Source organism: Allorhodopirellula solitaria (assembly GCF_007859855.1).
GTDB classification, from domain to species: domain Bacteria; phylum Planctomycetota; class Planctomycetia; order Pirellulales; family Pirellulaceae; genus Rhodopirellula; species Rhodopirellula solitaria.
This window is the reverse complement of the sequence record NZ_SJPK01000005.1, coordinates 1-57671: the sequence shown is the minus strand read 5'-3', so window position 1 is coordinate 57671 and position 57671 is coordinate 1. Positions and strand designations below refer to the sequence as shown.

The window sequence follows — 57671 nt, the reverse complement described above, 5'->3', positions numbered from 1 at the left end:
ATGCTCACTGCAGCCCGTTGTTGTTCATCGAGATCGAGAACGCCATTGCGATTGGCATCGGCTCCGAACAATAGTTGCGGTGTGACGCCGCGAACGAGAAGTAGCTCTTCGACACTTTGTAACGGTTCGTTCGGGCACGAGTAGGGTGATGGCAGGGTCCCGTAGTATTCGTCCTCACAACCAGCCGGACGGGGTTCCGTGTCCGTATCGATCCAATCCAAAATGGCATCAGCTATATCGACGGTCATCCCGGGAAGGGTCATCAGCAACTGCACCGCCATGTTGGCTGACTCCAGTGATTCGGAGTCACTCGAGTCTGAACCAGCGACGGCACCGAGCATGCCGCTCATCGCTGCCTCTGCACCGCCACCACCAGCTAAAGTCGTCAGCATGTCAATGGCATCGGAGTTCTCCTCGAGAACGAGCAATGCGTTGACGTTGATCCGAGCGGACTCGTTCTGCAGTCCGTAGCGGATGCCGCCGAGGGATCCGGTATCGGTGAGCCCTGGAGCGACGACGGTGAATCGCTGCACCGGACCGTCGGCGATGTTGGTAATGGCGACACCACGGAACTGCATCGCATTGTTGTAGACGCCCCCGGCCGCCTCGCGATCGATCGGGGGGCTGGCGAGGATCAGGCGAATGGCTTCCACTCCCGAATCCATGTTCAGGCGAGATTGGACTAAGTCGCCCTGCAAGTAGGCGGTCTCATCCGCAGCGAGCATCAATTCAGAGAATGAATAGACGGCCATGGTCGAGACCGCGACCACGACGAGTACAAGTACGAGGAAAAAGCCGCGGCGATTGCTTGCGCGCACGGCAAGCGGCCGCATCGTGCCGATCGAGTTGTGTGACGGAGCCGGGCTCATCAAACACCTCCCTGACTGGATCCACTCGCAGCCGAGACGCTGGTCCCAACGGCTGCGTCCTCCGTCGATTCTTCCGCGTCCTCAGGGTGGCTCATCGGCAGATAGATCACGTGCGTGTAGGTGTTGATGGTTTCGTTCTCACTGGCCTGGGAGGTACCCGCAAGATCGCCACCGATTTGCAGGGTCACGCGGATCGCCGGTGGAAGGTACCCCACCGAATCGGTGCTGAAATACGTCATCCACACGCCATCCTGGAAATACTCGAACTGGATCGCAGAAACCTCGGGGCTGATGATTTCGCCCGCAGACGTCAGACGCGAGAGTCCGCCGGACATTGCTGCATGCGAGGTGATGGCTCGGTCCAATTCCCGGCGCACCAAACCGCTCGCTCCCGGGGCGGCTGTCGAGGAGGTGTCGCCCAGGCCACTCGCGGCGGCGAGTTCCTCCAGTGGATCGGTGTTGCCGCCGGCCCCGGCCGCTTGGACGAAGTAACTGATCGTCTTGATGTCGCTGGGGCGGTCGAGCAACTTGCCATTGGAGACCGCCAGCGCGGGATCGATCGCAGTGTCCTCTAAACTCGGCAAGCGACTGACGTCGATCTGCAATTGATCCGTGCTGCCAATCAAACCAGGGGACTGCAGCACAGTGCCGCCCAGGCTAACGTTGAGAGCCTCGGCATCGGCCGCAACATCCTCGCTCAGCCCGGTCCCCGATTCGTCGACCTCGGGCTCTTCAGGCAACGCCTCGTCGTCCCCACCGCCGCCGCCACTCGATGAGCCGAGTTGCCCCAGCGGTGACGACGCCGCAGACAAAATCTCAGCCAGCGGAGCGGTGTCGACGGGACGCGTCGTCAGGGTCATGCGTAAATCGTCTTCGATCATCTGCAGTACGGCGGAGGCGACTTGAGAATTCCGGTAGTTTTGCTCTGCGGTCGACATCTGACGCACGTAGAACGAGATGGCGCCACTGATCAGGCCCATCAACACCACGCACATCGCGAGCGTCAGCAGCATTTCGAGCAGCGTGAATGCGGCGCGAGATCGATTGTGTCCGAGTGCCTGTGTCATCATTTACACCCCCAACTCTTCTTCGCCGAGTCCGAGCATGGGATCGATCATCCAGCGAGTGATGGAATAAGTGGCGATCGGATCACCGCCGTTGGGGCTCAGAGCGCGGACGGTGATGCGAATTGTCAAAATGCCTTGCATGGGGGCTGTCCCCACGTCGAGTTGATACTCGAATGCAGTCGTTGATTCCGAATCGACCGCCGCAGTAGGTGTCGCCGGCAGGGACGCTGGTTGCTGCTCGCTGGCGAGCAGCGTTGCCAGACGACTCTGGGCGATCAACCGGGCCTGGGCCAAATGCTCCGCTTCGCGAGCCGCATCGGCACCCTTCATCGCAAGGGTCGATAGCATCCCCAGCGAGCCGCCAAGGATCGCCAGGGCCAGCATCATTTCGAGCAGCGAGAAGCCGGAGCGTTGTTGGTTAAGGCTCACGGGGCCGCCCTCATCGTCACGTCGCCGGTCAACCCGCGAACCTGCACGCGGGCGACATTCGCCGCAGCGGCGGCGCTGCTGGAATCACCATCGGATTTCCTGCCGATCGTGATGATCGCGTTGCTGGTTTGTCCGGTGGGATAAAAATAAATCACGGGGAGAGTGCCGGTTGGAGTGCCACCGACCGCTGGATTCGCGGGGGCAGCGGTGTCTAAAAGTGCTGCTTCTACCGAGCTCGTCCCTCCGACCGGTGACGTGACCACCGCTCGAACGACCACGTTTTCGGGAAGTTCAAACGTCCATCCGCTCGACGCCGAAGACGTCGCGGGGGTTGTCACTCCCATCGCTTGCTCGGCTCCGGTCAAAAGCGCCGAGGGCGCCGCCGATGAAGACGACGACTCGACAGCATCGGAACCGGAGAATTTAGGGACCACCATCATCTCGCCAGAATCCGGATTGGATTGCAGCGTCATCACCCGGCCCTCACGTATCGCGTGGACTCGCAGTCGGGTCATCTCAGCTCGGATCTGGTCTCCGGCCCGCACGAGTTCGCGATCGCCAAGCATCGTGCCGGCAATGGGAATCACCATCGCCGCGGCAGCCGCGGCAATGACCATTGCCAGGAGAAGTTCCAAAAGGGTGAAGCCAGCAGTTTTCATCACGATGGTGATTGTCCTATCGACCTGCGACGATTTGATCGTCCTCGGTATTCATTTGGCCGTCGAGTCCACCGCTGCGGATCTCGAACTCATTGCCTTTCGTGCTGAAGTCGAAATCGTTACCCCACGCATCGGTTGGGATCGTTTCGAGAATAGGGGCGACCCATTTGGCCTTCTTCGCCGCATCGCTTGGTCCGTCTTTGAGCTGTTCGAGCGAGTCGGGCAGCGAATTGGTTTTGATCTGGTACTGCATCACGCTGGTTTTCAGCGAATTCAGTTGGACCTCGGTCGCGTTGATGTCGGCATCCGATTTGGCACCGATCAGGTTCGTGCCCACGATTCCGCCGAGCACCACCAAAATTGCCAGCACGAGCAACAATTCGAGCAGCGTGAAGCCGCGGCGAAGGTGCTCCGTTCGAGCCGGACGGCAACGGCGAGGGCGGGAAGCGGGCGAAGGTAGGCTGTTGGGGCGGGGGCGAGTCATGTTTGCTGAAGTCATCAATAGAAGGTGTTTGGGAAGGTGCAAAAAACGAAGGGCGGAGTTTTAGCGTGTGTTGCTATCGATTCGAACCCGGCTTGAGCGAGCGTCGCGGTTGGCCAACGAACGCGCAGTGGGGTTGTCTGTCGGTGTTACCTATGAACCGGTCGGCGCTAGTCCCTGTTTGCCCACGCCGAAAGCGACGCGGTTTACGAACCGAGGCTGGCGCCCACCGCTTAATCTAACCCCGCAGGGCCAGCGAAGTTCCGTTGCCGACTACCTCCGCCCTTGGTGCGTACCGTCGCGGCGGGATCTCGGCTCAAGCCGTTGACCTCTCCCACCGACGCCCTGCAAACGACGCCCAGCAAATGCCACTTGCTGGCCATGCCAGCATGCCGCCAAAGATCAGCGACCATCGTCACGGGATGAACCGCGAGTAATAAGAGGCGAATGAGCGGGGCTGCGAGCTAACAGAGACGACCTAGGCTGCGCCGTTTACCTATTTGGTGTCACGGTAACTCGTTGCAGGCAAAGTGAAAGAAAATTGCGGGAATTTTGGATGTCAGCGAGCACGATCGGGGGGGCACTCAATTAGTGTTGTAGTGCTTGGTAACATTTTGCTCGCTATTTCGTTTATAACGGCGAGCCGAGTTCCCCTACGGCCCGCCGTATGATTTTCGATCCCCCCGCCATTTGATGACGTTTTTTACCAAGTAGTTCCCCTGGCGGTGGGATTTTTGTTTCTTGTTATTCCCATGTTGTGAGTTGAATATGCCTCGTCGTCCCGACACTGATCGCTCGCTTTTTTCTCGTACAGACGCCCGCAAGAAGTCACGCACGGCACGCGGTTTGAATCGCTTTGGCCGGCGATTGCATCATGAAACGCTTGAAAAACGCGAGCTGCTGGCCGCCGATCTGCTCGCCATCCGTCCCGATGCCGGTGCGCTGATTTCAGAGGGAACAAACCTCTCCACACCGCCGCGAGAGTTCAGTCTGCTGTTCAATGGGGACGCCAATCTCGACGAAAATTCGATCACCAATGACACAGTCCGCCTCGTTCGGGCAGGGGACGATGCGACCTTGGGAACCGCCGACGACGTGCAGGTTTCCCTCGGCTACGTAGGTTTCGTCGAGCCTGGCAACACCGATTCGGACAACCTGCACAAGATCGTTTTGCGTCCGGCGAGCACGGCAGCGGCTAACGCTACAGACCCGAGTTTCGCATTTCCCGACGATTTCTATCGCATCGAGGTGATCGGCAGTGGCAGCGATCCGCTGCAGGATCTCAATGGGGTCGCATTCAACGGCGGCCAGGATTCGCTCACGCCGTTTCGCCTGGACCGGGGGATCCAGGTGACGGCGGTGATTCCACAGCCGATCGAGCGTGCGCCCGGAGGCAGCCTGACGGTGCATGAGGATCGCATCGATGTCTATTTCGATGATCAAGAGATTGCTCCTGCGGTTGCTGAGAACCCCGCCTTCTACCGCTTGGTCGACACGGCGGGGCCAGCCGATGTGGCCACCACTCCCGATTCGGTTTCGTACTTTCCCGCCGAGAATCGGGTCAGCCTGCAGTTCTCTGCTGCGATTCCAGCGGCGACTTATCGATTGGACATCGGTTCGAGTTTGGCGCCGACAGGATCGAGTGGCGTGTTGCCGCAAACATTCTCGGGCGAGATCGGGACTTCGTTTGAAGACCTGCTTGCGCCCAGCGCAGCAGGCAATTTCGGCAGCCTGAGTTCCGGGACGAGTGTGAAGGTGGCTTCGGAGATTTCGCCACTCGGTTCGGTCGCGCTGCCGGCCCGGCCCGGTGGATTGGACGAGCCTGGCCACCGCGAGGTCCAAATCGAGGCCCACTACGGCAGCACCGGTCTCGGTCCAGTCGCCCCGCAAGCGACCCAAACACGCTATTACTCCTTCCCCGACGAGTTTCCAGCCAACGCAGTAGGGATCGTTTACAAGAACTTCATCTCTCCATCGGAGAAAGAGATCGTTCGCGGCATCCTCGAAATTTATGCCCAGCAGATTGGGATGGAGTTCGTCGAAAGCAATACGCGCGCCGGCACGTTGGTGATTGGTAAAGGCGACTTGCAAGCGGCCGATCCCGAAGCGACCTCCGGTCCCGGCGGTGTCGCGGGGCTCGGTGGCGGCAATCTCGTCGTGATGGACAAGGAGGACTACGCCGAGAGCAACCGATACTTCGGCGACGGGTTCACGGGGGTTGCTTTCCACGAGATCGGCCACGCCTTGGGGCTCGGCCACGCCTACGAGATCCCCGCCACGATGGGCGGCCCATTGCCCAACGATCAAACAGGGTCCAATGTTTCACCCGGCGACAACGACCTGATTCACCTGCAGCGAATCATACCGCCCAATAGCAACGACATCGATCTGTATCGGTTCAACCTCGTCGAACCCGGCGAGGTGCAGATCGAGACGTCCGCCGAACGGTTGGCGACGCCGAGTTTGCTCAACACCGTCCTGCGTCTGTTCCGCAAAAACGACGACGGCACATCGGAATTGGTGGCTCAAAACGATCGTTATTACGGCAGCGATTCACTGATCGAGGTGGAACTCGAAGCAGGCGAGTATTTCTTCGGTGTCAGTAGCGCGGGCAACGAAAGCTATGACCCCGCCATCCCGGACTCTGGATTCGGTGGGACGACGGACGGGAACTACGAGGTCCAAATCTCCTTCACGGCGCGACCAACTGCTGCGCAGCAGCTCACCGACATTGATGGGACGGCGATCGATGGAGACGGCGACGGTACCCCCGGCGGTGTGCACTCGTTCTGGTTTGAATCCGATCCAAACGCGATCTACGTCGACAAGCTCGCTGCCGCCGGCGGGACGGGGACCATTGCCGATCCCTACAATAGCATTGCACCAGCACTCGCTGCAGCGCAGGCGATCACGGCGGCCGGAACGACCCGGGCGCTTGTTCGCGTGGCCGGCAACGTCGACGAATCGAGTCCCACGGGACTGCGTGACGCGACCCCGTACTTGATCGGGTCGACGCGCTCAGGCGAGGCTCTGGCAGATGGCAACAGCTTGACGGTGCCTCAGGGCACCACGGTCCGCATCGAAGCGGGAGCGTTGCTCAAGTTGCGAGCCGCCAATATCGACGTGGGTACTTCCTCGATTGGCGCCAATCGAGCGGGCGGGGCGGTGCAAGTTCTCGGTACGCCAACGCTCCCGGTCTACTTGCGCTCCTATCACGACGATCAAGCCGGTGGCGATTCCGACGGCAATGGCCCATCACCCACCGGCGGTGACTATGGCGGGATCGTCCTACGCGACGACTCGGACCTCGAGTCCGACGGCGTCTTCCTCAGCACGATCAATCACGCGGACATCCAACATGGTGGTGGCAAGGGAACGCCCACAGGCACGCGCGTCTTCTCGCCCATCGATATCAACGACGCCCGGCCGACCATCTCGTTCAATACCATCACCGATGCGGCCAAGGCGGCCATCTCGGCGAGCCCCAATAGTTTCGACGATTCGCTCGGGCGGATCGGTCCCGATGTGCTCGGCAACTATCTTCGCGGGAACACCGACAACGGGCTGTTCGTGGGTATCCCCACCAACCTTGGTAGCTCTGTCCAAAAGATGACGGTCTCCGGTCGTTTTGATGATACTGACATCACGCACATTCTGACCGAATCATTGATCATCGTCGGAAATCCGGGTGGCCCGATTCTTGAAGACGGCGTGCTGACGGCACGTCCTTCGGGACGCCTGATTATTGATCCGGGAACTGTGGTGAAACTCCGCGAGTCCCGGATCGAATCCGAGCGGGGAGCCGCGACGTTGATCGCCGAAGGTACCGCGAACAGCCCCATTATTTTCACCTCGGTCGCCGACAGTCGCTACGGCGGGAGCGGTGTCTTTCAAACCAACAGCGGTAGTGCCACCCCGCAACCGGGTGATTGGGGCGGTTTGTTCTTTGGCGAGGCCTCGCGCGGGAGCCTCGACCACACGGTGATCGCATTTGGTGGTGGTGTCGTGCCGACGGCAGCCACCGCGGGGGGTGCTTCGGACCGTTTCAATGCCGTCGAAATCCATCAGGCCGATGTTCGCATCGCCAATAGCTTGATCACCGACAATGCGGATGGAAACGCCAGCGGCAACCGTTTTGGTCGTGGGAACAATCAGGCCGCAGCAATCTATGTCCGCGGATCGCAACCGATTCTCGTCGACAATCAAATCGTCGGCAATGCTGGCCCCGCCATTAATATCAATGCGAATTCGCTGCGATATGATACGCAGGTCGATAGTGGCCGAAGTATCGGCGCCGTCAGTCGGTACAGTCAATTCGACGACAATCGCGGGCCGCTGATCCGACTCAATGAGCTCGACGACAACGGCACGAATGGATTGAAGGTGCGTGGTGAGACACTGGCGACGCAAAGCGTGTGGGATGATTCCGACATCGTGCATGTGCTCGACGGCCAAATCGTCGTCGGGAACCACCACACCTACAGCGGTCTGCGATTGCAGTCCAACGTGTCTGAGAGCCTTGTGGTGAAGGTGGATGGAGCCGATTCAGGGTTCACCGCTACCGGCACGCCACTGGATATTGTTGACCGCATCGGCGGAACGATCCAGGTAATCGGATTGCCAGGATATCCGGTCGTGATCACGCACCTATCCGACGATTCCGTGGGAGCGGGATTCACACCCGATGGGCACTTGATGACCGATACCAATAATGGTGGCGGCGCTGTCGGTAACCAGGCTTGGCAGGGATTCCAGTTCGATGAGTGGAGCAATGACCGAAACGTCGCGATTATTCGCGAAGCCGAGTCACCGCTGACCGGCGGCGAGAGCATCAATTCCAACCCGATCACCAAAGCGCAACCGCTCGGTGTGCTGGCACCGGACCTCAAGAGCGGTGATGAGAATCGCCGGCTCGGCTTCCAAGTCCATGGCTACATCAGCCCCGACGATGCCACGGACGAAGATGTCTACAGTTTCCAAGCGACGGCGGGGACCCAGGTGTGGATCGATATCGACCGCACCAACACCACCCTCGATACCGCCTTCGATATCGTGCTCGACGATGGCACCCCGAGCGGCACGCTGGTCTTCAGTTCCGATGATCCCATCCCTTTCGGACAGCCGGGTGCGCTGACTCAAGAGCCATGGCTCGGGGGCGATTATTACACCCTGACCAACAACGATCCTGGTGCGTCGGTCATCCTCGTTGACACAGGCACGTATTACGTACGGGTTCGCGCTGTCGAAGTCGACCACGACGGGGATGCCAGCACGCCCGCTGTGCCGGTCAGCAAGGGTGAGTATCAGTTGCAAGTGCGTCTGCAGCAGATTGATGAATTCCCCGGTTCAACGGTCCGTTACGCCGACGTGCGTTATGCATCGACGGCCTTCGATGTGCAAGGCTTGCCACGGCACAGCCCATTGGTGGGTGACGCAGCCGAGGCGGACGATGCCGGCGGCAACGTGACTGGCGCGAGTTCGCAGGAACTCGTCAATTTGCTCGAAACCGACGCCGCGGCCATCTCACTAGCGGGAGCCCTCGGCAACGCCGCCGACGTCGACGTCTACCAGTTCAACGTCGAGCATGAAGCCACCCAGAGTATTCCCGGGGTGACGACGGCGGTGGGGACCGTGTCAGTCGTGTTTGATATGGATTACGCGGATGAGAAACGCGGCGATACCACCATTGCTGTGTTCGATGAAGACAGCCGTTTGGTCTTCATCGGTCGCGAATCGAACGTGGTCGATGATCAACCCGCCGTTGGCGGCGATGGCCAAAGCCTCGCTGATCTCAGTCGCGGGTCGCTCGGCACGGACGACCCCTACATCGGTCCGGTTCATTTGATCGCGGGGGAACAGTATTACGTTGCCGTGATGAGCAATCAGGTCACGCCGTCGGTGGTGGCGTCGCAGTTCGCACTCAGCGGACCCAATGGCACGGGGGATGCCGGCACACTGACGCGGCTCGAACCGATCAATTCAGTCGACCGGATCGTGGAAGATCATATCGGTTTCACCGGCTATCTCTCCAGCCAAGATGAGGATGGCGGCGGTTTGGCGAATAACATCCAACCGTTGACCGGGCCGCTGCTCGATATCAGCACTTCAGCCAGTCTCGACACCCACGTCGCCTCGTTCCGATTGCAGGATGTCGGTTTGTTCGTCGCGACCGATCGATCGAACCATGATGATCACGACAATTTGTACACCGTCGATCCCTTCAGCGGCGGACCGATTATCAAGGACCTGACGTTTGATGACGACAACCTGACCGATGGCGAAAATGACATCCAAGACATTGTCATCCGCGGCGATGGCGTCATGTATGGCTACCGACGTAATGTTGATGGTGCCAACATGGTCGGCCAGCTCGTGACGCTCGATCCATTCGATGGCACCGTGATTGCAACCCAGGACGATAATATTCCGGGTGTTGAAGGTTTCAGCAACGTTCGCGATGTATTCGATCCACCCAACCCCAACGCGCGGTCCCGCGCTCAGCGGGCCGATGAAGTGACACATTCGGATGAAGTCGATGCGGTCACGTTCCGGCGCAACGGTGATACCGGCGGCGACGCGCCGGTTCCTCGCTATGAAACCTACTATTCGGTGCGGGAATCCGACAATGCGTCGCGTCTTTACCGTGGCGATGCCAATGGGGATGCATCCCCAGCGGCTCCTACCAACACCACCAATCGATACGGGTTTATCGGCGATATCCAGCCGGCCGGTGTCACGTTCGCTGAGCAATTCGTTACGGTGAACAACGGGAACCCAGACGACTATCAGTTCACCAACATTTTGCTGCGGTCGAACATCCCGGGCGAGGCAGGCAACTTTTCGGTGAGTATCAGTTACAAGCAGGGAGGGGACCCAGTCGATGTGAGCCTCTTCGGCGATACGATCAATATTCGCTTGCGTCGGGCGGGCGATCCTCTCGTTGTCAACGCAACCGCGAACGACATTGTCAATGCGATCAACGATGATGATGACGTGAAGGAACGAGTGATCGCGCTGGTCTACAGCGGAAATGACAACAACAACGGTGATGGCAATGGAGGTCTCACTGCGGTGGGGCAAAGCGTGACCCCGAGAGTGATCGGAGTCGGCGCCGCCGATGAGGTCTTGCAAGGCCGCGTGACCGGTTTGGCAATGGGCAACTACGACGGCAGCGGAGATCTGTACGGTGTGACCAGTGGCGGCGAATTCATTTCGGTCAGCCGTGTCGATGGTGAGGCCACCGTTCTGCAAATGGTGCCGGGTGTGAGCTTTGCCGGACTCTCACAGGGGCCTCAAAACGTCGAAGGGGGACGATACAAGAACACGTTGTTCGCGACGACAGACGACGGCCAATTGTTCGCCTTCAACACCGATGGCACCTTCGCAAACGTCTTTGATTCAGGAGACTCGGCGCAGCTGGTTCAGGTCACTCCGGGCGGCGTCGCGGGTGGCGATTTCACACTGACTGTTAACGATGGCGTCAGCCGTCAGACAACTTTGCCGATTGCTGCCGAGGCTCCCACGAACATGAGCGTCAATGCGGAGCAGACGCTGCTGGCCGATGCGACCGTCGGCACTTTCACGCTCAGCGTGGAGAAGTCTTACAAGGCAATCACGAGCCTACAGAGTGACATCGATGACGCCACGGCAACGATCCAGGTACAAGCGATCAATCTGGTTGACGGTGTCGCTCCGTTGCCGGCAACACCCTTCGTGATCGAAGTGGAATCCGAACAGATGCTGGTCACATCGCGGGCGGGTAATACGCTCACCGTGGTCCGTGGGCACAATGGCACCACGGCTGTTGCCCACGCGGACACCGAAACCGTATCGGAGGTGGTTACCTCGACCGTGGCAGCACCAATCAATGCCGCCGCGACGACGATTCAAGTCAATGACGCAACGCCGTTTCCAACGGCGGGGCCGTTCCAGATTCGTATCGGCGGCGAGGACATTCAGGTCAATGCGGTGGCAGGGAATACCTTGAGCGTGGTCCGTGGCATCAATGGGACGACGGCCGCCGCAGCAAATGCGGGGGCAACGATCCAACAGATCCAAACGACCGGTTCCTTGACCTACGATGCCTCCTCTTTTGCCATTCGCAATGCGCTCCGCAACCTTTCATTCATTGGTTTTAACGGGGTTAATGTGTCGGGTGATCTGGCCGGCGGAGCGACCGTGGAGTTCCAGAACGGCTTGGGGCACTTGGACGTGTCGCCCTTGACGGCCGACAACAGCGGCCTCGGACACAACGAACATCAAGTCATCAGTCTGGGGGCCGGTGGTGGTGTCGATGCGGGGACGTACACGTTGAGTTTCGGCGGCGACACGACCGATCCGATCGCCTATGACGCTGATGCCGCTGCGATTCGTGATGCCTTGACGCTGCTACCGAGCATCGGTGCGGGCAATGTGAACGTCACGACTTATTCGGCCTTCCCCGGATCGACTGACGTTCAATTCGAAGTGGAGTTCACCGGGGCACTGGGGCTGACCGACCAGCCGGCAATCACCGCCGACAGTGTTGGACTGATCAATAACGAGCGTCAGCAATTGAGCATCACGGGGGCACCCACCGGTGGTACGTTCACGTTGTCACTGGGCTCATCGACTTCGGCGGCACTGAATTTTGATGTCGATGCCGCTGCTGTCAAAGCCGCGATAGTGAGTCTATTGAGCCAGGAGTCGATCACAGCGGTAGCCGACGACGTGACGGTCACTGGCGGACCGATGCCCGGCACCATGTTGGTCGAGTTCTCCGGGACGCTCGAAGATGTCGACCTCGATGAGATCGTCGTCGACGTCAGCTCGCTTACCGGTGGGACTCCGGCTGCGGCGAGCAACACACTCGAGAATGGCGATTCGATTAGCGTCGGCGTCAGTTCCTTACGCAGTGGCGGAGCGGGCGGCAATAGCCTGCTCGTCATTGATGAGGTGCAGGGGGTTCGCAGTGTTGAGGATTCTCTGGTGGCTCTATCGACGATTGGTCCGAATGATGTTCGCGTCCGCGGAGATCTCGCGACGGGCGTGACGGTACACTTCACCGGTATTCTCAGTGGTGTCAATGTCGATCCGATGGACGTTGACAACTCGTTGATGCTGCCCGGGGCCACCGCGACGACGACGGTCACCAGTAGCATCGACGATGGGTTGGGGGATGAAGCGAGTACATCGATTACCGGTATGGACGGAGCCCCCATTGGACTGGCGTTCTCGCCCTTGGATTTCAATCTCTGGCACCCGACGATGCAACGGGCAAACGATGCCGGCCACGGAATCAACCCGGCCCCCGATAACAGCCGGAATTCGCTCGGCGATGATTTCAACTTCGACGATGGTATCACCGGCACCCGCCAAACCAGCCAAGGGTCCGGCGGAGCGAGCTTCTACTTCGGATTGGAGCAGTGGACACGCAACCCCAACACCAATTTTCAAGGCTACATGAGCCCTGCCGATCGGACTGAGAACGCGCAGTATGGTTTGAGCCTCGAACAGCACCGAGATCTCAGCAGCAATGCTGCGATTCGCAACACCTATGATCTCGCTGGCGGTGCCAAAGGTTCGTTGACAACGAATGAGTTTTCGCTCGACACCGCCGACTACTACGATCGCCCGACGCTGTATTTCAATTACCTCTTGGAAACGGAAGCCGCCAGCGGTATTAACGTCAGCAACGTCGATGCGGAGCAGTATTTCCGCGATAGCGCTCGCGTCTATGCGTCGCGGGACGATGGTGTGACCTGGGAACTCGTCGCGACAAACAATTCGGTCCTGAGCGGCGCCGATGCAAGCGATGGGGACGCCGAGGCCGAACTGCCGACGTTCCTTTCTCACGTCGCTGACGCAGGCGCCAACAGCGCCGACCCACAACCCGAATCCAAGCAGATCGTTCAGGAATTGTTTGATGCCGAGGCAGGCAATCCCGTGTGGCATCAGGCTCGCATCGATCTGTCACCGTTCGCCGGAGAGGCATCGGTCAAACTTCGGTTTGACTTCAGTACGTCGGGTTCCTCTATCGAAGGCAATCTTTCGGCGGACCGGTTTGGTGACGTTAATGACGACGAGCATTCCGTCGGCGGATCAAACAACAACTTCGAAGGCTTTTACATCGATGACTTGATGGTCGGGTTTGCCGAACGCGGCGAGATGGTGACCAACGCGCCACCGACGACCAACAATGCCTTCACTGATCTGTCGCAGAACAATCGGACGGATGTCAATCGAGATGATGATTCGCTCACCAATCAACTTTCCGGTGAGTACCAACTCGAGATGCGTCGTGCCGGTGAGTATGCCTTTGGCAGCGAGGGTTCCGTCGTCGTTTTCCAAACTTTCGACACCAACGCACGGCATATTCTCGAGTTGCTCGACGGCACGGGAGTCGATGCAGACCGCAACAAACAGCGCGAGCAAGGTTTGCTCATCCTCGAGAACAATATCATCTCGGACTCCCGCGTGGTGGGCGTGCACGTCGCACCTCCCGCTGCTCAGGGTGAAGGCAGTGGGGTGACCTACCCGGGGCCAACGCAGAACTTCTCCGACAAGGACGATCAAGGGCTGGTTCCCGGTATCGTGATCCAAAACAACATCATCGTCGGTAGCAGCGGTGTCGACTATTCGGGCCAGCCCAATGGGACGCCCCAACGCCCAGCGCCTGTCGGACGGATTATCAATAATACGTTTATCGGCGACGGACAATACGGAGTACAAATCCGTGACAACGCCAGCCCGACATTACTCAATAACGTCTTCAGCACGCTGAGCAACGGCATTATCGACAATGGCGTCGGTGCGATTATTGACAACAACTACTTCAATAACGCTGGCGCCGCCTTGGGGAGCGATGCCCGCGAAGGTACCGATCCACTGTTCATTGACCCGGACGGTCGCAACTACTACCCGCTGTCCACTGCGGGAACGATCAACAACTCGCAAGACCTTCTAAATGACCGTGGGTCCTATGCGGCGTTCAAGGATATTCTCGGCATCCCGCAATCGCCTTACTTTGCACCGTCGCTCGATGCGTTCGGGCAACTACGCGTTAGCGGGGGCATCGGCGGTGATGGGGCGGGCCCGAATACCGATATTGACATCGGGGCGGCTGACTACTCGGACTTCGTCCAGCCCTACGCGAGCCTACTCAACCCTGTCGATCAGGACGACGCGGGGCTCGATAGCGATCCGGCGGAAACCTTTATCCAGCTCGACAATCCGGATGTTCAAGCTTTTTCCGTGCTGCTCTCCGACGGAGAGAATGCCAATTCACCTTTTGCAGGGACCGGCATTGATCCCGATACAGTGAATGCGTCCACCGTTCTGATCCGCCAGGACAATCGGCTGCTCGAAGTCGGTCGGGATTTCAATCTGGCGTTCAATCCATCGACAGGTGAGTTGCGGCTGACTCCATTGTCGGACCTCTGGAATCCGAACAGCGTTTACGAGATCATTTTGCTCAACGGTGACCAGAAAGTGGTCACGCTCGATGTCGAGAATGGCAGCGTCTTGACCGACGGCGATCAAGTCGCTGTTACCAATGGCGGTCAATCCGCGACGCTCGAATTTGATTCTGGGTATGTCGTCCAGCTCGGAGCCGCTGATTCGATCCTCGACGGACAAACGTTCGAGTACAGCACTGCGACGGGAACCCAGGGCTACACCGCCCGGTTCCAGATCAACAAGATGGCGACGAGTTCGGCAGGTAACTTCACCGGTGAAGTTGGTCTCGGCCAGACGCCTGCTGGCGATGACTTGACGATCGAGGTGACCACTCCCGGTCAGTTCGCGGTCGGCGATTTTATCCGGATCTCCGATGAGATCATGGCCGTCGTCGGTGTCGATGCCACCGCAGGCGAATTGACAGTGCAGCGGGCTGTGCTGGGTACTCCACGCATGGTGCATCAAGCTGGCGCAAGACCCGCCAATCTGGTCGAACAGGTCGACGCGGGCCAGCGCGCGGTGATTGATTCGGCCATTGGCAATGTCGCGACTGATGATTCCTTCCTCGTCTTCCAAGCCAGCGACTTGGGGCTCGACCCAGCCGAACTCGCGTTGACCGGAATGATGACCTTCGTTCGCGTCAATGAGGAAGTCATGCGGGTGACAGGCTACGACGAGGGTACGGGCACGTTGACCGTGCAGCGTGGAGCACTCGGATCAACGATTGCCTCCCATTCGCAGTTTTCCATCGTCGAAGTGGTTGCCAGCACACGCAGTGCGACACTCGCGACCGACCAAACTGTGCATCTTGACGACGTGCTGCTCGATGGCACAACGGCGGGACCTCTGACGGTGACGGGCGATCGTCTGCTCGCCTCCGACCGCATCGTCGAAGTCACCCCGGATGCGGACTTCGTGCCCAAGGTCGGTGACCTGCTGCAGATCGGTAGCGAAATCGTCAAGATCACCGATGTCCAGCCAGCGGCGATCGCGGGAGATCTCTCGCTGTCGATCGATCGTGGATTGTTCGATACAGCTGTGGTCGAGCACGCCGCGACGATGACCGAAACAATCGCGGGCGTCGAGACGACGTATCCGACGCCAATTCGATTGATCGACTCGGCATTCCAGACGATCAGTCTGTTCGAATCCGATCCGCTCGATGACGTGGAATTGCCAGCGGTGAACGGCGCCGCGGAAGGCCAGATGCAATCGGGCATCGCCTCCAAGATCGCCCGCGCCATGCGAGAGTTTCAGGCGTCCGAGCCGAGTACGGCGGGAGATCTCGATCTGCGTTTGCCGCATGCTCAGGGAATCGAAGGCGGACGCGTCTACCTGGGCGGACATGTCGGCGATTCGATTGCATTCTCCAGCGGATCAGCGGCAGGGCTGTCCGCCAGCCTCGTCGCTGGTGCGGAACCGGGCGTTTCGGACGGGGCCATCGCGGTACCGTTCATCCCCAGCGCGAGTTTCCCGCAATCGGCTGTCAACGCGGCCGTGCTGTCCGCCATCAACAACGCTGACAACCTCGGTCTGACGGGTGTCTCCGAAGGTGGTGGCGGATTCTATCTCGTCAGCGATTCCGGCGGCGATATTGCCGAAATCAGCGTGGCATCAACCGGTGGCGGCTTCACAACGAGCGTCAGCGATGTCCATGGCATCGCGGACAAGGCCGGCAATCTGCTGCGGCCCAACCGCAGCACGCAGACTCGCTTCACCGTGGGCGTCGGACCGACGGCATACGACTTTGGCGATGGTGTCGATACCGCCGACCCGAACAATCTCGCCCGACACACCGTTCTCGGCTTGGGAACCGACCTCGATGGAGATCCCCGTCTGGGCCCTGTCCATGATTCCAGTGGCCGGATTGTCGATAGCGAAGATAGCGTGGGGGCGAGTTTCGATCTCGCCAATGTGCTCCGCGATGACGCCGTCACACCCCCAGCGACAGCGATCGGTGTTGGCATCGATGCACTGGCGACGACGGTCCAGGTCACTGCGGGCACAGCCGCATCGTTTGCTGATCGCGTTGGCGGGTATCTGTTGCTCGGCGACGAGATCGTGCGACTCGATGCGATTGGCTCGGCAGATTCCCTCAAGATCGCGCGAGGACAGCTCGACTCTCGCGCGACGAGTCACGATGCATCCACGCCGCTCACAGCGGCAGACGACGAGAACGGCCTCGACCTTTCCGCCGTGGAAGCGACATTCAACATCGCCCGAACCACGACCGACGGTGGTGGGCCGGTCATGATCAATGTGCTGGCGACCGATTACGGCGTCGTCGATGGCTGGATTGATTTCAACCACAACGGCAGGCTCGACGTGGGCGACAATCCCACGAATTACGACGAACGTGTCTTTGACACGGTAGCCGTTTGGCCCGGTGAGAATCTCTTGCCCGTGAGTTTCCCGACCACACTGCCCGGCGGGGCAACGATCACCGGCGACATGGTGATGCGTCTGCGGGTCAGCAAACTCGGCGGGCTCTCGGCGGATGGATTGGCGATCGGTGGCGAAGTGGAAGATCACGAGATCACCATCGTCGCGGGTGTGCCCCCGCTGCTGAAGGACCTCAACGACGACACGATCGACGACGATCAAACCGAATCGTTCACAACCACCGAGCACGTGCTCGGCATGGGGGCGACACCAGCCACCGGGATGGTCTTCCAAGCCTCGGTCGATGCCGATGACCAGGCGATTTCGGTTCTCGAGATCGTTGACTTGCAGTCCGGGCGTGCCTATCCCGTCGAAGGCGGCGCCGCCGTGATCGATGAGCTGCACGATTCACTCGGCCGCCTTGCTGGCAAGCTAACCGTCCAGTCCGATAGCACGGTCACCTTCGTTCCTCGTTCCAACTACGACACGGGGCCGGTCCCAGGACCTGATGGAATTCCAGGCACCGCTGATGATGTTTCCCCTGTGCTCGAGTTTGGTTACCGCGTCGTTGACGCAAGCGGTGTCGCTGGCGTGGAGACCGGCACGATTTCACTGAGTGTCACGCCCGTGAACCAGGCACCGACACTCGATTCGATCGCAACAACGTCTGACGCAGGCGAGGACCTCGACGCCCTGGTGGAAGACCAAGACCTCGATGGCGACAATGTGATCGATAAGCAGAACGTGACACTGACCGGCATCTCTGCCGGTGCGGGCAACGTGCAACCGGTGCGTGTGACAGCGACCACCGTCAATCTTGCCGATGACGGCAGTGGCGCGTTTGTCGACGGCGCCAGTCAGTCGCCGCTGCTGATCACGGACCTCGAAGTTGTTGGCCTCGATGGTGCTGCCTATGACGGTGGTAGCTCGCAGGCAAGGCTGGCCTTCGGCACCACACCGGACCAGTACGGGACCGCATCGATCACAGTGACGGTGACAGACCCCGGACTCGATGGTGATTTCGATACGGCAGCCGACAATTTGACTGTTTCAGAAACCCTGACGGTCACCGTCGCGCCGGTCAACGACAAACCTGCCACCGTCGAACGACTTTGGACGCAAAGTGAAGCTGCAGAGGGTGCGGGAGAGACGCCGGTTTCGTTCGCTTTCACCGCCGCTGATCTCGCTGGCACGTCGGGCGCAGCGAATCCGTTCGACGACAAAACCCGTGTCGACGCCGGGGGCAGTGGCGCCGCACCGTTCAATGAAGAGAATCAACTCAGCACCTTGACGGTGAGCAAGCTGATTCTGCCGGACAATGCGGTGATCACTTATTTGCAAACCGATGCCGCGGGCGACACTCTCATCACGCAGGCGGATCGCACCCTGGAATTTGCTAATTTGTTCGATTCTACCGGCGCGGTTTCCTATGGCGAGGTGACCGTCACCTTCGCCGGCAGCGATGGGCAAACCGGGATGCTCGTCATCCAACACTCCGGTGGCCGTTTTGACTCGGCCGTGTACACCCCGGAAGTCGACGCCAATGACAACTACGATGGCCTCCCACAGGAGCTGCAGTACGTCATCTCGGACAGCGGCGTTTCGATCGCACCGAAGGTCAACAGCGGTGAGCCGGATACTCAGCTCGGTGCGACCGACCCCATCGAATCGAACCCCGAGACAATCCGGTTTGCGATCACGCCCAAAGCGGATTCGCCATTCTTGGGGGATTTCCTGTCTGACATCAACATCGACGAGACGGAGGCGGACACCGACCCGTCCAACGATAGCTACACGCTCCAGCTCGCCGACCTGTTCGTCGATGAGGATCTAGCCTTCCTGCTCGGGGCCGGGGCCGATGAAACCGGTACCGTCCCAGCGAGTTGGATATCGATCACCGCCAATGCGGGCAATCCAGCCGGATTGCTCGCTCTTCCCACGGTCAATCAAACCGCCGATACGGATCCAATCTCGCTGACACTCACGCCCGTTCCCGATGCCTATGGTGTCGCGGAGTTTGATGTCACGATCACCAATCCCGACAATGGCCTGGCCTCGGCGACCAAGACACTCACTGTCACCGTCAATCCCACCAACGACGCGCCGATGACCAGCGATCGCGTCGTGACGGGACAGGAGGACATTGCCTACAGCTTTGATATTAGTGATTTGATCCATCCTGCAAGCGATCCCACCGTGGCCAGCGAGTTCGTTGGCGACGGTGTCACGCCGCCGATGTACGACGAAAGCGAACAGGACCTGTTGGTCTACGGCTTCCAGTATCTCGACACCGAGTACCTGTCGGCCGATTATGACAACGGTCCCGGCGTCGACGCGCAGCAAGTGGTCGAATTGCCCAACGGGGATGTGACCTTGACGTTCCGATCGGGCGTGTTTGTTTCGGGAACCTTTACTCCCGACCCCGACTACTTCGTCGATGACGCCGCGGCTTCGGCGCTCGCCGGCGATGTCTTGCAATACACCGTCATCGATGCCGGTCAGTATTTTCTTTATGGTCCCGGTACCGGTGCGGATTCGGGGTCGACGGTGCTCGTCGGCACCGCTCCCGTGATCAATCCATTGCCGGCTGAGGCACCGCAAATTGCATCGGCTTCGATCACGTTCGTTACCGAAGCCGTCAACGACGCGCCCACGATCCCCGCTTACACGCCAACGGTTAACTTCTATGAAGATCAACCGACTTCGTTCAGCGGTATTCTGCAAGCGAATATTTTTGCTGACCCCACGACTGATCGTATTTTGCCCGGGCCGGGGAACGAGCGGGTCACACAAACGATGGTCGAGCCGGTCACGCTCAGCTATGTCAGTGGCACCGCGGGCATGCTCGCTGGCGATCCGACGTTGAGTCTCAGTGGAACCCTCAGCATCGAACCGATGGCCGATGCATTCGGGACGGCGGTCTATGAGATCACCCTGACCGATAGTGAAGGGGCGACGACCACTCCGAAACCTCTGTTGACGATTTCAATCGATGCGGTCAACGATCAACCGATCGCCTACAACCGCTCGATTATCATGGACGAAGCCGTTGAGCCCGCCACGGCGAGTCAGATGATTACGGCGGAGGATTTGATTTTGGGCAACCAACTCAATCTCGGCCAGACCGTCGAACAACCTGCGATTCCAGCACATGCCGATATCAATCCGCTCTTTGCCGAAAACGATTCTCTCGAAATCGCTGAGATCATCGTCCCCGATGCGAGCGGGAACCCGCGGCCATTCCGAGGTGCATCGAACGAACCGAGTCAGGTCGAGACAGCCACCGGCGGAATCCTGACGCTCACTTTCGCTCCTTCGCAGAGTACGAACGTGCCCGCCGGCACGATGCGGTTCGTTTCCGCAGAGTACGTGCCGGCTGTCGACTACAACCAAACGACGCCTTACTTCAAGGTCACCGACGACTTCCAATTCATCGTGCGAGACAGTGGCCCCAATACGACCGATCAGGATGCCACGCTGCAACACCGCAGTCTCAGCGAACCTGCCTCGGCCCGGATCAGTGTGGTGGCGAAGAACGATCCACCGGTCTTCCCAACACTCGAGATTGTCGATAGCACAGTCACCTTCTCTGAGATCGAGGTGGGGGATACCACGCCCCAGCAGCGTGATGTCTATGCCGGTTCCGGGACCCGCGTGCAGGCCGGCCCGTCCACTGCGATCGACGAGCTAGCACTGCAAACCGATGTGGGTGTGCGGTTTGTTCCCGTATCCGTGCCACCGGGGTTGATGGCGAGTCTGCCCACGATGACCAACGATGGCGTGATCGAAGTTCACCCGAACGCGGATGCCTATGGTGACGCGGTCTACGACGTGATCGCGAGCGATGGAATCCTCGATGCATCGGCGCAGCGAATCACGATCGCGATCACTGGGACGAACGACGCGCCAACGGCGCCGGCCTACGCGTTCACGACGCTCGAAGACCAACCGGTAACGATCCATGATGTCGCCAACTCAGTCGATTTGTCCGACGGGGCGAGAGCAAGTTCACTGCCGGTCGATTCGCCGTTCAATGAGTCTGGCCAGGATCTTCAGGTCGTCGGTATCGGAATGGTCGATCCAAACGATCCGGACACCAATCTGCCCACGCCTGATGTGACGGCAACGGATGCGTCGATATCGTACGTCTTCGATGCGAACTTGGGGACCGAGACCGCGACTGAGCAGGTCAAGACGCCTAACGGGACACTCGATGTCACCTTCGAACAACGCGTCAACGGCGAGTTGTCCAGTGGGTTCATCAGCAAGATCGTTTACACGCCGGATCCCGGCTACAACGACACACTGCCCGACGACACGTTCACGTACTTCGTCAGCGATTACGGCAACATGCCAGTCCCCGGTAGTGATCCGGCACGCGATCTCGTGATTCCGACGGATGTCGCTAGCGAACTCAGTCTACCGGCTCGCGTGAGTGTCCGCGTCGGGCCGGTGAACACACCACCAACCGTGCCAGAGTTCGAAGACAACGGCGTCTTTGTTTTCGATGAAGACGCGACTGCGCCCGACACGATCCGTAACCAAGTATTCCTCGATGATAGTTTGGTTATCGATGCTGGCGGCGGTGCCGATGAAGCCGATCAGACGGTGCAGATCACGCTGACCGCAGACGACACGACGCTCGCGAACCAAGTGTTCTCCGCGCCCACCACATTGACAGCCGATGGTACTCTGCAGGTGTTCCCGAACCCCGATGCATTCGGTACCGTCACCTACACGCTCAGCGTGGTCGACCTCAGTCCCGAGGGTGACGTGCTCACCAACCCGCCCGTCACGCGGGAGTTCACGATCGTCGTCAATTCGGTCAACGACCAACCCACCGCTGCGGCGAAGGCCTTCACTCTGGCCGAACATCGCGAGGAACTCGACGCAGGTGGCTCGCCCGTGCCCACTTCCGATGGCGATGGCTTCCTTGACATTTCTGCCGAGACGCTGCTGCTCAACAATGCTGCCGGCGGCGCCGCTCAACCGAGCTCGTTCGTCGATTCGATCGAACCGCCATTCAACGAAATCGATCAATTGGGTGACCTGCGCGTGACCGGTCTCGGTCTAGCTGGAGCGACCGCACCAGCGAAATCGGCAGACGACCCCACGCTCGTTTATGGCGACGTGGCCGGCGAAATGATCGCCACCGATTCGCTCGAGATTGCGAACGGTACCCTGACGATCACCTATCAACAAAGTGATGCCGACGTGAGCGACCGGTTCGTCAAGTCGATCCGCTACACACCCGATGCCGACTACAACTCGGCGTCGCCGTACGATCCGACCGATCTGTTCACCTACTTCGTTGACGATGGCGGCAGTCTTGAACATCTCAGCGCAGCGGCGATTGTCACCATGACGGTGACAGCGACGAACGACCTGCCGTCGATCCCGGCACTGCGTAGTGACACTGTCAACGCCGCCGAGTTTGTGGTCGGTGACGAAGGCGGGGCGTACTCCACCAATGTATTTACCGATTCCGGTGCCGTGATCTTGCCGGGACCGGCGCCATCGGATAGCTCGCCGGGTGCACGAGATGAGAACGCGAATTCAACCGTGCATATCGATCTCGAACGGATCAGCGGAGCCGGTGGGCTGTTTGACACCGAACCGACGCTGACCGAGAACGGGACCCTCTCCCTCGATGCGAATCCGGATGCCTTCGGAAGCGCCGTCTACGATATCGTCGTCAGCGAACGGGATCTCAGCGGGAACACGAGCCCCGCGCTCGATCAAGTCAGTCGGCAGCGCATCACGATCACGCTGAGCAGCGGCAACGATGTGCCGACGGCTCCCGACCGAACTCTCGAAATGCTCGAGTTCAGTGAGTTGGAAAATGGCACGGGGAATCCCGTCACGGGAGATCCGACCACGATTGTGGAAACCGAGCAACGCCTCCTCGACCTCAACGGCGACTTCGAAGGGCCCGCTTCGGCGGGCGGCAGTGCCGATTTCCCTGAAATTCAGACGCTCCATGTGACCGGCATCGGCCTGGCTGGCGATACCACACCCGCCGTGACAGGCGAGAGTTTGGTTGGTGATTACGCTACCAATCCCGGCACCGGCAACATGGAGGCCTCGCAGTCCTTCACGCTCGCCAATGGTGTGTTGACGGTGACCTTTGTCGAAGTCACCAGCGGCAATGCCACCGAACGGTATCTCGATCGTTTGTCATATGTTCCCGATACCGATTACAACTCGGCGACACCGGGCACGACTCCTGACCAGTTCACGTACTTTGTCACCGATTCAGGAACGCCGGCGGAGACCAGTGCTCCCGGTTTGGTCACGTTGCAGGTCAATCCGAACAACGACGTTCCGACGTTCACGGTCAATAGCGATGCCTTCGGTCCCAACGACACGCTCTATGCACCCATTCGCGATGACGGGGGAACAGTCACCTTCTCCGGTCTCGTTTCGGATCTGTCGCCTGGGCCTCCCACCGCGGCTGATGAGCAGGCCAATCAAACAGTTGTGTTCCGATACCAGCCGGCGGATTCCGAGGGGACCAACGGTACCGATCTCTCCACGCTGTTCCGCCGCGAGCCGGACTTGATCAACGGGACTCTGTATCTCTATCCCGCGGTCAATGCTACTGGCACAGCAACGTTGGTGTTCCGGGCCGATGATGGCCCGGATTCGCGAGTCGATCCCAACACCAAGTATCAGGAGTTGACGCTCAATATTGATATCGGCTCACGGCCTGTTCCCGAAGCACCACCTATCCGCACCGGGACCTATAACAATCCCGACAGCAGCGGTGTGGCGATCGTCGATCTGAACGATGTGTTCCTCTCGACCGATGGTTTGGATCTATCCGAGACTGTGATCCTGACCAACGGAACCGGCGGGGTTGCCTCGATCAATCCGACCACCGGCGAACTGGAGTACCGTCCCAACCCCGGCCATCTCGGCGAAGACGTCGTGATCATCGAAGTGCAGGACAACAGTGGGGTCAAGAGCGGACCTGTCGAAGTTCAATTCAACACGACCCGCAATCGCTTGACCAACCCCGTCATTGCCGAGGATGTTAATCGCAGCGGCTTGGTGACCTCGCTCGATGCCCTGGTCGTCATCAATCTGCTCAATGAGCAGGAAAATGGTGACGGCGTCCCCGTCGATTCAATCTCGGGAGATGACTATTACTACGACGTCAGTGACAACGGGGTCGTGACCTCGCTCGACGCGTTGCGAGTTATCAACTATCTCAACGAACAGGGCCCTTCGTCGTCACCTGAGCCGATTGCACCCCAGTCGACCGCCCCGCAGTCGGTCATCAGCCTCCCGGAGGTTGACTCGTCCATCGTCGAGGAGTCTTCGGTATCCACCATTGACGCGGACGCTGCCAAGGTGAATGGAACCGGTCAAAGCGATGCTTCGAGCACGGCCGTCTTGGACTTGATCGCGGTCGATCAGGCCCAGGACAAGGAGAAAGCGGACCAGAGCGATTCGCACGAGAGCAGCCTCGACGCCGCCATTAGCGATCTGTTCTGAGCCCGCCTGGGAGCGTGTGGAGGGAGCCATTTGTCTAATCGCAAAACATGGATTCCGGTCGGAAAAGCCGACCGGGGATCCTGCTCCCCCGTGTGCTTGCCACACGGGAAGCAACGTTTTGAAATTAGAAAGCGGTTGCTATTGCCCGTTGCTCCCCTGTCGGCTTGTCCGACAGGAAGCTGAGTTTCCGAGGGTGACGCCGAGGCGATAGCCGAATGGCACTTACTTTGGACCCGTTTGGGGCATGGCTCGGTTGGTAACCCGATGCGTCACGGCGTGTTGATTTAGTCGGCTATCGGCGGCGGTGGTTGGCGCTATGATATCTGCAACGGAGGAACTCATGGTTAAATTCTCGATGCCACCGCTTGCTCGCGATCAATTGGTGCTCTTTCCCGAGCGACTCGATCAAGCGATTCCCGCCGATCATAGCGTCCGACTCCTGGATGATATTCTCGGCAGACTCTCTTGGAACCAGTGGGAACAGAAATACAACGGGCGAATCGGACAGCCACCGATTCACCCCCGTGTCCTCGCCAGCGTGATTCTCTACGGATTACTGTGCCGTATCCGCACCTCACGGTCACTCGAAGAAGCACTCATCGTTCGCGTCGACTTTCGTTGGCTCGTTGAAGGACGCACGATCGACCACACTACGATCAGCGAATTCCGACGCAAAAACTCCGACGCACTGAAGGATATCTTCGTCCAGATTGCATTGGTCGCTCGCGATCTTGGTCATCTGCCGCTTAAATCGCTGGCGTTTGACGGCACTCGGATACGAGCGAACAACCGCAAGAGCGGCACCCGGACGCCCGAAGAACTTCGCAAAGCCAAGAAAGAACTCGCAGCCAAGTTTGTCGAACTCGAAGCGAGGACGGCTGAGGCAGATAGCAAAGAAGACGAGCAACTCGGTGCCGAAAACGCTCATCAGCTCCAAGAGGAACTGGCCGATGTCAAGCAACGTCGCGAACGTGTCGACGCTGCCTTGGCTGAGATCGATCGACTTGAATCTGAAGGCAAAAAGGTGCCTGCCCGCATTCCCATCACCGATCCCGAGTCGCGAGTGACGCCGAATAAGGAAGGCGGCTGCGCTCCCAATTACACCCCACATGCGACAGTCGATGTCGATAGCGGGTTCATTGTTTCAGAGGGCGTGATCGCTGAGGCCAACGAAGACAAAGAGATGTTCGGTGCGGTCGAGGATGTCAAAGAGTCCTTTGGCTTGGAAGAACCTCCTGCTGAGATGCTCGCGGACGGCTTGATGAGCACCGGCGAGAACCTAGCCAAGTGCGAGGAGGCTGGCATCGATCTTTATTCGCCGATCAAGGGTGCTGGCGAAGACAACCCAGCGATTCGCCCTGACCCCAGCGAACCGGTAGCTTCTTCGGACTTGGATCGCTTGCCGACGACGACGACCAAGAAAAAAGACGGTACGAAGACGACGAAGTTCAGCAAGGCAGCCTTCGTCTACGATGCCGAAGCGGACTGTTACCGGTGCCCGGCTGGCAAGGCGATGCCTTATGCGAACAAGACCAGCCAAGTGGAAAACGGTCGAAAGCGAATCAAGTATCGCTACAAAGCGGATGCGTCGGACTGTGCCGGTTGCCCGTTGGCTGAGCGTTGCTTCAGCGGCCAGGCGAAGTCGCGTCAAATCAGCCACGAACAACACGAAGCCGAACGGATCGCTCACGCGAAGAAGATGGGCACTGAGTCGGCGAAGACGAAGTACTCCCGTCGTCGGCATCCTAGCGAGCGTCCCTTTGCGATGATCAAGGGTCACTTCGGGGCACGTCGTTTTCTGACGCGTGGTCTGAAGCGAGTGGGCAACGAATGGCGTTGGCTGTGTACGGCGTTTAACCTTCATCGCCTGCTCAGTCTGATCGCCAGCGGCACGGACCCGCCAGCGCTGAAACCGACAACGTAGTCCACGTCCCCGCTCGTTCCCTCCAGCCAGCCGATCCCACGCCAATCAACTGGGATCGCGTTGTGTCTGGAGCGAACGGGGGGTAAGGGGGGAAATCAACCAAATCCGCCACCCTGAGAACTAAGTCAACACGCCGTGACGCGTCGGGTTACCATCGTGATGATGCCCCGAACAGGGGCAAAGTAGATGGCATTGGCCGTGAGGCCTCGGGTAGCGTGCACACCCGGCCACGCGCGCGTATCGGCACACTCCAACGACAGCCCGCTTCCGTCTCGGCCTGAAATCGCTGCATTTGCCGCTGCGAACACTGGCGTTTATAACGGAGCGTGATCTCATCAACCAGCACAGCGAGCGCGGGCGGGCGAGGCATCGCGCGTGCGCGGCAATGGGATGGGGCACCGCCCTGATCAGCTGCCCTCATGCGGGAAATCAAAATTCGCTAGGAACAGTTCAGGCAGTTCCAATCGAGAGGGCATAATCGATCGGCCGCATCATTATCGTACCAGGCAATGGTTCCTGCCACGGAAGGATGGTACAATGCCCCCCCCCCCCCCCCTGCATTTCATTGGCTGGATGTACTCGCCGAGGGCAGGTTTGATGACGTTGCAACCCAATTGTTCGATTTTCCTATGGCTGCACCGCTCGTCGCGAACCGCCTCTCGTTGCTCGACCAAGTCACCTGTCCACATTGTTGGAATGTCTTTGCCCCTGCGGAGTCGCTATGGGTGTCCGAACACCCAGATTTGATCGGGGATGCGAAGCTTGGCGACATCCACGCCGTGCGTTTCTTGCCCTCTCGATTTTCCCCGGAAGGCGATGCGATTGATTCCGAAGGCTACCGAGCCACGCGTCTAGCGTGTCCGAACTGCCACTTGGAAGTTCCCCGGCCGCTGTTTCAACTGCCCGCCATCTTCTATTCGATTCTGGGGGCCCCCGCGTGCGGCAAAAGCTATTTCCTGGCTTCGATGACGTGGCAGCTGCGTCAGATGTTGCCAAAGCGATTCAAGGTGACGCTTCATGACGCAGATGCGTCCGCCAACGCAAGACTGCATGCCTATGAGGAACAACAATTCCTCAACGCCGATCCCGATGCCCTGGTATCGATCGCAAAGACGGAAACGCAGGGTGACATGTATGATCAAGTCCAGATGGGCGACCACTCGATCACGCTTCCACGCCCATTCCTTTTCACGCTGCAGCCCACTGCAACCCACCCGAATCATGCGCGGGCGAAGGCCATGTCGCGGGTGATCTGTCTCTACGACAATGCGGGCGAGAGTTTCTTGCCAGGCACCGATTCAGTCACCAGCCCAGTCACTCGGCACCTGGCTCATTCCGCCTGTTTGTTCTTTTGCTTTGACCCCACTCAGGATCCGCGTTTCCGTCGCGCGTGTGAAGGCAAAAGCGATGACCCGCAAATGAAGCCACGCAACGCGAGATTGCAGCGTGAAGCCAGCGTTCGCCAAGATACGATTCTCTTAGAAGCGATCTCGCGGGTGCGGCGTCACGCAGGACTACGCGAAGACGAACAGCACCAGGGGCCAATGGTCATCGTCGTGACAAAATGGGACAGTTGGAAGGAACTTCTGCCCGATGTGTCCAACGCCGAGCCATACTTTGACCGCGACGAACACTCGGTGCGCACGCTCGATAGCGATCGGATTCGCGAGACCTCGTCGGCGGTCGAAGCCCTGCTGCAAGAATTCTGTCCGGAGATCGTTGCCGCCGCCCAAGGTTTTGCTCGCGAACTCGTGTTTATCCCGGTCAGTGCCACCGGGGTCAGCCCCGAGGTCGATGACGCCACGGGCTCACTCGGCATCCGGCCCTGCAATATCCATCCGTACTGGGTCGAGGTGCCGCTGCTATACGCGTTGTCCACCTGGACGCGTGGATTGATCGGAGCCCAGTACCGGATCCCTAAAAAACAATCGTCAACGGAGGACACTGACGCGTGAGTTTGGAACTTCTGTATACCTCGGCAGCCTCCGGCCTGCGGCAAGGCAGTCGAGGATTTTGCACCGTCCTGTCGACCAGCGGCATGCCTGGGAACCTTGCCCAGCGGCTGGAAACGCTATCGGGGTATCGACACGTCTTTTCACCGCAAGATGATCAGGCCGCACAGAACCCCATCAGTTTTTCCCATGTGAGAATCCGCACCGGGGGTCAGTCATCGAGTGTGCTCTCGCGGGTGGCGGCGTACGGTACCGACTACAGCGGCCGGACCAATAAGCTGGCCCATCACATCGTCGTCGATTCGCACGAGCAATCGCCTGCCGGACCTGCCTGGCTTTTGGCTCACGCCAACATCATGCGCACCCAGTGGGACGGGCAGAACCAAACGCCGCCCACCGGCCCCACCCTTCCCCAGAAAAACCAATCCAGCCGCGTTTGCACAACTTGGGATGCGACTACCGGAGACGCGGGTTGGGGTGGTTATCTCGCCGGCCTCATCGCCGCTCCATCGAACAAGCCGGTTTGGATCCTTTTCGATCTCTCGCAAAGTCAATCGCTGCTCTCGCTACTCGATGAGTCGATCGCCCTGCTGCCCGAAACGCAGCGTTGGTCAGCCACGTTCAGCACCTACTACACCAACCTGCCACCTGAAATTGATTGCCGAGTCCGCTGCGTCCTTGCGGGCACCGATGAAGCCCGGCTCGCGTCCGCTCGGGGCACAGTCATCGATCTGACCGCCAAGCTCCCGCCCGCGGCTCACTCTCCGTTGACTGAACTCGCCCGCAGCGGCACACACTCAGCCGAGTCAAACGACTCGCCCCTTACCGATCCACTCACAGCGGCCATCTTGCCCGCTGCTGCACCTCCTCCCGTCGACGCCCCGTTGGACTCGATCGATATTCCGCCTGGAACGCGTCCGTTTCCGGATACTGCGAGAAAAAACGGCAAGCGAGCGACACCGCCGCCACAGCCTGTCAAAGCGAAACCGAAGTCAAAATCAACGCTCATCCTCGTGTCGGTGATCGCACTGCTCCTCCTGGCCAGCGGAGCAGCCGTCTACGGAATTCAGAGGTATGCGAACTCGATCGCAGACAGCGGGGACTCCACCGATCCTCAGTCCATTCGCGATGAGCTAGACGAAAGCAGTCAAACCAAAGCGGCTGCGGAGGAGCGTGATGAGTTTGCACTGGAAACACGAGAGAGCAGCACGCAAGCCACTGAGTCTGAGTTGGCAAGCCAATCAAACACAGACACGCCAGAGAAACCAGTGGACAAGTCCGAAGGTGGTGACAAGGCTGTAGAAGAGCAGGCGTCCAGTGAAACGCCTGTCGCTGCTGATACTCAAATGCCATCCGATGATGATGGAAAAGCCAAGGGAAAAGATGCGATCACAGAGGTTTCAAGCGTCAAGAAGGACGTGGAATCGACGTCCCACAAAAGAAATCCTGCAGTAGATATTCCAGGAAAAGAGAACGAGGCAGACAGTTCTCAGCAGGCAACAGATGCGGATACTGTTGCAACGGAACAGGATGACAAGAGAACGCGAGTCGAACTTCACTACTCACAGAAGAACGGAGTACAAAAGCTGAAGGGAGAAGCAGTGTTCTCTCATGACGCGGACGAAATGCATGAAGCCACTAGCGTTAGTTTCGATGATGAAAGCAGCTTCGAGCCGATTGAGGATGGTACGAAAATCGAGAAACCGGAATTCCCGAGTAGCTTTATGTATCTCGAGATCCAGCGGGACAATCCATTGCAATCCGTGGTTGTTGGATTCGATAGTTCGCCTGCATATAGCGGGAAAAAACGCAGGCATAAATTCGATGGTCAGTGCCTGGAATTGCTTATTAAACTAAGCGAACTCCCTGCGAAAAGGAAGCATGTGACAAGCTGGCAGCAAGTAGGCACAGATTGGCCAGAGACCGATAACGGGAAAAAGAAAACTGCCAATGCCAAGAGCGCCAACAGGATCAAAAAAAGCATTTCTGAGTTAATACCGCATCTCACGCTCGAGGGTCTTACTGAAGATAGCATTTTTAAACTATCCAAATTGATAGTTGATCTGAATCAACTGAAGGAGCAGGAAATCGTACCCGATATGGATCCCAAACTTTCACTGCGAGTCGAACACGTTCGCAACCTCAAAGAACTCTGCGGTGAAATCGTCAGCGACCGCAACGAGCTTACCGAACCTCAAACACTCGGCGAGATCACAATCATTTTTCGGGCCAAAGCACCAAACAGTGAATCTGCAGCGATTCAGGACCTAAGCAAATTGGACACAGAGATGACGATCAATCCTGAGTTTGTTCTCGTTCTCGACCCGGAGCAAAATTGATGGCGACGTTGGTGGAGCGGATTCGGCAGGCACTGGGCAAGCGGGATGGGATTTCCGAAGAGACGATGCGTCCCCTCGCTACGGCTTATGCGGACGAAGTCACGCGAGTCAATACACGACTCGCCGAGGCCGTCGCTCTCCTGCACAAGGGACTGCGCAGCGAGGGGATTCAGGTGGCGTCTATCTCGCCCAATGCCATCGACGCCGCTGCAAAGCTGGATCTGCCCGATGACGAGCGAGAGGATTGGTTCGATATCCTCCAGTTTCTCGATGTGCCCGTGCCACCGAAGCTCGAGCGAGACCTAGTCGACCAGCTCAATGAAGCCATCGTCGAGACCCAGCCCCTCGAGGGATTATTGACCAATCACCGGCGGCTGGCGATCGCGCGAGCTCCGTTGGCGTGGCGGCTGAAAGTCCTCCGGAGGATCGCCGAAGTCGATGCGACCACACCGGTTTGGGAAGAGGACATCGAGAGCTGGGAAAAGGTACGCCACAAACAGTTGACTACCGAAGCGAGGGCAGCGATTTCTGCAAAAGATCCAGTCGCCCTGAAAGCTCTTCAAGACGAGCTAACGCAGTCGGCGTGGCGATTGCCACCCGACCCAAAACTGACGGCAAGGGTATCAGCGACGCTCACAGGGCTGACCGAACAGGACACGATTTCCCAACTGCAAGGCGTCGCGGCGAAACTCAATGACGCCTTCTGCCAATTCGACGAGCCAGGTGCTCGCTCTGAATTAACTCGGTGGAATGAACTGGCTGCCACCCTGACCTCGCCGCTGCCTCAGGAGCTGGAGGAAGCAGCAGAACCGCCGATTCTCTGGTTGCGAGAAATTGATCGGGAGAAGCAATCGCGGGCGCAGCGGGCTGCGGCGATTGGTGGTCTTGAAGCGGTGCTCGATCGCAAGGCACCTGTCGACGACCTCGAGCGGGCCTATCAACAAACGACGCTCTTTGAACAACCGCCACCAGACGAACTGGTGCAGCGATACCAGGTCGCGATCGAAGATCGTCAGATGACCAAGAAGCGGCAGTTCTTGTCGATCATTGCTGCGGTTTTCGCCGCGACAGTGATCGCTATCGTGGCCTTCGCGTGGTGGCAAATCGATGCGGCGAAGCAGGCTCGCGCCATTGCCGCGGAACAGGAACTTCAATCGCTGTTGGACAGCGGTGATTTGGACGGTGCCAGTTCTTTTCATGCCAACTTGCGGGAAACGGATCCCCAACTCGCAGGCACCTCGGCAATCGCATCTCTGAACAGCCAGGTGCAAACCGCCATCGGTCAACGCACGCAGAGAGCCGAACAGTTTGCGGACTATTTGGCGAAAGCGAATGCGGACGTGGATGCCGAGATCGATCTTTCAGCATTGAATCGAGCGGAGAAATTGGCGGAAACGGATGAGCAGAAGGGGCGTGTGTTTGAGCTGCGAAGTCGGTACTCTGCTTGGGAGGCGAGCATCGCCACTCAGCAAACCAAGGAGCTACTCGAGGAGCTCAAGTCGACCCGAGACACGTTGACGGAACTGGAGGAAGGTGCCGGAGGCGACGATGCGTCGCGAACACTCAGCAGGATTCTCGACAGTTTGAAAGCACTGCCGTCGACTTTTCCCAGGGCCGCGTCCTCAGCTTTGGCACAGGTCAATTCGGTGAAAACTCGCACGAACTCCCTGGACAAGGCAATTCGTCAACGCCGTGAACGCATGACCATTCGAGACGCAGCGATGGAGGACGTACACGCTGCCAAATCGCTTGATCAGTTGGCTGAGCGACTAAAGAGGTCGGCGAGCCAATTGGACGACGCGTCGCTTGCAGATGAGTTCCGCCGTGCTGCGAGTGAACGCGAGTTATGGGACCAGGGACTGATGTGGAATGAGTACGCCAACACAGCATCAAAAGCATTCACCTCAGGCCTGAGTGCGGAGAGCATGCAGTCGATTGTCAGCGCCAAGTCGGCTTTGGGTCGCGGCGTGGATCATAGCCTCATGCAACTGCCAGTGCCCGTTGCCGACCGGATTGAGCGATTCGCTGATCGCACGGAAGTGCTAAAACGCGTGCTCGGGGGCTTGCCGAACACGGTGGTTGCGGACCTGTACACAGTCGTCGTGGAGGATGGACGAGGCGATCGTTACTTTGTGTTCAAATCGTACTATGATCGAAAACGCGATTCCGTCTTCGCTCCGTCCGACGATGGGCGGGCGAAGCATCCCGGTGTTGAAGTCGTTGCAAATGACTCCGGTGCTATCAAAACGGTGGGCTTGGAAGGAAACTTTGAGATCCATAAAGAACCTTACGCATCCATCAAAGCCCTCGCGTCGATGTATGCGGCTCGCGGTGACGAGTTTCTGAGTGACTGGGAGGGGGAGTTTCTAAAGTTGATCGCGACCGTTCGAGGGCGCGACCAACTCGATGGCCAGATCAAAGAGATGCTGTTGCAACACCTGCTTAGCGGCGCGATTGAAGGGAGTGCGTATCTTTCCAAAGCATTGAGCGAGGACCTGAGATGGCTAGAGGGTCGGAGCAATGAGATCGCTTATTGGTATGAACCATCGGTGCCCGACAACTCGCTCGGTCCGAATGTGGAACAGCGAATGATCCCCAAGCTATCAAGGGTCTATCAGAATCGCCCCAAACTCGATTTGAAATCCTTGAAACTTCGTGATTTGAAGTTTGATTGGGTCGGTACGCTAGGCCGTGGCGATGATGGATCCATGGCGGTGAAGTTGAATCAGCCAGCTGCCGCCAACGGAAACTTGGCTATCGTTCGGCCCTCACCGACAGCCCCTGAGAAGGCTGACTGGGTACCGATCGGCCGCCTGAAATCCGGTACAGTAGAGCTAACGCAATCCGAAGCCGATTGGATTGCTGGTCGTCCGGTGTTTCTTTACCCCAACAACCCCGATTCCGTCAGTTCGAGTTCCCGCCGATGAGCGATGATCGTATCTATATTCGATTCAAGGGCAAGACGCTCGGCCCGCTGTCCAGCGAGAAGGTTCGAGGCCTGATTCGCCGTGGACAGATCACGCGAATGCATGAGCTCTCCTCCGACGCATTGACCTGGCAGCGTGCTGAGGAATTTGGTGATTTTTTTCGCAGTGCATCGAGCCCAACTCATGCCCCACCAGCGTCGGCCCCTACCGCAACACAGACGCTAGCGGAATCCTCGTCGCCGATCGCCGGACAAGACGCTGACGATGGGGTTGAATGGTACGCTCATTTCAACGGCGACAATCAAGGCCCAATGAACCCCCAAACGTTGTTGACGTGGGTGAACTCGGGCGACGTCCGACGCGACACGTTGGTCTGGCGAGCCGGGCTCGATGACTGGCGGCCAGCCGTGGAGGTCTTGCCGGAACATTTTTCCGCGACGCCCAACGAATCCGCTGCTGAGATGGGTTATTCCAGTTCTAGCATCGTTGGGGCAGATCAGGCGGCAGGACAACTTTCAGCCGAAATTTGCGAGCGTTTTACCAATCATCGTGTCTGGGTAATGATCCTGAGTGTGTTGGGATTGGTGTTGTCCGGCTTGGCCGTGCTCTACTTTATTACATCCATGATCGTTGGCGCCGAAGCCAAATGGATGCCCTTTGGTGGCTCCAGGTCGGTGGTCTATGGATTGACAGGTTTGCTATTTTGTGGACTGTCGATAGCCGGAGAAGTGTATTTGCTGAGCTATGCGAGCAGCCTGAAATTGCTCGCTCGGCATCGAGACAGATTGCATTTGCGACTCGCGGCGAATCGGCTCCAATCGTTCTGGAGGTACTGTGCAATCGTCTTGGTAGCGATTGTCATTTTGCTGGTTGGTGCGGCAGTCTTGCTGATGGTCATGGCAGCAGCGGCAGCGAACGCGGTCACATGAGCAATCCATCCCCATCGGCCAGCCCACCGCTGCCACGCCCTCTGAGTGTTGCGAAATCCGATATCGAGAGAGTTTTCGGTGTGAGCGCAGCGGGCGGCACTGCCGTCAATAGTGGATTCGCAGGGGTCATCGCGTTGATCTTGACGACGTTGTTCTTCGTCATTGTTCACTTCCTCCCGCCGGGCTACTTTCGCGCCATGTTGCTCGACCGTGGACCGACGCAGTACGCGACCGTGTTCCTCGGATTTTGGAGCATTGTGATTCTGATCATCAAGCAAAACAAATTATCCGTTCAACGCAAAGCCCTCCGACACGCCGTTATCCCCGAGAATCATGAATTTGTATTGACCAGTCAAACTGCCGACCAGGTGATTCGCAATATCCATGCATTGGCGGACGATCCCACCCGATATTTGGTCTACAATCGAATTCTGATTTCGCTCTCGAATCTCAAGAATCTCGGCCGCGTCAGCGATGTCGACGACATCCTGCGAGCGAGCGCCGAACGTGATGAATCGGCTCACCAAACATCATTTGCTACCGTAGGCGGATTTCTATGGGCCATTCCCGTTCTCGGATTTATCGGCACGGTGCTCGGACTGGCTGGCGCAATCGGGAACTTCAGCAGCCTACTCGACAAACAATCCGACGTTAGCGCCATTGTGGGCTCCTTGAAAGAAGTTACCGGCGGGCTCAGTACAGCGTTTGAAACCACACTCCTGTCACTGGTTGTGGCGCTGGTCATTCAGCTATGGATGACGTCGCAGCGAAAGGCAGAAGAGGTGTTCTTGGACGATTGTCAAGAATACTGCCTGAAACAGATCGTCAGCCGTATCAAGATATTGCCTTTTGAACCGGGGCGAGAAGTGTAGCGATGGCGAAACGCAGGAACACCGGTCCCGGCATTTCATTCTTTGCCTTTCAAGACATCATCACCGCCGTCGTCGGCATCTTTATCTTGATCACACTCATCTTGGTACTCCAGCTTGCCCAGCGTGTGGAAGCAGCCAGCGAAGCGGTGCCGCAGGACATCCAACCGATCGTGGATACCATCGCAGAGTTACGACAGCAGATCAGCCAGATCGAAGCGGAGATTGCCGAGAGGTCTGCAGCGGGATCCCAAACGGCAGGCCTCAACAAGTTCAATATTGCTGAGAAAGTGGAGCAATTGAAGTCAGAAAACGCCCGTCTGGCGGCACGCATCGAGACATCACGCAGCAAACAAAGCGAACTGAAAAAGTTGGCCTTCGTTGCCCTTGCGGAGTCGGAGAAGCTGGCCAAGGAAGCTGCCTCGCTGTCCAAGCACCAGCAGGAACTGAACGAACTGGCCCAGCAAACGGCCCAGTTGCAAAGCAAGCAGAAAGCCCTCCGCAGTGATGACTCAACCATTTTTCGCGACCAGACCGACGAGGGCACATTCCTCGTCTTGATCACCGTGTCACCCGAAACAATCAGAATCCGAGATGGTCTGCTCCAGACTGAACAGATTCTGACGGGGACCTCACGAATCGATCAATGGAAACAATGGCTCGCCGAGATCCCGTTATCGCGACGGCACCTGCTCCTTCGCATCCGGCCGGGGGGCGAGCGTGATTTTCGTTCGATGAAGTCGGCTGCAGACGCGGCAGACGCGGCGTACGGTTTCACGGTCGTGGGAATGCAAGAGGCCGCACGGTTCGCGCACGAGGTTGGTGAGTTGCCATGAGAGGTCAACAGGATCCCGGATCGAGTTTCGAACTCTTTCTCGATACCATCTGCAACACGTTTGGCGGCATCGTGTTTCTCGCCATTTTGCTCGCAGTGATGCTCCAGAATCGCGCAATGGTACAGATGGAAGAAAGCGACGCCGGCACCCAAGCGTCCGCAGAGCAAGTTCGCAAAACGATGGCAGAACTTGCCGAAGTGTCCTCCAAACAACAGCTCCTGAAGATGTCACTTTCGGCTATGCCGAGTCGCCGCACCTCGGTCGATGATCGTGAGTTTTTGCGTCTGCAGCAGAGGCAGAGTCAATTGATGCAAGGCATCGACGCTGCCCTCGCTGGCGAAGCCGATACCAGCAAATTGTTGGCCGAGCGTCTGGAGGCCAACGCAGTCCAAAGGCTTGAAAACGCAGCGATTCCCGAGGAATTGCGAGAAGCGAGAAGACTGGCAGCAACAACCCGAAGCGAATTCAAACGTCTCGTCGATAGCAAGCAAGAAACACTGCGAGTACCACGCGTGCGCTCCAGCGGTAGATCATCGCTACTGGTCTTGATTCAAGACAGCAAATTGTATCTGGCCAAGATGCCGTCGTCGTTCTCACGTGGCTTCAATGAGAAGCAGGTTTCAACGAGGACGGCCGCAGACACCGGTATCGAAATCACACCGATCGCCAACACGGGCTGGGACCTCCGCCGGGGCGAAGGCGCCCGCGAGTTCCAACATCTAGTGCAGCAGGCCAAATCAGGGGGACACGCAATCACGATTGCGATTTGGCCCGACTCCTACGAGCAATTCTCCGATCTCCGCGAACGGATGATCGAATCAGGAGTGCTGTATCAGCTGTGGCCTCAATCCAACGACGACGTTCTAAAAGTCTACATCGGCGTGGGGACGTCGAGTGTGCAGTAGCCTCGGGCAATCACAGTCCGGTCGATCACAAAATTCCCGGGGTCGGACTACTGGGCAAGTAGCGTAAGCTTCCAGCTTGCGATTTTTGCCGACCGCAAGCTGGAAGCTTACGCCACTTCTTGATCTCTCGATGCTTAGCCGTCCCTCGAACCGAAATCGCTGAGCCAGACAGGGACAGGCATTGCTTAGTTGTCTTTCCTGGAGTTTTTCGTAGGATTCCTAATACCGTCATCCACAATACAGCGTCACGCTCAGTAGGGAGAAGACCATGCCCAGGCAAGCTCGTGGGGAAGTGATCGATCCGAATCAAATTCAGGTAGTTCATTGTGTGGAACGCTGTGTCAGACAGGCATGGCTTTGCGGAAAAGACGCCGCCACTGGACGGTGCTATGAGCACCGCAGGGGCTGGATCCGCGACCGTATGGAGTTTCTCGCGTCCGTCTTTGGTATCGACTGTTTGACCTTTTCTATCATGAGTTCGCACGCTCACCTGGTGCTTCGCAGTCGGCCCGACGTTGTGGCAGCCTGGTCCGATGACGAGGTCGCCCGTCGCTGGCTGCGGCTGTTCCCCAAACGCCGAAATCAAGACGGAAGTCCCGCCGAGCCAACGATCCCGGAGCTCGACATGATTCGGAACTGTCCAGAAGTGCTCGCCGAGCGGCAACGGCGATTGTCTGACGTGAGCTGGTATATGCGGTGTTTGGCCGAGAATATCGCCCGGCGCAGCAACGCTGAAGACGAGGTCCGCGGGCACTTCTTCGAAGGTCGCTTTCGAGCACAGCTGCTTCTCGATGAAGCCAGTTTGCTGGCCTGTGCAGCCTATGTGGATCTCAATCCCATTCGCGCCGCGATGGCCGAAACGCCGGAAACGAGCGATTTCACTGGGGCGAAGGACCGGATTGACGACTGCCGGCAATCGGGATCACGCAAACGTGAAAGCACGCATGACTGGGAGCGTGGGCGGGGGCGTCGACACAGCGGCTGGATGAGTCCGATGGAGATCGACGAGCAGAGGGATCCTGTCGGCCCGAATCTGGACGACTCGGGGCGGCGCGGTAGCCTGAAGGGATTCCTAAGTGTCTCGTTGGAAAGGTACCTGGAATTGCTTGATTGGACGGGGCGTCAAATTCGCAGCGACAAGGTCGGCTCAATTCCAGAGCATCTGCAGCCCATCCTGACTCGCATTGGCTTGGACACCCATGGTTGGTGCGACATAGTGCTCAAGTTCGGTCGAGTATTCCGCCGCGCCGCCGGCAGCCCAGAGCATTTGGCCGAAGAGGCAGTTCGTCGCGACCAAAACTGGCTTTGCGCTCCCGGCAATCCGCTGGGCATATCGTCGGTCTGACGCAAACCGATGACAACTAACCCGAATTCGATGCCCCTTGGGTTGGCTGCTGCGCGGTCGTGGAGCAATTATTTGGAAAACGGTCGGATTGCCAGTGACCAAAGCTGAATTGGGCAGATTGGCGAGATTTGCTGCTACCGAATCCGCGATCTGGTGCACAAACAAAGTGAACAAACAAAGTGAATGGCCCTCTTCTCGGCCGATTCCGCGGGGACCAACGGTACCGACCTCTCAACATTGTTCCGCCGCGAGCCGGACTTGATCAACGGGACTCTGTATCTCTATCCCGCGGTCAATGCTACGGGCACGGCAACGTTGGTGTTCCGGGCTGACGATGGTCCCGATTCGCGAGTCGATCCCAACACCAAGTATCAGGAGTTGACGCTCAACATTGATGTCGGCTCGCGGCCTGTTCCTGAGGCACCACCCATCCGCACCGGGACCTATAACAACCCCGAAAGCAGCGGTGTGGCGATCGTCGATCTGAACGATGTGTTCCTCTCGACCGATGGTTTGGATCTATCCGAGACGGTGATCCTGACCAACGGCACCGGCGGTGTTGCCTCGATCAATCCGACCACCGGCGAACTGGAGTACCGTCCCAACCCCGACCATCTCGGTGAAGACATCGTGATCATCGAGGTGCAGGACAACAGTGGCGTCAAGAGCGGTCCCGTCGAAGTCCAGTTCAACACGACCCGCAATCGCTTGACCAACCCCGTCATTGCCGAGGATGTCAATCGCAGTGGCTTGGTGACCTCGCTCGATGCCTTGATCATCATCAACTTGCTCAACGAGCAAGAAAATAGCGATGGTGTCCCTATCGATTCGATCACCGAAGACGACTACTACTACGACGTCAGCGACAACGGGTTCGTGACCTCGCTCGACGCCGCCATCAGCGATCTGTTCTGAGCCCGCCTGGGAGCGTGTTGAGGGAGCCATTTGTCGAATCGCAAAACATGGATTCCGGTCGGGCAAGCCGACCGGGGATCCTGCTCCCCCGTGTGCTTGTCACACGGGAAGCAACGTTTTGAAATTAGAAAGCGGTTGCTATTGCCCGTTGCTCCCCTGTCGGCTCGCCCGACAGGGAGCCGAGTTTCCTTCACCCTCTCCCCCACGAAGCGCAGTGGAGAGGGGGGAGTAGTTAATGGAAGGGGGCTCGCTCCGGGCATGAACAGAGCGGAAGAAAACATGCGTAGGTAATAATCGAGTCAACACGATATTTTGAATAACCCAGTATTGCGCTGGTTTGGGACTTTCCGTTGCGCTGTCGGCCCTCCCCGGATATCTCGCTGAAGGCTCGATAACCGACCCTCCCAGCTTCGCCGGGCGGGTGAAGTAACTCGTTGAGTCACAATCACTTATAAACCGCACGACTTCCCAGTCGCCGGCCGGGGATGCGATTCCGAGGGTCACGCCGAGGCGACGGCCTTGATCTGGCATTCAGCCGGATATGGGGTATAGTGGAACTATCCCACCTCAGCGCACTTGGGTCCGGTTTGCCCGCCCGCCTGCCTCTCCGTCGCTTCCCACCACCGAGTCCAACGCATGTTGCCGATCGATTCGCGGTTTCTGACGCTCGTCGTCCTCTCACTTTTGATCGGTGCAAGCGGTATCGCTGCGGAACCGGACTCCGGAGAGGGTGTCGATTTTTCTCGTGACATTCGCCCGCTGCTCTCCGACCACTGCTTTGCCTGTCATGGTCCCGACGAGAATAAGCGGGAATCGGGCGTCCGTTTGGATACCGCCGATGGCGCTCTGTCGGTCATCGATCGGGAGGATTGGCAGTCCAGTCTCCTGCTCGAACGAATTGACGAGGAGGACCCCGACATGCAGATGCCGCCTCCGGCGTACCACAAACCCCTCAGCGAGGAAGCCAAGTCGCTGCTGCGAGAGTGGGTTCGCGAGGGTGCCGAATTTCAAGCTCATTGGTCATTCATCGCACCGAAACGTAGCGAGCCACCTGCGATGGCGTCTTCCGATGACGTCGACCCGATCGATCAATGGGTCAACGCGGCATTGGCAGGCAAATCACTGACGCCACGCCCGGCAACGGACCCATACACCCTCGCCCGCCGTGTCGCCTTGGACCTCACTGGGCTGCCGCCCTCCTGGTCTCAGGTGCAGGCATTTGTCAACGATTCCGACCCGGCTGCCTATGAAAAGTTCGTGGACGATCTGTTGGCGTCACCGCACTACAGTGAACACATGGCCCGCTATTGGTTGGATCTCGTTCGCTACGGTGATACCCACGGATTGCACTTGGATAATTATCGCGAGATGTGGCCCTACCGTGATTGGGTGATCGAAGCATTCGCTGAAAATATGCCGATGGATGTTTTCATCTCCGAACAGCTCGCCGGTGATCTCATGCCGGACGCGAGTCTCGACCAGCAAGTCGCGTCGGGGTTCAATCGGCTGAACGTTACCACGAACGAGGGCGGGTCGATTTATGACGAGGTCTTTGCCCGCAACGTGATCGATCGGACAGACGCGTTTGGGACGGTTTTTCTAGGTTTGACGACCGGCTGCGCGGTTTGCCACGACCATAAGTTTGATCCCATCTCGCAACGCGAATTCTTTTCCTTGTCAGCGTTCTTCAATTCGCTCGATGGTCGCGCCCTCGATGGAAACGCCGAAGATCATCCGCCGGTGGTCCGAGTCGCCAGCGAATCGCAACAAGCGAGGCTCAATGAACTCGCCGCGGAGATCGCTGCGATCGACGATCAGGCAGCGGGACTTTTGCCCGAGGTCGATGCGGCCCAGCAGGATTGGCAAACTGCGCTCCACGCGGATTCAGACGCGCAGTCTGCCGTGCTCACGCCGAAATCGGCCCAATCGAAATCCAAGACTCACACGAGGATTGATGAGGGCCAAGTCATTTCAGTCGATGGAGAGATTGCGGCCAAGGAAACCATCGAAATCGAATGCGAACTTCCACCGGGGCAGTGGCGGATGTTGCAGTTAGAGGCGTTGGTCCGCCCCGATTCCACCCGCGTGGGTGCCTCGCCCAATGGCAACGCCGTGCTCAGTGAGATTGTGCTGCACGCCCGGCCGAACGATGAGGCCGAATGGAAGCCGTTGGAGATCGATATTGCCTTGGCGAGCCGCCAACAAGATGATGACGGGTTTGCAGTCGACAAAGCCATCGATGGATCGATTGACGCCAGCCGCGGTTGGGCTGTGGGAGGGCACCAAAGCGAAGGGCCGAGGACAGCATGGTTCGAACTCGAGGAGAGCTTGGATTCGTCGGCAACCGAGCCAGTCCAAATTCGGATCCAGCTGCATTATCAATCGCAGCATGTGGCTCACATGTTTCGTGACGTGCGTTTCAGCCTCTATGAAAACTCCGAGGCTCGTCTGGGCAAGGCGTTCGCCCGGCGCGCTATCGAGCTACCCGAGGAACTGCAGGACGCGCTCGCGGCGATCGCACAAGGAGAAACACTCGCGATCGAAACCGATGAAAATGCCGATGCGAATTCGAGCGAAGACGCTGGTTCCGGTGCCAACGCGGTGCGAGATTTTTACCGGCGCGTTTTTAGTGATTCCCCACAGTGGCTGGCTCTGCAAGATATGCGGCAGGGTTTGGTGACGATGCAGAAGGACTTGCGGAGCGAGGTGCCAACGACCCTGGTTTGGAAAGAGACCGACGAGCCGCGAGAAGCTCGCGTACTACTCCGCGGCCAATACGATGCTCCAGGCGACGCGGTGCCGCGCGGCGTTCCCGCGTTCTTGCCACCTCTGCCTGGCGACGATGCTCCCGACCGACTCGCGTTGGCTCAGTGGCTGACCTCGGACGAACACCCCCTAACCGCCCGCGTGGCCGTCAATCGTTTTTGGCAACAGCTCTTCGGTACCGGGTTGGTCAAGACGAGCGAGGATTTCGGTAGCCAGGGGAGCCCCCCTTCGCACCCCGAGCTGCTCGATATGCTCGCGATTGACTTTCGCGAAAGCGGCTGGGATGTCAAAGCGATGATGAAACGACTCGTCATGACGGACGCGTACCGGCGAGACGCCAAAGCCAGCGAGGAGATGCTGGCGATCGATCCGAACAACCGCTTGCTCGCCCGTGGGCCGCGGTTCCGGCTCGATGCCGAAATGCTCCGTGATCAGATACTTTCGGTCTCCGGTCTGCTTGTCGATCAGCAAGGCGGTCCGAGTGTCAAACCACCACAACCCGTTGGGTTATGGGCGGCTGTTGGATACACCGACTCCGATACCGCGACCTTCGTGGCCGATGAGGGTGACAAGGTTTATCGCCGCAGCGTCTACACGTTCTGGAAACGCACCAGCGCCCCGGCGGTCATGACCACGTTTGACGCCCCGAGTCGTGAGTCCTGTACGGCGCGGCGAGAACGCACCAACACACCGTTGCAAGCCTTGTTGATGCTCAACGAGCCCCAGACGATGGAGGCCTCGCGGGCGTTGGCCGGCGAGATGATGGCATCGGACGCGGAACAATCGCAACTCGCCCTGAAAGAGATTTTTGAGCGAGTCGTGCTGCGTTCGCCCACGGATCTCGAACTCGCATCGCTCACGCGGTTGCTGGAAGATTTAAAACAGCTCTATGAAAGCGAACCCGATCAGGCGACCGAGCTGGTCGGTGCGGCCAATCCACGTTTGGCTGCCTGGACCGTTCTCGCCAGTACCCTGCTCAACCTAGACGAGGTGATCTGCAAATGAGTCGCTCATCCGCCCAACATGCTGCCGATTTGATCAATGCGTCGGAAGCTCAAACACGTCTGTCGCAACTCACCCGCCGCTCGCTCTTCTCCCGCTCCGGTGCCGGGCTCGGGATGGCCGCATTGGCGTCACTCGAGGGGACAGCCTCGGCAGCCGAGCCAGCTGCGGCGACATCGTTGGACGCAGGTTCTGCGCCCGATTCCAAACGTGTCGGTGGCCTGCCCAACCTGCCGCACCATCCACCGGCGGCCAAACGGGCGATCTATCTGTTCATGTCGGGCGCCCCCAGCCAAATGGATATGTGGGACCATAAACCAGCGATGGCAGATTGGTTCGATAAAGATCTGCCGGAATCGATTCGCCAGGGCCAACGCCTGACCACGATGACCAGCGGGCAGTCGCGTTTTCCGATCGCGCCGAGCATCTATCAGTTCGCACCGCACGGGGCCAATGGCACCATGGCGAGTGAGCTGATCCCGCACATGGCAGGCAAAGTCGACGAGATCTCCCTGGTCAAATCGATGTATACCGAGGCGATCAATCACGACCCTGCAATCACGTATATCTGCACCGGGAACCAGTTACCCGGCAAAGCCTCCTTGGGATCCTGGCTCAGCTATGGTTTGGGGACAGAGAATGCCAACCTGCCCGCCTTTGTCGTCATGACGGCATCGTGGACCGGGCGCAAACAGGCTCAAGCGTTGTACAATCGATTGTGGGGTAGCGGCTATTTGCCAAGCCGCTATCAAGGCGTGGCCCTCCGCAGCAGTGGTGACCCGGTCCTCTACCTGTCCAACCCCGATGGCATTGATTCCCGTGTCCGCCGCCGCATGCTCGACACGCTTGCCGAACTCAATGGCGAGACGCTCCGCCGCATCGGAGACCCGGAAACCGATGCTCGCATCGCGCAGTACGAGATGGCGTTTCGGATGCAGACCAGCGTCCCGGATTTGGCCGATCTCAGTGACGAGCCTCAGCACGTCCTCGATCTCTATGGGCCCGATGTGTTGAAGCCTGGGACGTATGCAAATTGTTGCTTGATGTCCCGGCGTCTGGCTGAACGAGGCGTCCGATTCACGCAGATTTTTCATCGTGGCTGGGATCAACATGGCGCCCTTCCCAAGGACCTCCCCAATCAATGCCGTGACACCGACCAGCCTTCGGCCGGGTTGCTCACCGACTTGAAACAACGCGGGATGCTCGATGACACTCTCGTTGTTTGGGGCGGAGAGTTCGGGCGGACCATCTATTGCCAGGGAAAACTCACCAAGACCAACTACGGCCGCGACCATCATCCCAAGTGCTTTACCGTATGGATGGCTGGGGCGGGCGTACGCCGTGGGCTGGTGCACGGCGAGACCGATGAGTTCAGCTACAACATCGTTCGCGATGGTGTCCACATTCGCGACCTCAATGCCACCATTCTGGAACGCATGGGGATCGACCACGAACGACTCACCTACCCTTTCCAGGGACTCGATCAAAAGCTCACCGGCGTTGAAAAAGCCCGGGTCGTGCGCGAACTGCTCGTGTAGCCTCATGCACCCCGCAGCAGTGTCATCGTTCTGCGTCGGAGCGACTGTCTACCGAATCGCGGTTTCTGCCGCCGCGATGTCCTGGTCACTGAGATGCAACTCACTTGGTGGATGTGCGGGAAAGTGAAAATTTTCGGAGAACATGTCGGGTTCATCGTAGTCATAGCGCGTCTCGAACCGCCACACTCGCGCGATTTGGCCACCGGGGTCGACCTGGTATCCGAAGTCGAATCCGTCGACCATTTTCCAGTCCGAGCTCGCCAAGCCAACCTGGGTTAGTTCCGCGAGCGATCGAGGCCAGCGGCCTTCCTGCAATTGGAACTGCTTGATGGCCACCGCCGTCACTGTCCGGCGTTGCTCCATTTCATCCCGAGCCAAGTGCTCCGCACGGTTGTCCATGAAATAAAAGTCCGTGATCGCACTACTCGTCGCCAACGGAATCGATGAGAGACCCGCGACGGCGGCCCGGGCAAGGTCCTTCTCCTGACGATCGGACACCGCGCGGGCGGCCATCACGTGCTGGCGAGTCCCAGCCCCTTGGAGCCGATCGTAGGCGGAGTACATGCGGAGATTCCGGGCAATTTCCGTGGAAGCAATTCCGAAGGGCAGGATATTGGGGCTGTTGCGGCGGTCATAGTGGTCGCTCTCATTGAGTGTCTCAATCTTGTCCAAGAACAAGGCCAGCTTGTTGTCGAGATACTGGCGCCAGAGAACCTCGCGGTCTACGTGACCACTGAGTAACCTTCGGAGACGGCGCAAGTCATCCGCCTGCCAGAAGTCGTGCTCGAGCGAGCGATGGATCAATTCGTACGGAGGGGCGACGTTTTCGATGCCCATGGCGGCTTTTCCTGCCGCGACGGACAGTTCCAACAATTCAGCCGCGTAGGCACTGTCTCCCTCGTGGTAGGCATATCGGAACTCTTGCTCGAGAAGATTGTCTCCACTCCAGTTCCCATTGCCGTAGACCGGCACTGTCAGCCAAGTCGGTGAACTACCTTGCTCCGCGTGCGTCTCTGCGAGTAACTCTCGCATTCGATCGATCAGTGGAACAGCCTCCTCGTGATAATCCTTGGCGAGCTGGGCAGCCGGCCAGGGCTCAGAGGCGGGAACCAAACCGTCTGTTTCCTCGAGCAATCGAAAGGCTTCGTCGTACTTGTACTGCATGAACGAGACCGCAGCGTCCAGATCTTTCCATTGCGTATCTTTGTTGAGCGAGGAATCATGCACACGCTCGGCGAGCTGTGTCGCCACATTCATGGGTTTCCCATCGGCATGCAGGTTTGCCAGTTCCGCCTCGACGGTATGGCGTGCAAACCATTGCTGAGAGAATCCGTAAAGCAGCAAACCGCCAACGATCAGCAGTGGTAAGAGAGCGAGGGCCAGGTAGCTCGTTTCGCTACGTCGTGACGGCGAGATAGGTGCATCAGCCATTTTAATTGCTCTTGGGTTTCAAAAAGTAGCTACCGTCGCCAGACGGTCGTTCGGTCACATCAAACTTATCCACGCTCACCAGTGCGGGAGCAATCCATGACACATATCGATTTGCCTTCCCGCTGGGAGGGGCGAGCGAAGCGACGGGAGGGCTACGCTGAAATTCATTGCCTGTCCTCTCCGGCCCACAGCAGGCCGAACCTCTCAAAGTTGACTGGATGGCGTCCGTGATCATGGTTCTTCACTCTCGCTCGAACTCGCCAATTCCTTGGCCTGGTTCTCCCAGTCTCGATACCACCTAACGGCGGGACTGTTCCAAAATTGATTGCCATAGGAAACGCCTCGTGGTTGGAGTCGCTCGCCATACCAACTATTGGCGAACGGAATGGATGGATCATCCATCAGCTCATGCAGCTCACGCCGCATCGGTAGCGTGTCTTGACCGTTCTCAGCGGCATCGATCAGCTGCAGAGCGGCCACGCATAGCCGGTCGAGCAAGCGATCTTGGATCCAATGAACCTTTTCCTGCGGGTACCACAGAAACCAATCGTTCTCTCGAAAACCACCAAACATATCCAAGTCTTTGGCGCGATCGTGCTCCATCGGTGGAGGATCCATTTCCCGCCGCCAACTCAGCAGTACCGCTCGGCGGCGAGCCGCACTGCGGCCCGCTTGATCGGCCAGCACAGCGATGGCACGCTGCGAGAAGTCGCGTGAACGCAGTTCCATGAGGTCCTGTCTTGATAGCGTTTGCGTCAACCAGATCTCGACATTGTCGGCGGCGTGCTGGTCGTACCATCGATCGCTTCGACGTAACCGGACGGCGATCTCGGTCAGGGCGTCGATCCATTTCCCCAGTGATTCAACCGCGTCGCTGTCCTCGGGATTCTGAGTGACCAAGTATCGGAAGTAGTTGGCGAACTCGATCGACCGACTCAGGATGTAGCGGTCGGCGCGAAGCGGCCGACGGTTGTCGGGATTAGAGGCACGAAGAACACCGGTGTCGTCGGGGGCAATATCTCCGATCTCCAAATAGTCCTCCGGTAAAAAACGTTGGGATGCCACGAGTTCCGTCAGATTGATGTCGGTCTTGTGCTGCGTCTGCTGGAGATATTCCAGCGGCACGCTGGCTCGCATCATCGGTTGTGCGTTGCCGGTCGAGGATAGCTTTTTGGAGTTCGCGGCCAACGATGCTCGCGCGCTCGGTGTGATCCCTGGGAAGGACGCCACATCGATCGCGAAGGGGAGGATGGGCAGGACGAGAAATAGCACGGTCGTGACGACCCCGCAGGCCCAGATCGGCCACTTGGCCGAGTTGTCCATGAACCGCCGCATCATCAACCAGGTCGCTAGCATCGGCAGCAGACAACAGACGGCCAGTAGCCAAAATGGGGCGTTGGAACTGATCGCGGCCGCACCCAACCAATAGAGAGCAACCCCCGAAAGGATCGGAGCGATGAAGGCAGAGGCGGCGAGGATGCGGATCCACTGGCTCGTCGCTTGTGAGACCGCATAGATCACCCACAACCCAGCACCCACCATCGCCATTGACGGGACGACGTCCACGCGATTGTCTGCCGGGTTTCGCAGTGTGAGGAAGGACGAGATCAGGAACGCGATCATCGCCACCGCGATCGCACTCAGTCCAATCAAATGACGGCCGATCCATGCCCGCGTCGGCGAGACACCCCGGTCGGCTAGAAACCGCAGGCGGCTGGCGCTACCGTCACCGTGAAATACGAATACACCGAGCCAGGACGTTGCGATCGCACCAGCGACGAACGTGCAGACCATCACCATTCCAAACTCATCGCTCGACTGCGATGATACCGCCATGTAACCAAAGGCGAACGCCCCCGATAGCATCGCCAGGATCAGAAGCGTCAAGGTCATGCGGTTGTGATGAATCGATTGCCAAATCAATGAACTCAGCGGGTAGCGAAACGGCGTTTCAGGCACCGGGAGCGAATGGGCAGGCCGCCACGCGGCCAACCAATGACCAGGGCCGGTTGCTTCGAGTTCCGGTCGAGCGGGCGAGAGATCTCGTATTCCCGCTCGGTAGCCCATCCACGCCATCACGATGATCCCGATCGCTGATGCCAGCGTCAGTAGCCACGCAGATTCCTGGAGCGAAACGTGTCGCCCCGTCATGAAGAGACTGTAGTAAATTGACGTCGCCAGATAGGGCAACGCCGCCAATGGGATCAACACGATCAAACTGGCAAAGGTGTTCTTCATTCGCCACGCGGTGTAGAAGCCGCAGCAGAGAATGAAGATGCTGTGGGTGAACCAATAGAGTGAATTGGCGACGCCCGCTTCATGGCCAGGCAGTCGACTGTTTCCTGCCAGCGATCCGATCAGCGCGCAACAGACCCACATGACCAGCAAACCAATTATCGCGACAGCTAGCTTCACAAGCACGATCAGCGAAGGCGAGATCGGGAGCGATGAACACCAATCCATCGTCCGGTTCTCTTTCTCTTGACCGACGAGAATCGCGCCCACCCCCGCAGCAAACAGGGCGGGGAGAACCAGCGGAATGTAGTGGCCAAAATTGGCCATGGTCTGGGCCGCGCTCATTGTCGACCAGAGCACGAACAGCAACACGGCCACGCCGAGCAACATGATCACCAGCGGGACGACTTGACGCGTCTCTTTCCAGGCCAAGCCACGTAGAGAAGATGACATCGGATTCATGATGCGGCCTCCATGGCGGTTTCCTGCGGCGTTTCATCAGCGGATTCGGGTGCACTCGCTGGACGCGATAGCGACCCCTTGGTGCAGGCAATGAAGATTTCTTCGAGCGACAGGGGCCGCTCGCTGACGCCGGTAACACCGGTCGCCGACGCTAACTTCGTGTGCATTTCCGGAGTGAAATCGCGCACCACCAGTCGCCGTTGACGGCCGAGTAATTCGTCGCACATCACCTCAGCCGGTGTATCGATCGTGGGAATCGCGACGAGCGGATCGTCGAGGCTGACGGTTAGCTCAGTCATGGACTGTTTGAGCTCGTTGAGCGGGGCGACGATACGAAGCTTGCCCTCATGCAAAATCGCAATCGTGTCGGCGACCCGTTCTACCTCGCTGATCTGGTGGCTCGATAGGAAGACGGTACGTCCGGATGCTGCCCGATCGATCATGCTCTCGAGAAAATCTCGCCGGACCATCGGGTCGAGCCCCGAGGTCGGCTCATCGAGAATCAGTAATTCCGGATCGTGCGCGAGAGCGAGTGACAGTGCCACTTTTGCTCGCTGCCCTTTGCTCAAATGCCGGATCTTGCGGTCCTCGGGGATCTCATAGCGGCGAATCGACTCGCGGTAATACTCTAGAAAACCTTTCGGAAAGAACGAGGCCGTGAACCATCCAATTTCACCCACGCTCATCCAGTCGTAGAGCGCCGGGGAGTCCGAGACATAACCCACCCGCCGACGGACTTCGAGCGGATGACGCGTGGGGTCAAGCCCGCACACGGTACATTGACCCGACGTCGGTTTCTGAAACCCTGTCATGATTCGAATCATGGTCGTTTTTCCAGCACCGTTCTCGCCGAGCAATGCAAAGACACTTCCCGGCTCGATGGTAAAATCGACGCCGCGAAGCGCATCGCATCCGCGAAAACGCATCGTCAATTGCTCGGCTGTGATCACTGATGTCATGGCTGGGGCCTCGGGGATGAGATGGAGTGAAGAAAGATGTTTTGTTGTCGGCAGCACAGCCCAGTCGTTTAGAAAGCACGACCTGGCTGAAGCGATGCGCAAAGAGTGGATCGTCAGTCGGGCGGAGAAGACGTCTTCGACATGCTGTCAGCGAGCGATCCGAGTTGCTGCTCGACGATGCCGCGGATCTCGTCCGCCGTCAGGCCGCCCTGCAGCGCCTCGGTCAAGACGCTCTCCACACGGCCAGCGATGATGGACTTCCGCTGCTTGCGGCAACGGTCCAACGCCCCCTTGCAAACCACCACACCGCGGCCACGGAGCGTCTCCGTAATCCCATCGGATTGCAGTTCGAGGTAGGCGCGGGCGACCGTATTCGGGTTCACCGCGAGCTGCGTGGCGAGCTGCCGCACGCTGGGCAATAACTGGCCCGGCCGCAGCGTCTGCTCCGCGATCGCGAATTTGATTTGACGAACGATCTGAGCATAGATCGCCACGCCATTGGAAGGATCAACCGTAAAAAACATTGGGAACCGCCACCTTTCTAGTGTTCTGGTGTACTCCGGTGATAGTACAGTTGCGGTGAGCCTGCGTCAAGCAAAAAAGTTTAGGTTTTTTTGTCGACCGACGGCTCCGTCCGTCGCGAGAATGGAGGGGTGGTTTAGCTCAGACGGACGGAGCCGTCTGGCTACTTTGTCAACCACTACCACCATGTGCACCGGAGTTGCTGTGTGTGGGGGGGCGATCCGGGGCAGTGGGTGGGTTATCATGTGTTTTGATTGGCATCCCATTCCACCTTCCCTGTTAATGAGGGCACCTGGCCATGAAATCCACACTCTGTACTATCCTCGCACTCGGTTTAATCGCAGTCATCACCATGCAGTTCACCGCCGTTGGCTCGGACTCGAAAACGTCCCCCAAAAAACTCCGTCACATGGTGATGTTTAGCTTCAAGGATTCCAGCAGCGAAGCGGATGTCCAAGGCGTTGTGGACGCGTTCGTGGATCTGCCGAGCAAGATCTCGTCGATTGCTGCTTTCGAACACGGCGAGAACAACAGCCCAGAAGGGCTCAACGATGGCTTGACGCATTGTTTCTTGGTCACGTTTGATGACGAAGCTGGCCGCGCCGAGTATCTGCCCCACCCGGCTCACAAAGCCTTCGTTGAAATCCTCAAACCGCATCTCGAGAAAGCGGTTGTCGTGGATTATTGGGCCGAGTAGTTGATCGGGAGAGCAAGAAGTGGCGTAAGCTTCCAGCCTGCGGTCAGCAAGAATCGCGAACTGGAGGCTTGCGCCGTCTATCAAATCGTCAGTTGTTCGTCACCCGATGCGAAGCAGTCGGGTGGGCGGCGCTGCCCGGTGCCTCACCGGGCTGTCGATTAATTGAGCCGAGACGCGTAGGCGACCGGGTAGGCGTCGCTACCCGGGGCCTTACGGACCTCGGATCATACTTGCGGTGCCAACGTCGATTTAATCGACTGTCGGATCAACCGAGGCCTTTCGCGTGTAGCGGACGAAACCGGTTTAGGGTTTCGCAGGACTTTCCACCAATCGACTGGCGCTGCCCATCAATCCGTGTGACGCCGAACCGCTGTGGTCGAGCACGAACGGGCCAGTCGTGCGGTCCAGGTGCATGAGCAGGACCGTTTCCGCTTCAGGCTTGTGGCGGGATGCGGGCGTGAAGTCTTCTGAGTAGACGGCCGCTTTGGACAGTCGGACCTCGTCGATCATCGCGCGGACTGGACGCGTGGGCTGTCCGCGAGGATTGGGGTCGGCTCCGATGAACAGTGGCAGTTTGTTCTGCTTCCGCTTCGGCGTCTCACCGTTCTCGCCTCGCTTAGCTGCTGTTTTCGAGCCCGCCAGCTCACCGTTGACGAATATCTTCACCGACTCGCCGTCGAAGACGCCTGCCACGTGGGTCCACTGATCAACGATCATGGGGTCTTTCGCAGACGCGGTAACGTATTTGCCGTTCAGGTGGATCGTAAACTCTGGCACGCCCTCATCACTGAAAATCGCAAACTCGGAACTCTCTGTTTTTGCCAGGAGCCCGCGGTAGCCTGTGTTGTCGGTGGGACGCACCCAGGCCTCCAGCGTCATGGGGCCGTCGGGGAGTTGAATTTGATCGGAGTTGACCGCAATGGCGGAGTTCTCGTTTTTGACCAAGAGGCAGCGGTCGGCATCGCCAGCAAAGTAATCAGCTGGAACCTGGCCAGGCGTGATCCGCAGCGGTGCCACGACGTCGGGCAAGCGGACGCGAGCCGTTTCGGACAAGTGGTCGATCTCCATTCTGACTGCCGGAATGCTCACCGTCTCGATCAGCCCCGGGCTGCGGCTGATCGTGAAGGTTACCTCTTTCTCTTCGCCCTTGGCAATCTGAAAGTGTTGGTGGTCGAGCGTCGATTGCCAGCCTTCCCGCTGCGACGAGGGGGCGTTCATCAAGGTGATATCCACGTCATTCTCACTTCCGTTCTTGATGGTCATCACTACCTCGCCGCTGCAGGTGCCATCGGCGTTGAGGATCAGGTCGTCCGATGTCTGCACGGGCCGGATGCGACGTGCGTTGCTGACCTCGGCCAAGAATTCTGGAGTGAACTGCTGGGGGTCAATCACGGCTCCGATGGGAATCGCGGCCACCGAGATGCGGTCCTTTCTCACGGTGACCATGTTGAGGTGATGCAGGTAGCCAGCATCCGGGATTTCGGCTGAAAGGTGTCCCCCCGTCGTCGCCAGGGCATAGTAGTCGATTCCATCCTTTTTGCCGTCGTACCGCATGTGGTGAATATGGCCAGCAAAGACAGCCGACACGTTTCCAGCGCCAGCGAGTTTTTCGTGGACTGCTTGCCAGTTGCTGCCCTCATAGCCACCGCCGATCCAGCGAGGGTGATGCAAGAAGACGAACACATGCTCTGCATTCTCGAGTTCCTTGAGTGCTGAGTCGAGAAAAGCGAGTTGTTTCTCACTCATGTTTTGCAGTTCGCCTGAGCTGAATCCTTTCTTGTTGGTCTCCGGGTTGCCCTCGTCGGAGAACAACACGATGAAGCCAGCGTTCTTGTGCTGAAAGCTGTACCACAGTGGCCCAAAGTGCTCTTCGTAGTTGGCTTCGTGCTGGCCCTGAGGCGCCGGGCCTTGTCCTCGCCAATACACATCATGATTGCCGGCGACGGGAAACCATTTCGATGTCAAACCGTTCATGACTGCTTGGAACTCCCGCATCTGGGGCATCCACTCGTCGGTATCGTTGTAACCCTGGACTAAGTCGCCCACGGTCATCACGAGGTCTGGATCGAGAAGGTTGGTATCGACGACCGCTTGCTCGAGAACTTTCAAGCCTTCGGGGACGCCTCCAGTCCGGTCACCATAAATGACGAAATGAAAGACATCCTCATCCGCCGGTGGCAGCGGTAGCACAACTGAGCTTTCTCGGGTCGTCATCACACCCGACCCATGCTCGTGATCGGCATGGTCGTGGTCATGGCCCTCGTGAGCCGCGGCGATACCGGGTAAGCCGAATAGAAGCGTGGTGCCGAGTGCCACCAGTCGAAGGCAAGGGAACAAACGGTTAAGAGCGATTTTCATGGGCGGGCATCCTAGGGACGAAAGGGGGGAGGTGAGTTTCAAAGGTCCCACATCATAGCCCATCGCTCCGCCTCATTGGCCTCTCTTCACGAGCTTTTAACGGCTCACTGGAATGTCCTTTCGTGGCAGTCCAAACCCCGTCGTGTCTCGACGCCCGCCCGGTTAGGGAACGGGGAAGTTTCCCGTCAGGGGTGATCGAGAATAGCCGGTGGTTTGAGCGCAAGGGAACGCCACCGGATACGTCAACCAGCGAGACACCGTAGCTGGCGCTACGCTGACCTGCGGCTATTCCCTTCAGCGCCTTTGGCGCAGGAAAACTTGCGGGGCTGCACAGTTCGTCAGCTCACAAGAGTCGTGCAGAATCATTTCTCCCGATGCGCTATGATCACACCAGACTTACCAGTAGACGTTTAAGCCTGTTCCGAAGCCAACTCCGCCTCGGTAACCGTAGGGCAGGCGGCCTCCGTAGTAGTAGGGGCGTCCGCCGTAGCGATAGTACCGGTAGTTGCCCCTACCGTAATTTCGGTAGCCGCGGTTGTAGCGGGGGTAGTAGTAGTTGGTCCGGTTGTTACTGCTTGTGGAGGGGCGTTGGTTGTTTCTCCACTGAGAATAGTTCGGGCTGGTGTAGCGTGCGCCGCTCCAGTCGTTGCTGATGTTCGGCGGGAAGTCTCCCCGGAAACCGACCTGCGACAGGATCGCTCGTGCTCGGAGAGTCGACTCGCTCGGTACGCGTTGGACGGTCGGGGAGAGTCGCTCGGGGCGCGATCGGTGGTGGGAAACGTCATCGTTTTGCGGTGCCGCTTCCGCCGCCGGGCCGCTCGTCGCATCAGGCTCTTTGAGCTCGTCAACTTCCTGACGCAGGATTCGGATCTGTCGCCGCATGTCGTCGAGGATGTCATCGATCACGGCTGGGCTCGTCAGGGGCCGCAGTTCCGGCATCGCCATAATCCGCGCATCGCGTGGTGTGGCCGTTTGTGTGCGAAACCATTGCATGGGTGCTTCGGCAACTACTCCGAGTTCTGCACTGATCTCCTGCTCCTGGCCAGTTCGTTCGATCGTGAGCCGGATCTCGTTCCCCGGCTCGAAATCGCTCACGTCATCGACGAACCCTTCGAGCGACTCAACGCGCTCTCCGTTCATCGCAATGACTTCGTCACCACGTTGCAGCCCCGCGTGCTCCGCTGGGCTATTGGTGGCAACCTCCTGAATCACGACGCCCGTATCACTTTCGTCGGCAGGTAGCAGCACGACGCCGAGCCAGCCACGATGACTCTCGGGGAGTTCTTCGGATCGGGCTGCCAGGCGTACTTCCTTGGCAGCGAACTTGCCGCGTCGCCACACGTTCACGTTGATCGTGTCGTTGCGATTGAGTTGATCAATCTTCTGCTTTAGCTCCAGTGGGTTCGATACAGTCTGGTCGTTGACAGCGATGATGTAGTCGCCTGGCTCGATCCCCGCCCGGTCGGCTGGCCCTCGGCGGAGAGTGTCGATCACGCAGACTCCCTCTCCGGGTGATGAGCCCACCATGACCCCGAGTTCCGGAGATTGATGGTCAGTGTGGGCCGCGTCGCTAGCTTCGCGGGACTGATTGGCTGTCGAATCTGAATCGGCAACGGGCTGTCCCTGTAATTGGCTCGCGCTCGGCAGGCCGGCGGCGACGGCAATCGTCGCTGCCAAGTACCACGAGTTGGTTCGGTTGCGTTTCATAAGAGTGTTGCTCCAGTATGAGTAAAGTACGTGTCTGGAAAGACGCCTGTCCCGTTGGGCGGAGGTCACCGGATCAGGTATGCATCGACTGCGAGTCCTTTGCGACGTGGATGGCGAATTGGATGATGCAAATAATGTTCCTACCAGCCTGCGTGGCTCATGCTTTGCTGGGCGGCGGGAACCATTTGAAAAGCCGCCTCGGTTTGCCCAGAGCGGAGTGCGTCGCGGGAGTGCACCGCGATGATCCGTCGCCGGCCCTCCTGGTCCACGCGGCGCTGCATCGACGAATGTCATCCTGGTGAGGCTCGGCATGCGAGTTGCTACACGGCCATTGCCAATCGGGGAGGCATCGAGATGGGCAGGGAGTCCATCGTTCACTTTCACCATCGCATGGAAGGTTTTTGATATGGTCGCGATCCAAGACTCACTCACGGCAACTGAAAACTGCACAGTCGCTGCTCGCAAGACAATCGCTCACACAGAGCAATTCTATCATTTTCCCAAGCTGGGTGTCCGGATTCAGATCAGCTTGAGCCCCCACAAGCCACCTCGACTCGATACGGAGCTTTCCGACAAGCTCTTTCGATCTGATTTTCGAGACGGGGAGTGGTCGAGTCTCTCTCAGGCGGGGTTGTCGCCTGCTGAACGCTCGCAGCGGCGACATGATATCTGCAACCGGCTCCAGATCGCAGGCTTCTCGCTTGATGTCCTCGAGCAGCAATGTGCAGAAGGGGATCTTGAAGTGGCGTCGACCTTAGAGATCGTTCTCGAGTCGCTCTCCCAGCTCGAGCAATCCTGTTGAATCTCCGGGGTGGCGGGACGCGGTTACGCACGGGTTATTGAGAAGTTGGAGGTGAGGGGGGCTGTACCCATGAGTGATCGGTTGTTACCAATCGCCACTGGCACCAGCCAAGCAGGTCCGAGCGAGCTGCTTTCCCTCGCCAGCAGCGACGCCAAGCAGCACGCGATCAATCTCTGTCGTAGTGGACGAGGCGACGAGTCCAAAGCCGCAGGACTCGTCGCCTCATCCACTACGAAAACGGACACTTATTCATCGTGTGTTGCCAAGCGAACGAGTTCTCGACCGATGTGTGGGAGCTGGTTCGCCGGGTGATGGTTTCAGTGGATTGGCTGGGGCTCTCTGACGGTGGTTTCAGCCGGACGCCTAGCTTGGGGCTGGATGGAGGACGGCCGCGGCGCATTCCTGATGTTCGATGATCGTAGGTGAAACAATGAGGACACGAAGCGTTAGCGAAGCCCCGGCGGGGGCATCTCGACTGATCGTATTCACGCGGTATCCCGAAGCTGGGAAAACGAAGACGCGGATGATCCCCGCTCTCGGTCCTGAAGGGGCGGCCGAGTTACAAGTTGCCCTCACTCGGCACGCATTGAGAGTCGCTGCAGACTACTGCGCTCAAAATGCCGGTGAATGGGAAGTCCGTTTCGCGGGTGGTGATGCGGTGAAGATGGGGCAATGTTTTGGCGCCGACCATGACTATCGGCCGCAAGCCGGCGGTGATCTCGGGAGGCGTCTGGCCCAGGCCGTTGCCGCCGCCTTTGATGAGCACGCTCGTCGTGTCGTTGTCATCGGAGCTGATTGTCCCGCCCTCCACGCCGGTCTGCTGGGGCAGGCGATGCGGGCGCTGCGCGATTCGGATGTCGTGCTCGGCCCTGCTGTCGACGGAGGCTACTACCTCATCGGAATGCGTCAGGATCAGCCGCAGTTGTTTCGGGGGATCGACTGGGGCAGCGATCGAGTGCGTGAGCAGACTCTCTGCAAAGCAAAGCAGTCTCAATTGCGGGTTCATTGTTTAAGGCCGCTTTCGGATGTCGATCGGCCCGAGGATCTGTCGCTGTGTGAGCGGTACCTGAGCGGCTATCGGGCGGCCAAGAAGTGAGTCACGCTGGCTGTCGGTCCCTGGCGAGCGTTTGTTCGTCAGGGACGCATTTTTTGAATGATCATTGGATTCTAGAGCCATGCCTGGTATGTCCCCAAGTTAGCCTAAATAACTACCAGGGGCGCATTCTGAGTGCTTTCATTGAAGGAATTCACTTTCCCTTCAATCAAGGAACTCCGATATGGCAATCGCCACCAAGAAACGTTCGTCAAAATCCAATCAGGCCCGTTACATCGGCAAGCCAGTTGGGGTGATTCAGCAGCGAGTCGAGGCGGTCGGTCCCTCTCACTTTGGTGTCGTTTCGGTCGACTGCGCCAAACGCAGATCCAAGT

27 protein-coding genes (1 of these 27 running past the window's edge) are annotated in these 57671 nt (G+C 58.5%); 16 read left to right on the top strand and 11 right to left on the bottom strand.

The window, feature by feature from the left end; genetic code table 11:
- The 5 genes in view from CA85_RS11540 to CA85_RS11520 are tightly spaced (at most 16 nt apart) and all read right to left on the bottom strand, a layout consistent with a single transcriptional unit that may run on beyond the window.
- Positions 1–869: the 5' end (the start) of a type II secretion system protein GspK gene (locus tag CA85_RS11540; RefSeq protein ID WP_146391503.1), read on the bottom strand. 940 nt of this gene lie to the left of the window's left edge; only the first 869 of its 1809 coding nucleotides appear in the window; it begins with the start codon at positions 867–869; its stop codon lies beyond the left edge, outside the window.
- Complete coding sequence (locus tag CA85_RS11535; protein WP_246112713.1) at positions 869–1939, bottom strand: PulJ/GspJ family protein; 1071 nt, start codon at positions 1937–1939, stop codon at positions 869–871. The genes CA85_RS11540 and CA85_RS11535 overlap by 1 nt, the downstream gene beginning before the upstream one ends.
- Complete coding sequence (locus tag CA85_RS11530; protein ID WP_246112712.1) at positions 1940–2365, bottom strand: type II secretion system protein; 426 nt, start codon at positions 2363–2365, stop codon at positions 1940–1942. It lies immediately after the preceding gene.
- A complete protein-coding gene (locus CA85_RS11525; protein ID WP_146391754.1) occupies positions 2362–3024 on the bottom strand; it encodes a prepilin-type N-terminal cleavage/methylation domain-containing protein in 663 nt (220 codons plus the stop codon). Before CA85_RS11525 ends, CA85_RS11530 begins: the two co-directional genes overlap by 4 nt.
- Before the next feature lie 16 nt (positions 3025–3040).
- Positions 3041–3508, bottom strand: a complete 468-nt coding sequence (locus tag CA85_RS11520) for a type II secretion system protein GspG (RefSeq protein ID WP_146391752.1) — start codon at positions 3506–3508, stop codon at positions 3041–3043.
- Between the two features lie 765 nt (positions 3509–4273).
- Between CA85_RS11520 and CA85_RS11510 the strand changes: the two genes are divergently transcribed.
- The 13 genes from CA85_RS11510 (at position 4274) to CA85_RS11450 (ending at position 45070) form a co-directional block, all read left to right on the top strand.
- A complete protein-coding gene (locus tag CA85_RS11510; protein ID WP_146391501.1) occupies positions 4274–24823 on the top strand; it encodes a dockerin type I domain-containing protein in 20550 nt (6849 codons plus the stop codon).
- A gap of 340 nt (positions 24824–25163) precedes the next feature.
- Complete coding sequence (locus CA85_RS11505; RefSeq protein ID WP_186774884.1) at positions 25164–26747, top strand: IS1182 family transposase; 1584 nt, start codon at positions 25164–25166, stop codon at positions 26745–26747.
- A gap of 629 nt (positions 26748–27376) precedes the next feature.
- The gene (locus CA85_RS11500) at positions 27377–28702 is read left to right on the top strand and encodes a hypothetical protein (RefSeq protein WP_146391499.1); all 1326 of its coding nucleotides are present in this window, start codon (positions 27377–27379) and stop codon (positions 28700–28702) included.
- Positions 28699–31038, top strand: coding sequence for a GAP1-N2 domain-containing protein (locus tag CA85_RS11495; RefSeq protein WP_146391498.1), 2340 nt, complete (start codon positions 28699–28701; stop codon positions 31036–31038). Before CA85_RS11500 ends, CA85_RS11495 begins: the two co-directional genes overlap by 4 nt.
- Positions 31038–33965, top strand: a complete 2928-nt coding sequence (locus CA85_RS11490; RefSeq protein WP_146391497.1) for a hypothetical protein — start codon at positions 31038–31040, stop codon at positions 33963–33965. The genes CA85_RS11495 and CA85_RS11490 overlap by 1 nt, the downstream gene beginning before the upstream one ends.
- Positions 33962–34894: a DUF4339 domain-containing protein gene (locus CA85_RS11485; protein WP_146391496.1), complete on the top strand. Its 933-nt coding sequence runs from the start codon at positions 33962–33964 to the stop codon at positions 34892–34894. The genes CA85_RS11490 and CA85_RS11485 overlap by 4 nt, the downstream gene beginning before the upstream one ends.
- Positions 34891–35766: a MotA/TolQ/ExbB proton channel family protein gene (locus CA85_RS11480; protein WP_222435438.1), complete on the top strand. Its 876-nt coding sequence runs from the start codon at positions 34891–34893 to the stop codon at positions 35764–35766. The genes CA85_RS11485 and CA85_RS11480 overlap by 4 nt, the downstream gene beginning before the upstream one ends.
- A 2-nt stretch (positions 35767–35768) precedes the next feature.
- Entirely contained in the window at positions 35769–36599 is an 831-nt protein-coding gene (locus CA85_RS11475; protein ID WP_146391495.1) for a hypothetical protein, read from the top strand.
- Positions 36596–37504, top strand: a complete 909-nt coding sequence (locus CA85_RS11470; RefSeq protein ID WP_146391494.1) for a hypothetical protein — start codon at positions 36596–36598, stop codon at positions 37502–37504. Before CA85_RS11475 ends, CA85_RS11470 begins: the two co-directional genes overlap by 4 nt.
- A 472-nt stretch (positions 37505–37976) precedes the next feature.
- On the top strand, positions 37977–38849 hold the full coding sequence (locus CA85_RS11465; protein WP_246112711.1) for a hypothetical protein: 873 nt from the start codon (positions 37977–37979) through the stop codon (positions 38847–38849).
- Between the two features lie 183 nt (positions 38850–39032).
- A complete protein-coding gene (locus CA85_RS11460) occupies positions 39033–39764 on the top strand; it encodes a dockerin type I domain-containing protein (protein WP_146391492.1) in 732 nt (243 codons plus the stop codon).
- 636 nt (positions 39765–40400) lie between these two features.
- The gene (locus CA85_RS11455; RefSeq protein ID WP_146391491.1) at positions 40401–43535 is read left to right on the top strand and encodes a PSD1 and planctomycete cytochrome C domain-containing protein; all 3135 of its coding nucleotides are present in this window, start codon (positions 40401–40403) and stop codon (positions 43533–43535) included.
- Positions 43532–45070 (top strand): DUF1501 domain-containing protein, encoded by a 1539-nt coding sequence (locus CA85_RS11450; RefSeq protein WP_146391490.1) that lies wholly within the window; start codon positions 43532–43534, stop codon positions 45068–45070. The genes CA85_RS11455 and CA85_RS11450 overlap by 4 nt, the downstream gene beginning before the upstream one ends.
- Positions 45071–45118: 48 nt before the next feature.
- Here CA85_RS11450 and CA85_RS11445 read toward each other — a convergent pair whose 3' ends face one another.
- The 4 genes from CA85_RS11445 to CA85_RS11430 form a co-directional block, all read right to left on the bottom strand.
- Positions 45119–46501, bottom strand: a complete 1383-nt coding sequence (locus CA85_RS11445; RefSeq protein WP_146391489.1) for a hypothetical protein — start codon at positions 46499–46501, stop codon at positions 45119–45121.
- A 231-nt stretch (positions 46502–46732) separates the two neighbouring features.
- Positions 46733–49189: an ABC transporter permease gene (locus tag CA85_RS11440; protein ID WP_222435437.1), complete on the bottom strand. Its 2457-nt coding sequence runs from the start codon at positions 49187–49189 to the stop codon at positions 46733–46735.
- A gap of 5 nt (positions 49190–49194) precedes the next feature.
- Entirely contained in the window at positions 49195–50157 is a 963-nt protein-coding gene (locus tag CA85_RS11435) for an ABC transporter ATP-binding protein (protein WP_146391487.1), read from the bottom strand.
- Positions 50158–50270: 113 nt separating this feature from the next.
- Positions 50271–50681 carry a GntR family transcriptional regulator gene (locus CA85_RS11430; RefSeq protein WP_146391486.1) on the bottom strand — a complete coding sequence of 137 codons (411 nt, stop codon included), beginning with the start codon at positions 50679–50681 and terminating at the stop codon, positions 50271–50273.
- A 296-nt stretch (positions 50682–50977) separates the two neighbouring features.
- Here CA85_RS11430 and CA85_RS11425 point away from each other — a divergent pair, with 296 nt between their 5' ends.
- Complete coding sequence (locus CA85_RS11425; protein WP_246112710.1) at positions 50978–51376, top strand: Dabb family protein; 399 nt, start codon at positions 50978–50980, stop codon at positions 51374–51376.
- A gap of 303 nt (positions 51377–51679) precedes the next feature.
- On the opposite strand, the gene CA85_RS11420 is transcribed toward CA85_RS11425, so the two are convergent.
- Together CA85_RS11420 and CA85_RS11415 are read right to left on the bottom strand one after the other, a co-directional pair.
- Complete coding sequence (locus CA85_RS11420; RefSeq protein ID WP_146391485.1) at positions 51680–53734, bottom strand: LamG-like jellyroll fold domain-containing protein; 2055 nt, start codon at positions 53732–53734, stop codon at positions 51680–51682.
- A 396-nt stretch (positions 53735–54130) separates the two neighbouring features.
- Positions 54131–55441, bottom strand: a complete 1311-nt coding sequence (locus CA85_RS11415) for a PDZ domain-containing protein (RefSeq protein ID WP_186774883.1) — start codon at positions 55439–55441, stop codon at positions 54131–54133.
- Positions 55442–55847: 406 nt separating this feature from the next.
- Here CA85_RS11415 and CA85_RS11410 point away from each other — a divergent pair, with 406 nt between their 5' ends.
- Positions 55848–56243: a hypothetical protein gene (locus CA85_RS11410; RefSeq protein WP_146391483.1), complete on the top strand. Its 396-nt coding sequence runs from the start codon at positions 55848–55850 to the stop codon at positions 56241–56243.
- A 430-nt stretch (positions 56244–56673) separates the two neighbouring features.
- Positions 56674–57339 (top strand): TIGR04282 family arsenosugar biosynthesis glycosyltransferase, encoded by a 666-nt coding sequence (locus tag CA85_RS11405; protein ID WP_146391482.1) that lies wholly within the window; start codon positions 56674–56676, stop codon positions 57337–57339.
- Positions 57340–57671 lie beyond the last annotated feature (332 nt).

Bases quoted from the DNA above. Each gene is read 5' to 3' on its own strand.
- CA85_RS11535 (WP_246112713.1), bottom strand. From the start codon at position 1,939: ATGATGACACAGGCACTCGGACACAATCGATCTCGCGCCGCATTCACG.
- CA85_RS11525 (WP_146391754.1), bottom strand. From the start codon at position 3,024: ATGAAAACTGCTGGCTTCACCCTTTTGGAACTTCTCCTGGCAATGGTC.
- CA85_RS11520 (WP_146391752.1), bottom strand. From the start codon at position 3,508: ATGACTCGCCCCCGCCCCAACAGCCTACCTTCGCCCGCTTCCCGCCCT.
- CA85_RS11510 (WP_146391501.1), top strand. From the start codon at position 4,274: ATGCCTCGTCGTCCCGACACTGATCGCTCGCTTTTTTCTCGTACAGAC.
- CA85_RS11505 (WP_186774884.1), top strand. From the start codon at position 25,164: ATGGTTAAATTCTCGATGCCACCGCTTGCTCGCGATCAATTGGTGCTC.
- CA85_RS11500 (WP_146391499.1), top strand. From the start codon at position 27,377: ATGGCTGCACCGCTCGTCGCGAACCGCCTCTCGTTGCTCGACCAAGTC.
- CA85_RS11490 (WP_146391497.1), top strand. From the start codon at position 31,038: ATGGCGACGTTGGTGGAGCGGATTCGGCAGGCACTGGGCAAGCGGGAT.
- CA85_RS11485 (WP_146391496.1), top strand. From the start codon at position 33,962: ATGAGCGATGATCGTATCTATATTCGATTCAAGGGCAAGACGCTCGGC.
- CA85_RS11480 (WP_222435438.1), top strand. From the start codon at position 34,891: ATGAGCAATCCATCCCCATCGGCCAGCCCACCGCTGCCACGCCCTCTG.
- CA85_RS11475 (WP_146391495.1), top strand. From the start codon at position 35,769: ATGGCGAAACGCAGGAACACCGGTCCCGGCATTTCATTCTTTGCCTTT.
- CA85_RS11470 (WP_146391494.1), top strand. From the start codon at position 36,596: ATGAGAGGTCAACAGGATCCCGGATCGAGTTTCGAACTCTTTCTCGAT.
- CA85_RS11465 (WP_246112711.1), top strand. From the start codon at position 37,977: ATGAGTTCGCACGCTCACCTGGTGCTTCGCAGTCGGCCCGACGTTGTG.
- CA85_RS11460 (WP_146391492.1), top strand. From the start codon at position 39,033: ATGGCCCTCTTCTCGGCCGATTCCGCGGGGACCAACGGTACCGACCTC.
- CA85_RS11455 (WP_146391491.1), top strand. From the start codon at position 40,401: ATGTTGCCGATCGATTCGCGGTTTCTGACGCTCGTCGTCCTCTCACTT.
- CA85_RS11450 (WP_146391490.1), top strand. From the start codon at position 43,532: ATGAGTCGCTCATCCGCCCAACATGCTGCCGATTTGATCAATGCGTCG.
- CA85_RS11445 (WP_146391489.1), bottom strand. From the start codon at position 46,501: ATGGCTGATGCACCTATCTCGCCGTCACGACGTAGCGAAACGAGCTAC.
- CA85_RS11440 (WP_222435437.1), bottom strand. From the start codon at position 49,189: ATGTCATCTTCTCTACGTGGCTTGGCCTGGAAAGAGACGCGTCAAGTC.
- CA85_RS11435 (WP_146391487.1), bottom strand. From the start codon at position 50,157: ATGACATCAGTGATCACAGCCGAGCAATTGACGATGCGTTTTCGCGGA.
- CA85_RS11430 (WP_146391486.1), bottom strand. From the start codon at position 50,681: ATGTTTTTTACGGTTGATCCTTCCAATGGCGTGGCGATCTATGCTCAG.
- CA85_RS11425 (WP_246112710.1), top strand. From the start codon at position 50,978: ATGAAATCCACACTCTGTACTATCCTCGCACTCGGTTTAATCGCAGTC.
- CA85_RS11420 (WP_146391485.1), bottom strand. From the start codon at position 53,734: ATGAAAATCGCTCTTAACCGTTTGTTCCCTTGCCTTCGACTGGTGGCA.
- CA85_RS11415 (WP_186774883.1), bottom strand. From the start codon at position 55,441: ATGAAACGCAACCGAACCAACTCGTGGTACTTGGCAGCGACGATTGCC.
- CA85_RS11410 (WP_146391483.1), top strand. From the start codon at position 55,848: ATGGTCGCGATCCAAGACTCACTCACGGCAACTGAAAACTGCACAGTC.
- CA85_RS11405 (WP_146391482.1), top strand. From the start codon at position 56,674: ATGAGGACACGAAGCGTTAGCGAAGCCCCGGCGGGGGCATCTCGACTG.